This is a genomic window from Nocardia sp. NPDC052254 (genome assembly GCF_040679495.1).
Taxonomy (GTDB): domain Bacteria; phylum Actinomycetota; class Actinomycetes; order Mycobacteriales; family Mycobacteriaceae; genus Nocardia.
Genome location: NZ_JBFAUW010000004.1, coordinates 222792 through 280462 on the forward strand (window position 1 = coordinate 222792; position 57671 = coordinate 280462).

38 protein-coding genes (1 of these 38 only partly in view) are annotated in these 57671 nt (G+C 67.0%); 17 read left to right on the top strand and 21 right to left on the bottom strand.

Annotation, left to right across the window (positions count from 1 at the left end):
- Positions 1 to 188: 188 nt before the first annotated feature.
- Genes AB0L57_RS13160 through AB0L57_RS13170 form a run of 3 tightly spaced genes read right to left on the bottom strand, consistent with a single transcriptional unit; the run spans position 189 to position 3470 of the window.
- On the bottom strand, positions 189 to 1364 hold the full coding sequence (locus AB0L57_RS13160) for a hypothetical protein (RefSeq protein ID WP_364960950.1): 1176 nt from the start codon (positions 1362 to 1364) through the stop codon (positions 189 to 191).
- A gap of 34 nt (positions 1365 to 1398) precedes the next feature.
- Entirely contained in the window at positions 1399 to 1869 is a 471-nt protein-coding gene (locus AB0L57_RS13165; RefSeq protein ID WP_364960952.1) for a FixH family protein, read from the bottom strand.
- The gene (locus tag AB0L57_RS13170; protein ID WP_364960954.1) at positions 1866 to 3470 is read right to left on the bottom strand and encodes a hypothetical protein; all 1605 of its coding nucleotides are present in this window, start codon (positions 3468 to 3470) and stop codon (positions 1866 to 1868) included. The genes AB0L57_RS13165 and AB0L57_RS13170 overlap by 4 nt, the downstream gene beginning before the upstream one ends.
- A gap of 178 nt (positions 3471 to 3648) precedes the next feature.
- Here AB0L57_RS13170 and AB0L57_RS13175 point away from each other — a divergent pair, with 178 nt between their 5' ends.
- Positions 3649 to 4125, top strand: a complete 477-nt coding sequence (locus AB0L57_RS13175; RefSeq protein ID WP_364960956.1) for a hotdog fold domain-containing protein — start codon at positions 3649 to 3651, stop codon at positions 4123 to 4125.
- A gap of 9 nt (positions 4126 to 4134) precedes the next feature.
- On the opposite strand, the gene AB0L57_RS13180 is transcribed toward AB0L57_RS13175, so the two are convergent.
- Entirely contained in the window at positions 4135 to 5061 is a 927-nt protein-coding gene (locus AB0L57_RS13180; protein ID WP_364960958.1) for an alpha/beta fold hydrolase, read from the bottom strand.
- Positions 5062 to 5289: 228 nt separating this feature from the next.
- Between AB0L57_RS13180 and AB0L57_RS13185 the strand changes: the two genes are divergently transcribed.
- Positions 5290 to 6522, top strand: coding sequence for a lycopene cyclase family protein (locus tag AB0L57_RS13185; RefSeq protein WP_364960960.1), 1233 nt, complete (start codon positions 5290 to 5292; stop codon positions 6520 to 6522).
- On the opposite strand, the gene AB0L57_RS13190 is transcribed toward AB0L57_RS13185, so the two are convergent.
- Positions 6469 to 7497, bottom strand: a complete 1029-nt coding sequence (locus tag AB0L57_RS13190) for an SDR family oxidoreductase (RefSeq protein ID WP_364960962.1) — start codon at positions 7495 to 7497, stop codon at positions 6469 to 6471. The genes AB0L57_RS13185 and AB0L57_RS13190 overlap by 54 nt on opposite strands.
- Before the next feature lie 169 nt (positions 7498 to 7666).
- The gene (locus AB0L57_RS13195; protein WP_364960964.1) at positions 7667 to 8461 is read right to left on the bottom strand and encodes an enoyl-CoA hydratase; all 795 of its coding nucleotides are present in this window, start codon (positions 8459 to 8461) and stop codon (positions 7667 to 7669) included.
- A gap of 145 nt (positions 8462 to 8606) precedes the next feature.
- Between AB0L57_RS13195 and AB0L57_RS13200 the strand changes: the two genes are divergently transcribed.
- Positions 8607 to 9857 (top strand): TetR/AcrR family transcriptional regulator, encoded by a 1251-nt coding sequence (locus tag AB0L57_RS13200; protein WP_364960966.1) that lies wholly within the window; start codon positions 8607 to 8609, stop codon positions 9855 to 9857.
- A 7-nt stretch (positions 9858 to 9864) separates the two neighbouring features.
- Here AB0L57_RS13200 and AB0L57_RS13205 read toward each other — a convergent pair whose 3' ends face one another.
- A complete protein-coding gene (locus AB0L57_RS13205) occupies positions 9865 to 11337 on the bottom strand; it encodes an aldehyde dehydrogenase family protein (RefSeq protein ID WP_364960968.1) in 1473 nt (490 codons plus the stop codon).
- 565 nt (positions 11338 to 11902) lie between these two features.
- On the opposite strand from AB0L57_RS13205, the gene AB0L57_RS13210 reads away from it, so the two are divergent.
- Genes AB0L57_RS13210 through AB0L57_RS13220 form a run of 3 tightly spaced genes read left to right on the top strand, consistent with a single transcriptional unit; the run spans position 11903 to position 14528 of the window.
- Positions 11903 to 12868 carry an ATP-binding cassette domain-containing protein gene (locus tag AB0L57_RS13210; protein ID WP_364961359.1) on the top strand — a complete coding sequence of 322 codons (966 nt, stop codon included), beginning with the start codon at positions 11903 to 11905 and terminating at the stop codon, positions 12866 to 12868.
- A 35-nt stretch (positions 12869 to 12903) separates the two neighbouring features.
- The gene (locus tag AB0L57_RS13215) at positions 12904 to 13671 is read left to right on the top strand and encodes an ABC transporter permease (RefSeq protein ID WP_364961361.1); all 768 of its coding nucleotides are present in this window, start codon (positions 12904 to 12906) and stop codon (positions 13669 to 13671) included.
- Positions 13668 to 14528 (top strand): ABC transporter permease, encoded by an 861-nt coding sequence (locus tag AB0L57_RS13220; RefSeq protein WP_364960970.1) that lies wholly within the window; start codon positions 13668 to 13670, stop codon positions 14526 to 14528. Before AB0L57_RS13215 ends, AB0L57_RS13220 begins: the two co-directional genes overlap by 4 nt.
- A gap of 7 nt (positions 14529 to 14535) precedes the next feature.
- Here the strand turns inward: AB0L57_RS13220 and AB0L57_RS13225 are convergent, their stop codons facing one another.
- Complete coding sequence (locus AB0L57_RS13225) at positions 14536 to 14910, bottom strand: MerR family transcriptional regulator (protein WP_364960972.1); 375 nt, start codon at positions 14908 to 14910, stop codon at positions 14536 to 14538.
- Between the two features lie 66 nt (positions 14911 to 14976).
- On the opposite strand from AB0L57_RS13225, the gene AB0L57_RS13230 reads away from it, so the two are divergent.
- From AB0L57_RS13230 to AB0L57_RS13265, 8 genes are all read left to right on the top strand, one after another.
- Positions 14977 to 15843, top strand: coding sequence for a polysaccharide deacetylase family protein (locus AB0L57_RS13230; RefSeq protein WP_364960974.1), 867 nt, complete (start codon positions 14977 to 14979; stop codon positions 15841 to 15843).
- 112 nt (positions 15844 to 15955) lie between these two features.
- Positions 15956 to 16408, top strand: a complete 453-nt coding sequence (locus AB0L57_RS13235; protein WP_364960976.1) for a cupin domain-containing protein — start codon at positions 15956 to 15958, stop codon at positions 16406 to 16408.
- Between the two features lie 206 nt (positions 16409 to 16614).
- Positions 16615 to 17022 (top strand): hypothetical protein, encoded by a 408-nt coding sequence (locus AB0L57_RS13240; RefSeq protein WP_364960978.1) that lies wholly within the window; start codon positions 16615 to 16617, stop codon positions 17020 to 17022.
- 341 nt (positions 17023 to 17363) lie between these two features.
- A complete protein-coding gene (locus AB0L57_RS13245; protein WP_364960979.1) occupies positions 17364 to 18047 on the top strand; it encodes a hypothetical protein in 684 nt (227 codons plus the stop codon).
- A gap of 216 nt (positions 18048 to 18263) precedes the next feature.
- Positions 18264 to 18584 (top strand): type VII secretion target, encoded by a 321-nt coding sequence (locus AB0L57_RS13250; protein ID WP_364960981.1) that lies wholly within the window; start codon positions 18264 to 18266, stop codon positions 18582 to 18584.
- Positions 18581 to 19330 (top strand): hypothetical protein, encoded by a 750-nt coding sequence (locus tag AB0L57_RS13255; RefSeq protein ID WP_364960983.1) that lies wholly within the window; start codon positions 18581 to 18583, stop codon positions 19328 to 19330. Before AB0L57_RS13250 ends, AB0L57_RS13255 begins: the two co-directional genes overlap by 4 nt.
- Positions 19331 to 19332: 2 nt before the next feature.
- The gene (locus tag AB0L57_RS13260; protein ID WP_364960985.1) at positions 19333 to 19824 is read left to right on the top strand and encodes a hypothetical protein; all 492 of its coding nucleotides are present in this window, start codon (positions 19333 to 19335) and stop codon (positions 19822 to 19824) included.
- Complete coding sequence (locus AB0L57_RS13265; RefSeq protein WP_364960987.1) at positions 19821 to 20498, top strand: hypothetical protein; 678 nt, start codon at positions 19821 to 19823, stop codon at positions 20496 to 20498. Before AB0L57_RS13260 ends, AB0L57_RS13265 begins: the two co-directional genes overlap by 4 nt.
- A gap of 23 nt (positions 20499 to 20521) precedes the next feature.
- Here AB0L57_RS13265 and AB0L57_RS13270 read toward each other — a convergent pair whose 3' ends face one another.
- The 6 genes from AB0L57_RS13270 to AB0L57_RS13295 all read right to left on the bottom strand — a co-directional run bounded on the left by AB0L57_RS13270 (position 20522) and on the right by AB0L57_RS13295 (position 25166).
- The gene (locus AB0L57_RS13270; protein WP_364960989.1) at positions 20522 to 21271 is read right to left on the bottom strand and encodes an ESX secretion-associated protein EspG; all 750 of its coding nucleotides are present in this window, start codon (positions 21269 to 21271) and stop codon (positions 20522 to 20524) included.
- An 11-nt stretch (positions 21272 to 21282) separates the two neighbouring features.
- Positions 21283 to 22764 carry a hypothetical protein gene (locus AB0L57_RS13275; RefSeq protein WP_364960991.1) on the bottom strand — a complete coding sequence of 494 codons (1482 nt, stop codon included), beginning with the start codon at positions 22762 to 22764 and terminating at the stop codon, positions 21283 to 21285.
- Entirely contained in the window at positions 22761 to 23129 is a 369-nt protein-coding gene (locus AB0L57_RS13280; RefSeq protein WP_364960992.1) for a hypothetical protein, read from the bottom strand. The genes AB0L57_RS13275 and AB0L57_RS13280 overlap by 4 nt, the downstream gene beginning before the upstream one ends.
- A 21-nt stretch (positions 23130 to 23150) precedes the next feature.
- Positions 23151 to 23795, bottom strand: coding sequence for a DUF3558 domain-containing protein (locus AB0L57_RS13285; protein ID WP_364960993.1), 645 nt, complete (start codon positions 23793 to 23795; stop codon positions 23151 to 23153).
- Positions 23796 to 24066: 271 nt separating this feature from the next.
- Entirely contained in the window at positions 24067 to 24285 is a 219-nt protein-coding gene (locus AB0L57_RS13290) for a DUF397 domain-containing protein (RefSeq protein WP_364960995.1), read from the bottom strand.
- The gene (locus AB0L57_RS13295; RefSeq protein WP_364960998.1) at positions 24282 to 25166 is read right to left on the bottom strand and encodes a helix-turn-helix transcriptional regulator; all 885 of its coding nucleotides are present in this window, start codon (positions 25164 to 25166) and stop codon (positions 24282 to 24284) included. Before AB0L57_RS13295 ends, AB0L57_RS13290 begins: the two co-directional genes overlap by 4 nt.
- 818 nt (positions 25167 to 25984) lie before the next feature.
- Between AB0L57_RS13295 and AB0L57_RS13300 the strand changes: the two genes are divergently transcribed.
- Positions 25985 to 26566 (top strand): hypothetical protein, encoded by a 582-nt coding sequence (locus AB0L57_RS13300; protein WP_364961000.1) that lies wholly within the window; start codon positions 25985 to 25987, stop codon positions 26564 to 26566.
- 83 nt (positions 26567 to 26649) lie between these two features.
- Here AB0L57_RS13300 and AB0L57_RS13305 read toward each other — a convergent pair whose 3' ends face one another.
- Positions 26650 to 28488: a PQQ-binding-like beta-propeller repeat protein gene (locus AB0L57_RS13305; protein ID WP_364961002.1), complete on the bottom strand. Its 1839-nt coding sequence runs from the start codon at positions 28486 to 28488 to the stop codon at positions 26650 to 26652.
- A 54-nt stretch (positions 28489 to 28542) separates the two neighbouring features.
- Positions 28543 to 29067: a hypothetical protein gene (locus tag AB0L57_RS13310; RefSeq protein WP_364961004.1), complete on the bottom strand. Its 525-nt coding sequence runs from the start codon at positions 29065 to 29067 to the stop codon at positions 28543 to 28545.
- An 88-nt stretch (positions 29068 to 29155) separates the two neighbouring features.
- Between AB0L57_RS13310 and AB0L57_RS13315 the strand changes: the two genes are divergently transcribed.
- Together AB0L57_RS13315 and AB0L57_RS13320 are read left to right on the top strand one after the other, a co-directional pair.
- Positions 29156 to 29479: a hypothetical protein gene (locus tag AB0L57_RS13315; RefSeq protein ID WP_364961006.1), complete on the top strand. Its 324-nt coding sequence runs from the start codon at positions 29156 to 29158 to the stop codon at positions 29477 to 29479.
- Positions 29480 to 29493: 14 nt separating this feature from the next.
- Positions 29494 to 32109, top strand: a complete 2616-nt coding sequence (locus AB0L57_RS13320; protein WP_364961008.1) for a hypothetical protein — start codon at positions 29494 to 29496, stop codon at positions 32107 to 32109.
- Positions 32110 to 32169: 60 nt separating this feature from the next.
- Here AB0L57_RS13320 and AB0L57_RS13325 read toward each other — a convergent pair whose 3' ends face one another.
- From AB0L57_RS13325 to AB0L57_RS13345, 5 genes are all read right to left on the bottom strand, one after another.
- Positions 32170 to 32790: a hypothetical protein gene (locus AB0L57_RS13325; protein ID WP_364961010.1), complete on the bottom strand. Its 621-nt coding sequence runs from the start codon at positions 32788 to 32790 to the stop codon at positions 32170 to 32172.
- 157 nt (positions 32791 to 32947) lie between these two features.
- Positions 32948 to 34189, bottom strand: coding sequence for an Nramp family divalent metal transporter (locus AB0L57_RS13330; RefSeq protein WP_364961012.1), 1242 nt, complete (start codon positions 34187 to 34189; stop codon positions 32948 to 32950).
- Positions 34190 to 34310: 121 nt separating this feature from the next.
- Complete coding sequence (locus AB0L57_RS13335) at positions 34311 to 35339, bottom strand: alpha/beta hydrolase family protein (RefSeq protein WP_364961363.1); 1029 nt, start codon at positions 35337 to 35339, stop codon at positions 34311 to 34313.
- Between the two features lie 191 nt (positions 35340 to 35530).
- The gene (locus AB0L57_RS13340) at positions 35531 to 52378 is read right to left on the bottom strand and encodes an amino acid adenylation domain-containing protein (RefSeq protein WP_364961014.1); all 16848 of its coding nucleotides are present in this window, start codon (positions 52376 to 52378) and stop codon (positions 35531 to 35533) included.
- Between the two features lie 154 nt (positions 52379 to 52532).
- Positions 52533 to 57671, bottom strand: partial view of an amino acid adenylation domain-containing protein gene (locus AB0L57_RS13345; RefSeq protein WP_364961016.1) — the 3' portion only. Its footprint extends 2193 nt past the window's final position; the window shows 5139 of its 7332 coding nt (coding positions 2194-7332); the start codon falls outside the window, past its right edge; it ends in the stop codon at positions 52533 to 52535.

The following is a 57671-nucleotide window of genomic DNA, read 5'->3' on the forward strand; positions in this document are numbered from 1 at the left end:
CACCCGCACCCGATCGCACCGACAAGAAGGCTGCGCATCATGTCTCATCGGTGCTCCTGTGCTCATGCGGGACACCCGCACCCGATCGCACCGACAAGAAGGCTGCGCATCATGTCTCATCGGTGCTCCTGTGCTCATGCGGGACACCCGCACCCGATCGCACCGACAAGAGGGCTGCGCATCGTGTCTCATCGGTGCTCCTGGGGACTCAACGTGCGCAGCATCGCGGCGCAGATTCCGCCCAGATATCCCGCGGCGAGCCCCAGCGGAATTCCGGCGACGATCGGGACGAGGACGGTTGTGGTCGACAAATGTGGGTTCGAATAGGTCAGATACACCTGCAGCGGCAGGCCCGCGCCGATGATCACGCCCCCGGCGACCCCGGCGACCAGCAGCAGGACCGGCACCCCCGGCCTGCCCTCCGGGCGGCCGCGGAACCACAGGAACAACGCCTCCACCACCAGCGCGGCGACGAACAGGAACATCGGGATCACACTGGGGAAAGCCGGCGGGCGCGGCGTGAGCCCATCGCGTAGCGGGAGGCCGATCGCCGAGGCGTAGACGTGGGCGGCCCACGGCGACAACCACCACAGCACCGCCTGCATGACCGCACTCGCGATACCGATGGCCAGCGCCGATCCGGGACGCCCGAGGACCAGTGCGCTCATGATCAGCAGCAGCGGCGCGAACAGGACGGTCGCCACGACCATCGCGTCGACCGGAAGGGCGAGATTGTTCAGTCCGTCGGCGGGGACCGGGGCGAAGGCGATGAGGATGACGGTCGCGCAGACCACGCCCGCGCGACCCCACAGCTCGCCGCGATGAGCCGCGAACACCATCACACTGCCGATCATGGTGATGGTGATGGACAGGAACAGCGCCACGTGCGACGGCGTGTTCAGCACCGCGTCGAATCCGTAGATCGCATGCCACTCCAGGTCGAACAGGCCGTAGAGCAGGAACAACGCCGCCCCCGCGCCGGAGACCATGTAGCCGACGGGCGCGGTGAGGGTCGAACCGAAGACTCGGATCGGGGTGCCGCCGGCGTGCGGGATCGGCCGTCCGGCCCGCTGTGCCGAGGTGGCCAGCACGACCATGGCGAGGCTGGCGAAGCCGGCGATCGCACTGCCGGAGTACAGGAACAGATGCGGCAGCGTGAAGAAGGTGTCGGGGCCGACCTCGTTGTGCCACTGGATGTCCCAGCTGATGCCGACCGTGGTGACGACCGTCCCCAGCAGGACGATCCAGGCGCCCGCACGTGCCGCCGTGCCGGATTCGACCGCAGCGGAGGCCGATTCACCGGTCACCGCGGCAGCGGGTGCGGCCCGGGTGGGTCCCGCGGTCGCGTCGATCGGAACACTCATGACGTCGTCCTTCCTGGAGTGCGGCGCACCGGGCTCACCCGTCGATCCACAGTGGCAGAGACAGCTTCTCGGCTCCGCCGGCGGTGGCGATCGACAGTCGCAGCTGCCACGGCCCGGTTGTCATGAACCCCATGCCCGAGGCGCGATAACTTCCGGCGCCGTGGTCCGCGGCGACTACCGGCTCCCCCGCGTATCCCATCCGCGGCTCGACCGCCTGTACCTCGATCATGGCGTGTGACACCGGTTTTCCGGAGCGATCGGCCAATTCGATACCGATGTCGGAGGTGCCGACCCGATCGTCCAGGGTCACGGTGACGAGGTGGGCCGCAGTGCCGCCGTGCACGACGCGCGAGGTGTGCCGCGCCGGCCACAACCACCACATCGTCGCGGCGAGCACCGCCAGCGCGACGAGGACACCGCCGATCACCCGGACGCGACCACGCCGCATCGGCATCAGGGTGGCGTCCGCGGAACCGGTGGCATGCGAATCGGATCGGTCACTCATCGCGCACCCCCGGGAGGAATGTCGAGCACCAGCGTGATCGTGTGGATGGTGTAGTCCCGTTCGACCTGGATCCACACGCGATAGCGCCCCGGTACCGGGAACGAATAGGTGAACGGGACGGACGGGCCGTAGGCGGCGACCGTTTCGTCGGGGGCGCTGTCGCCGTTGACCGGCGGCATGAGCATGGACTCGGTGGCGGGCATATTCGCCATCTCGCCGTGGGATTCGGCGTGCCCGGCCATTCCCATCGAGCCCATCGAATGGGCATGCCCCCATACCGGCGCCTGTTGCACCGCGATTCCGAGATCGGCATCGGCGGGCACCGGACCGGCGACGATCATATGACCGACCATGCCGAGCCACGGTTGCAACCCGGCAGTCTCGCCGACCTTCGCGGTGATCGTGAGGGGTGCACCGGCGGCGGCAGCCGTGGTCGCCACTTCGATCGGCATACCGTCGGCTGTCGCGGTGGCGCGCTGACCGGGACGCAACGCGGCACCGGCGCTCCCCGGCCCGGACATCCGCACGGTGTGACTGCCGGCGAAATCGGTCGCCCGCGCACCGTCGGAAGCGGGCCCGACATCGAAACCGGCTGCGGCGCGGATCATCCGGACCCCGCCGCCGCGGCGTTCCAGTTCGATCGACAGGGCATAGTGCCCCGGTTCGGGCGCGGTGAGGTGCAGTAGATGGACGCCCGGCGCCACCCGGATCGGATGCGTGTGCGCCAGTTCCCCACTCGGACCCACCACCAGCGCGTGGATCGATGCCTCGTCGACAACGGTGAGATCGTCGACCGGAATTCCGGTGGCGGCATCGCTGAGCCGCAGCTCGAGATCGCCCGGCACACCCGCGCGCAACGGAGTTCCGCCAAGCGACAGCATGACCGGAGGACGCGAGAAGTCCGCGATCAGCGGCTGCCGGGCGGCATACGGATTCCCCACGTCGTCCACGCTCGGGTCGAGCTGGATTCCGGGCTGCGGCGGCAGTGGTAGCGAGGTGGACAGCACCGCGGCGGTCACCGCGACCGCGACGCCCGCCACCACCCCCGCCGCGGGCAGCAACGCCCACGCACCACGCCGCGCCCGGATCGCCACCACCGCCGCCACCGGCAACAGCACCCCCGCGACCACGAAGCCGCCATAGACGAATCGTTCGGGCGGCGTGACGATCTGGGCGGGCACCACGAACGGAATGCGCGCCACCCGGACCCCGTCATCGACCACCAATTCCCACGGCCCCGGCCGGTCCACCCGCAGGGTCGCCGAATACATGCCGGGTGCGGCGCCGAGGTCGATCGCACCGCGATCGACCGGAACGCCGGGCGCCGGAGTCCGAGCCGACGACGAGGCGCCGACCGGGATGAGGTCGAGCCCCAGATGTCCGGCCGCGGTCCCGGTATGAGTGACCACCTCGACCCGCAAGGGCCCCGGTACCGATGTGACCCGGCGCAGGAGCACGGTGAGCTCACGGTCGCCGAGGGTCTGCGCGATGGCGACGTCACCACCTGCGGCGGGTGCGTCAGCGGTGGCCGCGGGCGCCGCGGAGCACGCGAACAACACGCACAGCGCGGCGATGAGGACGCGGCGCGCTGCGGATGTCACCCCGTCATCCTAGGAACCCGCCGATGACGAAATCGTCATCACGAGAGCGGATTCCATATCCCCCATACGGGTGATACCGGCTCCGGCCGAATCAGGGACGGCCTCGGGGACGATCCGGATGCGCGGCGATCGGAGCGGCCGCGGCGACACTAACTTACTCCAGAGTAAGATTATCGGTATGGCAAATGAGACCGCTACCTACCGCGGCTGGAAGAAGCTGCCCGACAATCGGCTCGGACACGCGCTGTTCTCGCTCGGGATGATCGCCCGGGTCCCCTACTTCGGCACCGTCGTCCCGAACGTGGTGCGGCTGGAACCCGGACTGTGCGAGGTCACCGCGCCCAAGTGGTTCGGTATCCACAACCACCTGGGCACCTTCCACGCGATCGCGGCCTGCAATCTGGCCGAGGTCGCGATGGGCATGCTCAGCGAGGCGACCGTGCCGACCAGCCATCGCTGGATCCCCAAGGCGATGAACGTGCAGTATCTGACCAAGGCCGAATCGGGACTGCGCGCGGTCGCGAAGCTGGAGCGGATCCCCGATTTCGCGGCCATCACCGAGGGCGCGGAGGTGGTCGTCCCGATCTCGATCTACGACAAGCGCGGTGTCGAAGTCGTGCACGCCGACATCACCACCTGGGTCACCCCGAAGTAGGGCGAGGATTCAGCAGGGCGCCGGGAGCGGACCGCCGGTCACCGCCGCGGTGATGGCGGCGATCGATCGCGGATCCGACAGCAACTGGGCATGGCCGACAACAAGATCCGGGCATCCGTCCTGCACCCAGATATTGCGGTTGCCGCGCTGCGGATCGGACAGCAGCGCCGTTTCCGCGGGGGTGATCACCTCGTCGGTGTGACTGGCTATGGCGGTGTACCGGACACCCGGGCGGGTCTCCCCGCCCGCGTTCAACTCGTCGAGCGTGGGCGTACCGGGAACCTGCTCGGCGCCCGCAGGGCCGTAGACCTGTGCCGCGGTTTCCGGGCCGTTCAGGCCGAGCGCACCGAAGAAGGGATACATCCGGGGCAGACCCGAGAAGGTCGATCCGCGATACGGCGTTCCCACGGTGACGACCTTGTCGACCACCTCCGGATGCCGCCGCACGAGTTCACGTATATCGGTGCCGCCGGTGGAATGGCCCACCATGATGACTTTCGGCGCCCCGGTCACACCACGCACCATCGTCACGAATGCCGCCAGTTCGCTGGTCTGTGAGGAAATATCGGTGACGCCGTACGGCACGAAATTCCCGAACATCGCGGTGGCCAGCGGCCCCCATCCGGGCCAGGCCTGCTTCGCGGCACCCGCCATCCCCAGGTTCGGCAATCGCACCCGGCCGATATCGGCGGCGAATACGCAATATCCGAGCTTGCGCAAATCTGGGGCAAGCAATGCAAAACTGCTCTGCGCATCCGTCCCGGCACCATGGGCAAGAATGACCGGATACGGCTTTTCCGGGGTGGTCCGGCAGCTGAAATCGTTGGCTCCCGCAACGGTGGGAACCTCGACGGGAAGGGCGGCGGCACGTGGAGCTACGAGGCCGATCAGGGTGCACAGCAGGACGACCACCACAGCGCTCCGCACCGTACTCATGACAGCCCATCGTAGGGCGATATCGGAGGAGCTCTTCATCGACTCGACGGGGCGGCCGATAACGGGTACCCGGCGATTGCGTGGCAATCGGATCTCGGAGGTGATCACGGATGAGCCGGTACGGCATATCCCGGTTCCGTGATGCGCACTCCACAATTGCGCCGCGACCACTCGATCCCGTCCCAGGTCACTACGCCGATGAATGACCGGACTGCGACAATGTCGGCTATGAGTGCGCAGCATGTCCATCGGGCCGATGTGTGCGTGGTGGGGCTGGGCCCGACCGGCCGCGCGGTCGCCCATCGGGCGATGGCCGCCGGATTCGATGTGGTCGCCGTCGATCCGCGACCCGAGCGGTTGTGGCCGCCGACCTTCTCCTGCTGGATCGACGAATTGCCCGGGTGGCTCCCGCACGAGGCCATCGCCACCCGCATCGAGGCGCCCACGGTGTGGACGCAATCGAGGCACCGCATCGACCGTCCGTACTGCGTACTGTCCAAACCCGGACTGCGCGAGGCCCTTCCGCTCGACGACGCCACCGTGCTGGCCGCCCGGGCCACCACCGTCGGCGCACACCACGTCGAACTACGAGACGGCTCCACCGTCACCGCGACCACCGTGGTGGACACCCGGGGACTTCCGGCGCCCGGCCCGCGGCGCACCGCCAGCGCGCACGGCATCTTCGTCGACGAGCACATCGCGGCCCCGATGGTCGGCGAGGGCGAGGGGCTGCTGCTGGATTGGCGCGACGAGAACGGCGCCGGCCCCGACGAGCCGCCGTCGTTCCTCTACGCGGTCCCGCTGGGCGACGGCACGGTGATCTTCGAGGAGACCAGTCTCGGGCTGCGCGGCGGTATGCCACAGCACGAACTGCGCCGGCGCACCCTCAACAGGCTCGCCGCGCACGGTATCCGGCTGCGCGGAGACGAACCGTCCGAGGCCGCGCACTATCCCCTGGATCAGCCCCCACCACCCCTGCGGCCCGGGCGGCGGGCACAGGATCCGATACCGTTCGGTTCGCGCGGCGGCATGATGCATCCGTGCACCGGCTACAGCGTGGCCGATTCCTTCGCGTTGGTGGACACACTGGTCGACGCGCTGCGCACCGGCACCGACCCGGTCGAGGCGCTGTGGCCGTGGCAGGCGCGGCTGGTCTATTGGATGCGCATGCGCGGGGTCTACGGGCTGGGCCGGCTCACCACCGCACAGTCGATCTCGATGTTCGAGGCGTTCTTCACCGCTTCCCCACGCCAGCAGCGGGCACTGCTGTCCGCCCACGACGATTACGCGGCGCTGGGAGCGGTGCTGTTCATGACCGTCTCGCGGACCTGGCCGTTCCGGTGGCGGTTCGATCTGGTCGGCTGGGCCAATCGCGATCGCTGGGTGGGCTACGACTATCCGCGGGGGTCAGATCCAGTTCTCGATCCAGTGCTGCCAGAGGACGGGGGCGTAACCGGCTAGCGGCGGCACCCGGATATCGGTCCCGGCCAGCGCCTCGGCGGTGGCGCGGCAGTCGAACCAGCAGCCGAACTCGGTGGAGTCCAGCAGATCCTGCGGAACACCGAGCGCGCCGACGAGACGGCCGATCACCGGGATCCTGCGCAGCGCCTCCATGCTCTGCCTGGGCATGACCTCGAGCAGACGCGGCGCCCCCGCCTGTTCGGCGAACAGATTCAGCACATCGACCACACCCTGACGGCGCGGGTCCACCAGATGGAAGGTCGCACCGGGACCGGCGGGACGGTGGGCCAGGTGGTCGAGGGCCCGGGCGACGAAATCGACCGGCACCATGTTGGTCTCGCCGAGTTTGGGCACCAGGATCGGCAGCAGCCGGGGTAATTGGGCGGCCATGCGCAGTAGACGGAAGACCGAGTAGGGCCCAGCGATGCGGTCGACATCGCCGGTGCGGGAATGTCCGATCACGATCGACGGCCGATAGATTCGCCAGCCGACGGCGCAGCGTTCACGCACCACCCGCTCGGCCTCGAAGGCCGCCCGGTGCGCCGGAGTGGGCAGGCCCTGCCCGATGTCGAACATGTCCTCGGCAAACAGCCCTTCCGCCGCACCCGCCACCGCGACTGTCGAAACATGATGCAGCACAGCGGCATCCACGTGGGTGGCGAAATCGACCACCTGCCGGGTTCCGGCACCCTCGCAGGCGACGTCATAGCGACCCGCCAGATGGACCACGTGCTCGATCGAATCCCGGTGCCGCCGAACCCAATCCGGATCGATCCCCAGTCCGGTCCGGGCCAGATCACCGCGGACCGGATGTAACCGATCACCACCCGCCCAGCCGCGCGCGAACCGATCGAACCGGTGCGCGGCGTCGGCGCCCGGGCGGACCAGTACGTGCACATCACCGCCACGCGCGAGCAGTGCGGGGACGAGATAGCGGCCGATCGCCCCGGTGGCCCCGGTTACCAGGTACGCCATGGCGTCAGCCTACTGGCGCGTGGCCTCGGAACCGGTAAGCGACGCGAGCCGGAATCGCCCTCTCATCAGGGACGACAGGGCTGCCGCACGCCCGGAGTCCAGCGGCGGCGGGGCACCGATCGACTCTCGTTGCGGCCCGCGGCGCACGACTCCCCCACGAACACCGTGCTCAGTGCGCGAAGACAGCCTTGCGCTTCGCCAGCATCGCGGCCGCGCCCTCGGCGAAGTCCGGCGATCGCAGGAGCTCGGTCTGCCCCTCCTTCTCCGCGGCCAGCGCCTCGTCCAGCGAGGCCAGCGCGGCACGGTTGAGAGTGCGCTTGGTGAGTTCGAGAGCCCGGCGGGGACCGTGGGCGAGTGTGGCGGCGACGGCCTCGACCTTGGCGTCGAGTTCCTCGGCGGGCAGCACACCAGCCAGCAGACCGCGGCGATGCGCCTCGACGACCGGCAGCCGCTCGCCCAGCAGTGCCATCTCCGCCGCGAGCGCGCGCCCGGAGGCCGCCGCCACCAGCGCCGCCGCACCGCCGTCGGGCATCAGGCCGATATTGATGAATGCCTGCAGCAGATAGGCTTCCTCGCTCGCGTAGGTGAAGTCGGCGGAAAGAGCCAGCGCCACACCGATTCCCGCGGCCGCGCCGCGCACCCGGGCCAGGACCGGCACCGGCGCGTCGATGATCGCGCGGACCATACGGTTGGCGCCGTCCATCGTCATCTCCGGGGTGATGCCACGACTCTGCTCCGAGGCGGCCGACGACAGATCGGCGCCGGTGCAGAAGTCGGTTCCGGCGCCGGTGAGGACCACGACGCGAATCGCGGGGTCGTCGGCGACGCTCAGGACGGTGTCGCCCAGCGCGATCATGGCGTCGTAACTCAGGGCGTTCTTCCGGCCAGGATTGTCGATGGTCACCCGCAATACGCGATCGTCCCGCACGATGGTGAGGCCGGGGGTGTGGTCGTGAACGCTCATGGTTACTCCCAGGTGGGCCACCGGTGGTGGCGACGAGACGAGAATGATGGTTAACTTTGCGAATTGTGGTTAACTTATGTTGACTTGTCCGGCGCTGTCAACCAGACGGCGTCGTCGACGAGTGGATAGGCAGAAGGAGAGGTGTATGGTCGCGGATCGCAGCGAGGCCGGGCTCGCATCCGCGCGACCGGGTAACACCGCCACGCCCCGGCGCCGGCCGAAGAATCGCAAGGCACAGATCGTGCGGGTGGCCGCACGCGCCTTCAGCGAACGCGGCTATCACCCGGTCGGCGTGGACGAGATCGCCGCCGAGGTGGGCATCTCCGGCCCCGCGCTCTACCGCCACTTCGCCAACAAGTACGCGCTGCTGGTGGCTGCCGCCGAGGCCGGCGCCCAGCAGTTGCTCGATGCGGCTCGCGGCGCCGACGAGCCCGGCCTGGACCCGAAGGCCCGGCTCACCGCGCTCATCCGCGCACTTGCCGAGCACACCATCGACGTGCGTCGCGAAGGCGGGCTCTACCGGTGGGAACGCCGCTATCTCGAGCGCGCGGACCGCACCCGCATCCGGGTGATCTACGACGAACTCCAGGACATGATCGAATCCGCGGTGGCCGCCCTGCGCCCGGATGCCGCACCGGCCGATGTGGAACTGCTGTCGACCGGAATGCTCGGCGTGATCGGCAGTATCACCGCCCACCGCACCGCCCTGTCGAATGCGCGGCTCACCGACCTGATCCTCGACATGTGCTGGTCCATCCTGCACACCGAACTGCCGCCGCTGCCCGACGCCGAGGCCACCAGCACGACCGTGCGCGGGCTTCCGCTGAGTTCCAAACGCGAACAGCTGCTCACCGAGGCGATCCGGATCTTCGGCCGCCAGGGCTACCACGAGGCCAGTATCGAGGAGATCGGCGCGGCCGTCGGCATCAACGCGTCCAGCGTCTACCGCTACTTCGCGAGCAAATCCGATCTGCTGGCCGCGGCCTTCCACCGCACCGGGGAGCGGGTCGCGATCGCCAACTCCGAGGCGCTGGCCGAGGCCACCAGCCGCTCCGACGCCGCGCTGCGGATCGCCAACCGGTTCGCCCGGCTGACCTTCGCCATGCCGGAGATACTGCCGGTGTACTTCGCCGAATTCTCGAATCTGCCCGCGGCGGAACAGCAGAAGCTGCGCTCCGTGCAGCGGCAGAACGTGCTGGAATGGGCCCATCTGCTCGACGACGATTCGGCCGAGGCCCGCTGCCGGGTGCACGCGGCCATCGCCCAGGTGGTCGACGCCGGCCGCCGGATGCGCTTCGAGAACCGCCCCGAGAACGTCGCCCGCGTGTGCGCGCTGATGGAAGCGGTTCTGCTGGGCTGGGATTCACCGCGAGAGCCCGAACCGGCCGGGCAGTGACCGCCGGTCACGCGCGCGTGTGCCGCCACCGGAAGATCGCCCGGGTCAATCGGAGATGGCGCGGGTGACGGTCGAAGCTGGACAGGTCGACCGGCCCGCGGTAACGCTTCTCCACGGTGGCCAGGGTGCGGCTGAACTCGCGTAGTCCGGCCTCGCCGTGGGTGTGGCCCTGGCCGTATTCGCCGACTCCGCCGAACGGCACCGCCGGGTTGGCGGCGTAGGCCATGGTCGAATTCACCGTCACCACACCCGTTCTGATGCGTTCGGCGAATGCCGACACACCCCGTACGTCGCGGGTGAACACCGACACCGCCAGGCCCTGGTCGGCGGCGTTGATGCGGGCGATGGCGTCGTCGATGTCGGCGACCCGGTTGACGATCAGCACCGGGCCGACCGCCTCGGCCGTGATGGCCTGGCTGTCCTCGGGCACATCGGTCAGCACGATCGGTTCGATGTAGGGCTCGCGGATGGATTCCAGCCCGCCCACCACAGCCCGGCCACCACGGGCGATCGCATCCTTGATCTGGCGGCGGACCACATCGACCTGGGATTCCATGATCATCGGCCCGTAGGAGGCCTTGCGGTCCCCGCCGGGACGCAGTGAACGCGCCCGGGCCACAACCTTTTCCAGGAACGGTTCGTAGACCGACTCGGCGACGTAGGCCCGCTGGATACCGGCCGGGCTCTGCCCCGCGTTGGACATGGCACCGAAGACCGCGGCCTCGGCGGCGGTATCGAGTTTGGCATCGACGTGCACGATCATCGTGCCCTTGCCAGCCTTCTCCACCACTACCGGCGTGAAGGTGGGCGCGCACAACTCGATCACCTCGCGCGCACCGGCCTCCGAGCCCGCGTAGGCGACCTTGTCCACACGGGCCCGGCACAGTTCGGAGCTGGTACAGGTGGTTCCGGTGATCACCTGCAGCACAGGCTTGTTCGGGGCCAGCTCGGCCCAGCTGTCGGCCAGCCAGACCCCCACACCGGGGGTGAGCTCGCTGGGCTTGAACACCACGGCATTGCCCGCCGCCAGGGCGTAGGCGATCGACCCCATCGGTGTGGAGATCGGATTGATCGGCGAGCCCAGCACCCCGACCACACCGAGCGGCAGGTAACCGACCGAGGCCCGCTGGTTGCGGGTCAGCCAGGTGGAGGCGAGTCTGCCTCGCCCCAGGACCTTTTCGGCATTGCGCGCCGCCCAGTTCAGATGTTCCACCGCGAGCATGATCTCGATCGCGGCATCGACGTTGGGCTTACCGGTCTCGGTGCAGATCAGTTCGGCCAGCTCGCCCGCACTGCGGGTGATACGCCGCTTCCACTCCAGCAGCCAGCGCTTGCGACCGGCGAATCCTATTGCCGCCCACCATGTTTCGGCAGATCTGGCGACGCGCACGACTCCGGTGACGGCGGCGGCGTCCATGATCGGATATTCCCCGATGAACTCGCCGGTGCGTGGATCGTGCGATTTCAACATCTCGGCCATTGGCCACCCTCTCGCCGGCGGAGACCTCGGCAGTCGACGAAAACGCACCAGCACGGAGCGGGCGACGATGCCGCGGAGGGATGCGGTTGATTCGATACCGCTCCCTGATCGCCAGGTTATGGCGCTCTCGGCCGGTCCGACAACAACCGATAACGTCCTACAAACCGTGCAGTCTGCGTCCCGACCAGCGACAATGGTGATCAGGCCAACTCAGGCCAATGAAGTGTGACCAACGCCACATATCAGCCCGGCCGGTGACCTCCCGAAATCCGGCCGCTTTCCAGCAAAACGACAACGTCATATTTCAGATCGCGGTAGAACCTTCGGGTGGCGAGTGGCATCCGAGCTGCGGCACCACCGGCGCCGTAGCTGGACGAAGTAACATCGCGCCCGATGGAAGGTATCCATCAACCGGGGCAAAAATCAGCGTTCCGGACAATCCGGTCGCGGCCAAGCCGATAGTGGAGAGTTGATGCCGAGTTTGGACGACGCAGAATCGCACACACCGCGTGACGCTTCGGAATCCAGCGACACCGCGGCCGGCGCCGGCAGCCCGGCGCGCGACATGGGTACCGATCCGGCGGTGGTGGTCAGCGATGTCCACAAGTCCTTCGGTGAGGTCCAGGCGCTGCAGGGGATCAGTTTCAGCGCCGAGCGTGCCTCGGTACTCGGCATCCTCGGCCCGAACGGCGCCGGCAAGACCACCATGGTGAAGATCCTGTCCACCCTGCTGCGGCCCGATTCCGGGAGCGCCTCGGTGGCCGGGCACGACGTGCTCGCCGACGCCGCGGGCGTGCGGCGCTCGATCATGATGACCGGGCAGTACGCCGCCCTGGACGAGAATCTGTCCGGCCGGGAGAACCTGGAACTGTTCGGCCGCCTGATGGGCCTGCCCAAGCAGGACGCCCGCCGCCGCGCCGACACCCTGCTCGAGGAATTCGACCTGGTCAGTGCCGGAAAACGCGCGGTGCGGCACTATTCGGGAGGTATGCGCCGCCGGGTCGACATCGCCTGCGGACTGGTGGTGCGCCCGGAGGTGGTCTTCCTCGACGAGCCGACCACGGGCCTGGATCCACGCAGCCGTCAGGGCGTGTGGGACCTGGTCAACGCCCTCAAGGAGCAGGGCATCACGGTGCTGCTGACCACACAGTATCTGGAAGAGGCGGATGTACTCAGCGACAACATCATCGTGATCGACAAGGGCACGGTGATCGCCGAGGGCACCGCCGACGAACTCAAGGAGAAGACCGGCGGCAGCTACTGCGAGGTGGTGCCGCTGGATCCGACCCGGCTGCGAGATGCCGTGACCGCGCTCGGCGATCTGGTCCCCGAAGGGCTGCGGACCGAATTCGACGGTGGCCTCGCCGTCGACCGGATCTCCATTCCCGCACCCGAGGGTGCGAGCACCCTCGCCGAGGCCGTGCGCCGGCTCGATGGCGCGGGTCTGGAACTGGCCGATATCGCACTGCGGCGCCCATCCCTCGACGATGTGTTCCTGTCCATCACCGGCCATGCCGGCGGACAGCAGTGACCGCCCCCGCCGCCCAGCGACAGTTGTTCGCGCAGATGCCGGAGGCGCGGATATCGAGTTTCGAGCAGTGGCGAGCCCTCACCGGGCGGCTGGTGCGCACCATGGTCACCAAGGGTGAACTCGTCGTCGCGGTGATCACTCCGCTGGTGTTCACTCTCGGTTTCTATCTCCCACTGCGCTACGTGATGCAGGTCAGGGGCATCGACTACGCACAGTTCGTGATGCCCATCATCGTGCTGCAGACGATGTCGTTCACCATGATGTCCAATGCGCAGATCGCCGCCTTCGAGGCCGTGACCGGTCTGCACAGTCGCCTGCAAACCATGCCGATCGGCCCGATGGTGCCGTTGACCGCGCGGATCTGCGCGGGTCTGGTCCGGTCGGTGACATCACTGGTCGCGGCGCTGATCTTCGGTTACATGATCGGATTCCGGTTCTCCGCCGGAATCGGGCAGGCCGCACTGTTCTGCGTCTTCTCCCTGGCCGTGGGCACCGTGCTGGCCATCGGCGCGGACGGGCTCGGCAGCCTCACCCGGAGCCCGGAATCACTGAGCCAGGCCCTCACCCTGCCGACGCTGATCCTCGGCATGCTGTCGTGCGGATTCGTCCCGGAGTCCGGATTCCCGGCATGGATCCGGCCGTTCGCGCGTAATCAGCCGATATCGCAGTTCTCCTTCGCCATGCGGGACATGGCCGCGGGCGGGGTGACCTGGGATGTGCTGTGGGTGCCACTGGTGTGGTTGATCGGCCTGGCGGCGGCTTTCGTGCCGCTGGCGGTCTGGGCGAGCGCGAGGCGAGTGTGAGTACTGTCATCGAAACGACCGCAGCGCCCGAGACCACCGGCTGGAGTACCCCGCTTCCCACCGTCGCCCCCGTCTCGGAACGGGCGCTGTCGGTCTGGGCCCAGCACACCCTCATCCAGTGCAAGCGACTGCTGATGGGCTGGGCACGCGATCCCGCGACCACCGTGCAGACGCTGATCTACCCCGCGCTGACCCTGCTGATGTTCCGGATCGTCCTCGGTGACACCATCTCCACGGCCACCGGCATGCCCAGCATCTACGGCACGGTTCCGATGATCACCCTGGTCGCCGCGATGTCGGGTGCGGTGGTCAGCGCGCTGGGCTTCAAGGTCGAGAAGGCCACCGGACTGCTCGGCAGATTCTGGACCATGCCGATCCACCGCGCCGCCGGACTCAGCGGCCGGCTGCTCGCCGAAACGATCCGTGTTCTGATCACCACGCTGTTCGTGATCGTCGTCGGGGTGTGTATCGGATTCCGATTCTGGAACGGACCACTGGCGTCGCTGGCCATGATCTGCATTCCGGTGCTGTTCGGCGTGGGCTTCGCGGTGATGGTGACCGCCCTGGCCACGGTGTCCGAGGGTGTGGTGCTGGTCAACACCATCAGCATCATCAATACCCTGCTGCTGTTCTTCAATTCCGGATTCGTCCCGGTCGGTGCGTATCCGACGTGGTTGCAGAAGACCGTGGAGAACCAGCCCATGAGTACCGCCATCGACGCGATGCGCGGACTGTGCTGGGACGGACCGGTGGCCGAACCGCTGCTGAAGACGCTGGCCTGGGTGATCGGAATGATCGTGGTGTTCGGGTATCCGGCGATCCGCGGTTATCGGCGGGCCGCCGAAACCGGGGCGTGAGCCGGGCTCACGACACCGTGCGGGCGCACCCGCGCAACTCGCCGATATAGGCCGACATCGCATCGCGGTTGTGCGTGAGCAGGTCGATCCGGTCGCTCAATCGGTCGCACTGGCGCTGGAGCGAATCGATGATCTCGGGTGTGGCATCGGCGAAGTGGATGTCGCGCGGCTGGTCCAGGCACGGCAGGATCTGCTTGATGAGGCGGGTGGGCACGCCCGCCTCCAGCAGTCCGCGGATGTGGATCACCTGATCGACCAGGCGCTCGTCGTAGTCGCGGTAGCCGTTGCCGCAGCGCGCGACCCGGATCAATCCCTGCTCCTCGTAGTAGCGCAGCAGCCGCCGGGAGGTGTCGGTCCGTGCGGACAGCTCACCGATTCGCATATGGCCCACCTCACAACGACTTTCGATTGACCTTCACATCAATGTGAGGGTTCGACGATACTCGGCATGAGCACCGACATCACCCTGTACGACTACTCCCCCATCACCGAACGGCCGCCGATCCACTGGCCCGACGGCAAGCGCGTGGCCTTCTACGTCGGCCTGAACATCGAGCACTTCTACGCCGACCTGCCCGGCACCGCGACCTATGAGGGCACCACCGGCCTCACCCCCGACGCGCTCAACCACGGCTGGCGCGACTACGGTCCGCGCGTCGGAATCTGGCGCCAGATCCAGCTGCTCGACAAGTACGGCATCCGCGCCAGCGCACTGCTGAACTCCGATGTGGGACAGCGCTATCCGCAGATCATCACGGCCGGCAACGAACGCGGCTGGGACTGGCTCGCCCACGGCAGCAGCAACTCCCACCTGCACACCGATCTCTCGATGGACGAGGAGCGGCGGATACTCACCGATATCGTCACGACCATCGAGAAGACCACCGGCCATCGCCCCCGGGGCTGGATGGGCCCCGGACTCACCGAGACCTTCCACACCCCGCGACTTCTGTCCGAACTGGGCCTGAACTATGTTCTCGACTGGACCAACGACGATCAGCCCTACCGTCTGAATGTGCCGGGCATGCTGAGCGTTCCGTACTCGGTGGAACTCAACGACATCGGCATCTTCGTCAGCAAGGGACTCACCGGACCCGATTTCGTCCGCATGGTGCGCGATCAGGTCGATCAGCTCTACCTCGACGCCGCCGACAGCGGCCGGGTCATGGCGCTGGCTCTGCACCCGTTCGTCACCGGGCAGGCATTCCGGCATCGCTACCTGGACGAGGCACTCGACTACGTGGTGAATCATCCCGGGGTCTGGGTGACGACCAGCGACGAAATCGCGGATCACTATCAGCGAACGATCGCGTGAACTCGGGCCAAAGACTGTGAGCTGCAGGTGAACTCGCAGGTAGGGACCGTCGTCCAGATCTGGGAATAGCTTACGTTCGACGCGAACCGGTTGGAACTATTCGGGATGCGATATGAACAACGCTGTACGGACCGCACGAGTCGTCACCACCGCTGACGCCACCGAGGTCATGGGCCCACACGCCCAGCACCTGATTCCCTGTATCACCGAGGAGACCTGTGGCGCCCAGGCCATCTCGGCGGGAATGGTCGACATGCCACCCGGCAAGGTCGCGCTGGCGCATTACCACGACCACAGCGAAACCATCGTGATCTGCCTGCGGGGCCGGGCCGCGACCCTCGTCGGCCCGGATCTCACGCCCCATGTCCACGGCCCCGGCGAATTCCTCTACATTCCGCCGGGTGTCGTGCACGTCGCGGTCAATCTCAGCGAGACCGAGCCCCTGAGCGCACTGGACATTCGCACCGATCCGAAGTTCAGCGAAGATCTGATCCTGCTACCGGAATTCGATGCCGCGGCCGCCGAAATCGCGGAACGTCTACGCCGCGAAGCGGCGAACGCGTGAGCCTCGAACTCGCACTCACTCCACCGTCCAGCGGCCCCATCGACCTTTCGATACCGAGGCACCGGCGGGCCCGGCACCGCAGGCAAGCGTAGCTTCCTGCCCGGTTCGATGTTCTTCGCCGAACGCACCGCACAATACGATGCGACTCGGCTTCGCCGAGGACCACCGGGCGACATCAACAGCGGAATTCAACGATTGGCGGCGGTATGCGCGATCTCATGACGATCGTCGGCGTGTGGGAGGTCCACATCGGCGACGCACCGTTCCCCCATCACGTCATGACCTTCCACGCCGACGGCACCATGCTGCAGAGCAATCCGGACCTGGGCAATCGGACCGGCAGCGACAGCAGCGGAATGGGAAATTGGCACGCCGAAGGTGACACCGTCTCCGGGGCGTTCCTGGAATTCACCGTCGCACGCGAGGATCCGGCGAGCCCCGAGCTTCCGCACACCGTGCAGAAGGGCATCGTGCGGTTCACGATGACGGTGCGCGGTGACGAGTTCACCGGTACGGCCAGTGCCAGGTTCTACGATCTGGACGGCACCCTGCGGGAGGGACCGATGGACAGCGCCATGCTCGGGAGACGATTCCGGATCGGCTTGCCGGAGTAGACGAGGTCGCGGCGATCCCCACCTGCGCCAGTCCGTCCAGCCATTGGGCGCGACTACGTCACCGTCACCCTCGACGTCGCCCCGTCGACCGTTGACTGCCGCCAAGGCGCGTGAACAGGCTTCCAGCGCGAGCTGAGATCTCACCGGCACCCGCTGCGGACTCGGCCGAGGCCGAACGACTTACACATGGCTGCCGAACGCGGCCCACATCCATACGGGCTGTGGCTTCGGCTGCTGAAGCAGCGCCGGTCGCCTGCTGGTGGGGCGGTCGGGATCCGATGGAACCTTGCCGCATCTTCCGTGTTTCAATCGGAGAGCGAAAAGCTGCCACGGGGGTGAGCATGAACCTTCTGAATACGATCAGATTCGACACCTACAACGAGCTGGACGTCACCGTCCGTACTCGGCTTCGGAAAGATTCCACTACGGCCCCTGATTTCGACCCGAGCGCGAGGTTCGCTCTCCAACTTCTCGACCGGCTGCCTGACATATGCGCACGCCATGGCGAGCCGGCGGTCGAGTTCGTCGACAAGGGGTTCGCCTTCCGATCTCATGAGCCCGAGAGGTCTTCGACAGGCATCCGATGGATACAGCGGACTGTCGGATACGAGATCCGATTTCTGCTGCGTGTGATGTACCGCGCTGCGACGATGCGTAGAACCGATGTGAGCCCGCCCTCATCGATCCTCGAAGGAGAATGGCCGGTGTGTAGCAAATGTCTTCTGGCCAGAAGGATTTGGCAGTACATCGGCCATGCGATTGTCCTTGCTGGAATCGGATTGCTGATCGCTGTCCTCATCGGGACTCAGATCTCGACCTCCGACCACCTCCCCGTGCCGTTGGGATTGGCCCTGTTTCCCGGCTGGTTTCCCTGTGGTTTGGTGGTCGCGACGCTGCTATACCAGCACTCGGCGAATCTCGTGCTGTTCCGGCCGATCACCAACCACGACAAAGTGTGGATCCGGACGCACCCGGGCTTCGCGGATGCGTTCGAATCAGACGGAACCACAAGCGAAGCCAGATGACACCGACCAGTCCCACGTCTCGGCGAGGACCTCGCGCGGACATTCGGAATTCGAAGACGGTCGGCACGGCGGTCAACGGCCTGTGGTTCAATCGGAGGGTCTGGCGGTCGTCGCAGGGGGGCATCGTGAGCGTTTCATCGGCTGTGAAGCAGTGCTCGGCGCACCCCGACCCGATCGGCTCAGCGGACTGGCGACGATGGCGATCGAGGAGTGCTGATGGCGGCCGAATTCCAAGTCGTACCCGACGATGTCGACAAGTTCGGTGGTGCGCTGCGTGATCTCGCCGGCCAGGCGGGCGCGGCGGTGTCGCACACCACGAAGTGGTTCGAACTGCAGGACGGTAGCACCGGGATCTACGTGAAGGTCAAGGAAATCGTCGAGCAGCTCCAGAAGAACCTGGAAGCGAATTACACACATCTGCAGACCCTTTCGAACGACTCGGCGGCGGAGCTGGGCAAGGCCGCACAGCTCTACCGGACCACCGATCACGAGTCGGCACAGCGGCTGGACGAGACCTACCCGGGAGCGGCTCGATGACTCAGCCCGGAAAAGGCACGACCACCCGGCCCGACAGCACACTGGTCGAGCCGCAGGCCGATGACCCTGTGCCGTTTCTGGTCTCGTTCGTGGCCGGCGGAAACTACGCCTCACCCGCCTACCACATTTCGTGGATAGTCAAGGAGGCCACCGGGTTCGATGTCTTCGCGTGGGCGTCGGAAAAGGTCACCGGCGACTGGGAAAGCGTGAAGAAGTCGGCCGGGGCCGCAGGCAACCTGAGCCGGTTCAATACCGCCTTTGCTCAGGAGATCAGCACCCAGTGGCAGCAGAGCACCGGCGCCACATGGCATGGCAATGCCGCCGCAGCGGCGGAGCAGAACTTCAAACAGCTGTCATCCAACCTCGAATTTCAGGTACGCCCGCTGGAGGAGGTGGAGCGTCAGCTCACGAATATCAGCACTGGAATGCGGGAGCTGGGCCGGTTGGTCGGAGACATCCTGCAGGATATTTCCGATTGGGCAATTCTCGCCGGAATCTCGATGGCTGCGGAAGCGGTGCTGGCATCAACCGGAGTCGGTGCAGTTGCGGCCGCGGCCCAGGCAGCTCAAACAGCCCTCTACTTTGTGAAGATCATCCAGAGAGCGGCTGACCTGGTAAAACTGGTGAACAAAGTCTACAAGACGGTCTACGCCGGAATCGGCTTGCTGAACTCGCTTTCGAGCCAGACATCGCCCGATAACCTTCCACCCCTTCCTGGCGCAGCCTACGATTTCCCGGGAGCTTGACGATGTCTGAACCGGACGATTTCATCTTCGACGTCGCCAAGGGCGACCAGGGCGTCTCTCGTCAGCTGCGGGCAACGTTGCTCACGATAAAGTCCGCCACTACCGACCCCGACCTCCGACGGCACATCGACGATGCCCTCGCCGGGAAGACCTCCATGCGTAGCTTCGGCGCCTCGGAGACCTTCGCTCGAATCGTCGATGGGATTCCGCCGGAACAGGTGGACCGGACAGTTCACATGCCGGAGGGCGAACGTCGGCGACTTGCGGAGCAAGGTGAACGCGAACTGGAGCGACTGCGCCAAACGCCCGACGCTGCTGTTACAGAGGACGGCACCGATCGGGTGAGCACCCCGCACGCGCCACCACGCGTGACGAGGCACAATATCGTGCCGGGAACCCGGAAGCCGGACCGCGAACAGATCTTCGAACCCGACGAGCCCGACGAGGATGATCTCTACTTTCAGGACCGCCGCAACAATGGTTGGCTGCAGTGAGTTTCGGCGGGCGCAACCTGCGGGACGCTGTTGTTCGGACACGGATCACCGAAGACCACACTCACGAGGACACGCTCGATCCGCGCAACCCCTTCATCATCGAACTCGAGCTTGCCGACGACCTGCCCGATGTGTGCGCACGCCACGGTCGGCTCGCAGTGGACAAGGTCGAGAAGGCCCTCCTTTTTCGTTCCCGTTACCCCTGGGATTCGCCGACCGAACCTCCCTGGGTGCAGCGAACGGCCTTCCAAGAAGTAAGTTTCATGCTCCGCCTGATGATTCGGGTGGTAACGATGCAAACACCGGACCCGAGGCCACCGTCGACGCTTCTCCGAGGTACCTGGCCGGTGTGTGCCAGATGCCGCCTGAAGAAGAAAATTTGGCAACGCATCTCGCTCGCGCTCTTCCTCGCAGGACCTGCTGTGCTCGTCACACTTCTGATCGTCTGTCTACTGACGAAGTCGATGGATATCCGAATCCCGGTGACACTCGCCTTCTTTCCCGGGTGGCTTCCATTCGGCTTTTGGGCAGCGGTGGTGATCTACCAGCATGCGCAGACTTTCGCATTGTTTCGACCCATCACCGAATACACCAGAGTGGAGATCAGAGCGCACCCGAGATTCGCGGATGCAGTCGAATCACGCGGGACCACAACTGAAATTCGCGAGTGGTGATCCATCGCCGAATGATCCGGCGCTCACGCCCGAACCGACCGTGGCCCGAGTTCCCGGACTCGGCGGGCCAGGACTCGGGCGTGGTTGACGAAGCTGTCGTTGGTCATCGGCTGGATGGTGTAGCCGGCGGGGTCTTCGTTGATGTAGTAGCGACCGTCGCGGGAGAAGTCCATCCAGATGAAGCCTTGGACGCCGTCGGTGCGGTTGTCGAGGAATCTACCTGGGTAACAGAGGACTTCGCCCCATCCACTGCGGGGGCGAGCGAGGAATTGGTCGATGCGTTCGCGGAGTGTGGGCGGGCGGTTCCAGCCGGGCGAATCGGGTTCGAGGTCGAGTTCGGATTTGAGGCCGTTGAGTTCGTGGCGGCCGGGCGGATGTTCAGGGAGCATGCGGGCCAGTAGTCCCAGGGCTTGGACGTGGGTGCACAGGCTCACCGAAACATCGCCGCTCGCACCGGGTTCCGGATCGGGGTCCTGGATCACCACTGCGGCAACGGACGGGCCGAAGCCCGCGTAGCCACGTAGTTGGGTGTCGGGGTGGTCGGGGTCGGTGCCGAGTCGGCCGTGTACGTGCAACCGGACTTGTGGGTCGGTCAGAGCTTGAAAGGCACGGGCGAGATCGTCGTCCACCCGGGGGCGCAACGTGTCGATCGCTTCCCGGCGCTGACGACCGAGATCGGCATCATCACTGGCGCGCAACGCATTCCACGTCGGATACGGCAGCCGGTCGCGTTCCATCGCGAAGAATGCCGCCTCGTACTGTGCACTTGTCAACTGCCAGTGGATCAACGATATTCTCCCGGCGCGCGGCCTCGATCGGGCGGATTCGGCGGCCGTGGTGCGGGTGGCCGCCTGTCGGGTTGCTGTTCCTGCGAAGGGTTCTCGCCGATGGCACCGTAGGCGGGCAGCACCTTCCGCCCGTCGTCGATCCACTCCTCGAGATGGTCACCGCGCAGATAGTCCGCGGACTGACGCTCCTTGTCCTCTTCCGACTTGCCACCCTTACCACCCGCGCCCGGCGACATGCCGGGCATACCGGGCGTGCCGGTCTGCCCCGGAGGCCGCATCCCCGCAGGCACTCCCTGCGCGGCGGCGGCCATCCCACCGGGCACCGCGGAGCCGAGCCCCGGCTTGGCACTACCCGGACCCGACAGACCGCCGCCCGCCCCGGAACCGTGCGAACCGCCCCCCAATCCCGATCCGGAATGTCCGCCGCCGAGGCTGTTCGGATCGAAACCGGCAGCGCTGGTGGACGCGGCATTCGGCAGTCCCGATCCCGGCGTGCTGGAAGGGTTCTGGCCGGCACCGGAAGTGTTCGAGGTCGGTTGTGTTTCCGGAGACTGGTTTCCGTCGTTCCCGCTGTTGGGATCGGCGTTCGGGTTCGCGTCGCCGGGCGTCTGAGGCTGGTCGCCACCACCGAGATTCGGGGTCGAGGGGCCGGGAGTCGGGCCTGGAGTCACTGGGGCGATCGGGCCGTTGGAATTCGCGACCGGTTGGACGGTGGGAAGCACCGGTACGCCCTGATCGCCGCCCCGGATGCCGGGCGCATACACATTCCGCAATACCTGCCTAGCCGCATCTGTTGCGTCGTCCCGCTGGGCCTGCGTGCTTTGCACCGCGCCAATTTGCGGGAGCACTGGGCGCGGCGTTGCCGGGCCAGAGGTCAGGTGCGGACCGGCACCTCCCATCGGGTCGACAGGAGGCGGGCCTTCGGGAACCATCTGCTGCAGAAGCGGGGTCAACATCCGGAAAGTTTCGTCGCTACCCCGCTGCGCGAAGGCGACCTTCATCGCCACCATGGATGACGACCTACCGATATCGCGCACGGTATCGAATAGACGATTCAATGAATCGGTAGCTTTTTTGCCGGCATCACCCTGCCAGCCATCTGTAATCGCCTGCTGCACAACCGCGTGGCGTGCCGTTTCGGAACCGTCTGCCATGCCGGAACCAATCTGGCTCCAAGCGTCCGAAACCGCTTGAACCACACCGGGTTGGATTTGACTGACCAGATCGCGAATCTGCTCCAGACTCAAATGAGCAAAATCATCTTCACCGCCGATGATCTGTGGTTCGATATCCACACCGAGCTGGTCGGCCAGAACATTGATTTGCTGCTGCAAGGCAAGCTGATCGCCATCCCACGCCTGTGTATTCGCACCCGACACGATGCCTGCGTAGACGGAATTCTTCATCGCATCGAGCTTGCGCAGAAAGTCGCCACTACCTTGATCCAGAAAGCTCGACGGATCCGGCGGAGGCGTCACGGCTGCACTCCTTGGAGAACATCAGCGTAGTCGTGATCCGTTTGAGCATAGGCGATTGCAGCCTTGCGAATCACATCCTGAGCAGTTTTGAGCTCTTCGGTAACTTCGTCGATACGTTGACGGATAGAATTCTCTCCGGAACCCTTTTCCGTAAACTTACGCGCAAGGTTTACCCCCATTTGAAACCCACCGAATCCGTCGACTCTCTCAACCTGTTTAACCCAGTTAGACATATCATCGAGGTGGTTAATCAGGACCTGAAGGCCCTTTACCGCTTCATCCAATTTGTCGCGGTGAACCCTCAATGTCAGTGTCCCCTGCGCCACCTCATCCGACAGCTGATGCAAGGTGCTTAGTTCTGACACCCCGTCCCCTTCCAGCTAGAGCTACTTAACAGGAAAGTCCTTGAGGAGCACCTGCGCTATCCGAGTAGCCTCAGCACATGAATCACCGGGCTCATCCGCACTGGGCTTCGCCCCAACCTCCAATTGAACGGGCCCACTCGATGCATCGAACACGATTATGCAGTCTCCCGGCGTCGTCTGCGAGTCCAACATCACCGCACTCCGCCCGCTCACACTGACATCTCTAGGATTGCTTACATTGTTTGCGTTATGGATGACTTCGTCAAACGTATGAGAGTTTGTCGAATACACATTGATCCCATACCAACTCTCGCTCATCCAGCCACATATGTCCCAGCCCGGGAACTTTGTACCGTACTTTCCTGTATCCGCCTGTCGTCGAGCTGGATTCAGTCCGGCAGCTGCAATATCGGCATCGGGAATAGAACAAGGATTCCAAGCGGTATTCGACGGCTTCGTCGTGGAAACCGGCGCACTCGCCACTGCCGTCGCAGATTCCTCGGCTTTGGCAGTCCCGGAGTCATCCGAACAACCGGTCGCCGCCGCCAGCATCCCGGAGGCGAGAACAACTCCAGCGACAGACATCACTCGCCGCACGCCGGTACGCCGCTCGAACTTCAGCCGCATGAATTGGCCCCTCCTGCTCACCGCGCCGCTGGGACGCATCGGACTCCCCCGCACCAGGGACCTTATCGCAGACCTATACACCACAGCCACCCGATCTGCGACGGCCGACCCCGGTTGCAGGCAAGATCCGCAGTTGAGCAGCTGAGTCCCAGGCACGGTCAAGACTTACCTGACCGGCGCCTGCGCGAGGAGGGTCTGCAATGATTCACGCGGGACCAATCAGATGCACCGGCGCCAGCGCGCTCACGGACAAGGTATGTCGACCGACAGGCGGTGGCCCAACGAAAACGGCCACCCCCGCAGTCGATCGCTACCGCTGATCGAACTCGCCGTCCTTCGCTCCACCGACGAATGCCTCCCACTCGCCGGGAGTGAACACCAGCACGGGCCGAGTCCGGTCCTTACTGTCCCGAACCCCGACGAGGCCACCATCCAGGAAGGCGACCTCGACGCATTCTCGCCCAGCGGCGGTGCGACTGCTGGTGAACCACTGCGCATCTGACAGATTCACGTCGTATTTGCTGGTCACGTTGCAAACTCCCTTGCCACCCGTCGAACCAGATCCCGACTCGCCTGATCATCCAAGGCGGCTCGCTGGATGCTCTGATACGAGTGAGTGTACTGACGAACATCGGTCGGCTTCTCCAAATACATTTCCCCCGTGGCATGTTCGAGGTAGACGACTGGCGGCTCACACGAGTTGCTCTTTGCAGCCTCACTGAAGTTCAGGATGACGAATTGGCTGAACGGCTGCCCGAGCGGGAGACCAGCTGAGAATGGCAGCACTCGCAACGAGATGTTCGGCATTGTGCTCATGTCTGCCAGACGTTTCAGCTGTGCCGCCATCACCCGTCGTCCACCGACCTCCCGGCGAATTGCCGCCTCTCCCAGCACCACCCCAAGCTCTGCAGGACAGCGACGGCGCGTGATCAGCGACTGTCTGCGAACGCGCATCTGCACGCGTCGCTCGATCTGCTCCGGCGCGGCTTCAGGGAATCCGGCTCGCGTAACTGCCCTCGCGTAGTCCGGCGTTTGCAGCAACCCGACGACTGCGTCCGGGGAGTAGGTGTACATCCGCTCCACCGACGCCTCGAGGCCCATGTACACGTTGAAGGACCGAGGGATCACATCGTCGTACTCGTGCCACCAGCTCTGCACATTCGCTTGTCGTGCAAGCCCTTCCAGCGCAGCCGTCAGGTTGTCGTCGGCACCGAACACCTCGCAGAGGGCCCGGATGTCCCGCGTGCGCAGCTTCGCCGGGAACAGCCCTCGTTCGAAGCGCTGAATCGTGCTCGTGCTGAGCTCGGCCTTCTTCGCCACCTCCACGATGGTCATTCCGGTTTGGGATCGCAGGTCGCGGAGGTACCTGCCGAGTTGGCGCCTGGGTACGGTGCTGCCGGGTTCTGACATCTCCACTATCTCCTTTTCGGGTTTCAGGAGCCTCGGATCAGACCGGTTTCGTGCCGGTTTCGGGTCTTTTTCCAGGCAGAAAGGTGCCGTCTCCCTGGGATATTCACTTCACCTGGGGGGACGGCCCGGTCGTGATCTCCTGTGCGCGCTCCACCCCGCGACCTCCCCAGGTCCGGTCGTGCGAAGCACGACACGGGCGAACGCATCTCGCGAAGCCATCCGACACGAACTCGGAGACGTCATGAAGACAACAGTGGATCCGGCGAACGAACCATGCGGCGGCATCCTGCGGTACCGGGAAACCTGCGAACTCGGATGCCTACCGAATGATCACCATATTAGCACTGGCACAACAGGTTTCGGTGCGATCACCGTGCTGGATGGGCCGAGACGGGAAATTCGGTGCATTGTCTGCCACAGAACTTCTCTCGGTGCCGGACGGCGCCGCCGATGACCCACCCCGGACCCGATGCGGGCGAACCGACATCACCGATTCCCGACGAACCCGACATCACCGTGTCGATCCACTTCACTCCGACCAGCCCGCATCCGCTGAGGTTCGTGGCCTGCCGATCAGCAGCCCATCGCTTCGCCGACCACTGGCGGCGATACGGGCGGTGCGGCGCTGTCGAATTCGGGCCACCGGAGCCGACCTGCGCCAGGTTGCCCTGTGAGCGGCTGTGGATAGTTCCTTGACGAACCTGACACGATCGTTCCGAGTTGTGCTCTGTAATCACCTGTGCTGCAGATTATTCGATTGTCTCGGCCGAGATCGCGAAGGCGCCTCACATGTCGGAGGCGGTCGCTACGGTACTCATATGACCGACTGCGTGGGGGCATGCAATCTGTACAACGACGAGTTGCCGCCGAGCGGCACCGGGACCTGGCGGGGTGAACTGCTCGGCACTCGGTCGTCCGACACCCCGCCGACACTCACCTGGTCACTCCGCTTCTCGTGGCCGCACGACGGATCGTTGGACGTGCACGTCGAGGGAATTCCGGCGAACGTGCCTTCCTGGCGCGAAATGGCGGGTGTGGCAGCCGAATGCACCGAGGTGGGCGAGCCGATCAGCGCCTGGGTGTACGACGGTTGTCACTTCGAGTTCGAGTACGCGCGCATCCGCATCCTTCGCCAGATCGGCACCTGGGCAAGGTTTTCCGTCGTCCTGGCCGAATGCGACTGGGGCTTCGCGGTCACGCTGCCGAGCGGAGAGACGTTCGAGACCGACCAGATCCACACCACCGTGGATGCCGATTTCGAGGGCATTTCCGTGCCGTCGGCCGAGTCCGGAGAGCTGGCGGAGATCACCGACACCGCCGGTTTCGTGCGCGATGCCGGCGCCGGCTTCTATCGGATCGTCGACCCGGGCACCGATCAGTTCCCGATCGTTGTCGACTAGATCGACAGGACGTTCGGAGGGTCGGCCTCGGCGGTAGCGGTCGGCTCGGCGGCGCCGGGCCGACGACCAGCGGACACGAACGACTATCCGTAAGCGACGATCCGAGCGCCGCCGCCCCCACTCGACATGACGAGCACGGCCCCCGGGACAACCAACATCCCTTGGACGCGCCCGTTTCGGCCGAAGTCGATCGCATGCCGCGTGGTGGCGTGCCCGTCCGCGCGAGACCACGACTCGATCTGCGGCACGTCCGTCGCGCTCTCCGGCATCACGATCTGCACCATCTCCTCGGCGAGGAACTGCTCGCCCGGATAGGGCAATCGCCGCGGAGCGAAGGCACTGTACGCGGGCGCGACCTCGTATCGGGGCGCTCCGGTGTGCACGTCCCGGACGACGTATTCGTCGCTGCCGGGAGTCCGGTAGTCCACCGTCAGTACCTGCGTGCCCGCGGTATCCACCGCCACCGGGGTCGGCGCATGTGGGTCGATGACGAACGGCACCGTCGTCAAGTCCGGCGGGGCATTCACCAGCCGCCATGCCGTGTTGCCTGCCAGCCGCCAGCGCACGACGACGCTGTTCGATATCCGCTCCAGCTGGGAATCGAAACCGACCCGGGCACCCTGCGACACCGGCAACTCCTCGCGCGCGATGATCGCGCCGGTGCCGGAATCGAGAACCGCGACCATGGCTACCGGCTCGCCACCGCGTTCGCAACCCGCCATCCGATAGATGGCATCGTCGGTGATCGCCAAGGAGGCACTCGCGTCCGCGCAATCGATGCCGGCGGTGTCGACCGTCCACGACCGCTTTCCGGTGCGCGCGTCGTAGCGCACGATGTGGTCCTTGTTCGAAAGCACCAGTGGCCCTGGGGTGGGCCGGAACGATCCCCGCTCCCCCAAGTCCCAGAACGTCCCGCGGCTGTCGTCGCGGGTGAATTCCGATTCGTTCCACAAGGTTTCGCCGGTCACCGCATCGAATGCGGTCCAGCCCAATCTGTTCCAGCGCGCCAGCACGACACTGCCGCCGTCGAGCGAGTGGAGTGACCCCGACTCGTAGCGCAGATATGTATGACTGCCCGGATCGACGTTGTCGGTGCGCAGATGATGCCACCGTTCGGCGCCGGTGCCGCCGTCGTACGCCGTGATCCCGCGAGGTGACGCGGCGACGAACCCCGCGCCCGCGACCACGACATCCGGCTGTTCTCCGACGAGCGGCACGGTCAGCTCATAACGCTGCGCTCCGAGACGTTGCGGCATCGCAGGCGCCGCCGACGCAGGTGCCGTGGTGCGGTCGACATGGTGCCGGTCGTCGCCGGCACCGTTGGCGGGCACCGCGACAGCTGCCGCCACGATCACGCCCGCGACGAGGGCGACGACCGGCAGCAGCCGTGACGATGTCTCGTTTCGAGGTCGTCGCCACAGCAGACCCGAGGTCAAGGCCGTGCCGCCGACAACCAGGGCGGCCGCCGCGAGGGCTGTCGGCAATTGTTCGAAGAGCGGAAATTGAACTCGAACCTGTCGCCAGACTCCGGGAAGGTGGCCGGCGATCGCCATCCAGGGCAGGATCAGCAGCCCGCCCGCCCAGACCACTCGGGCGAGCCGGCGCATCAGCTGATGACGCGGGCCCGCACTCGTTCCCATGGCCGTGACCACAACGACCGAGACCGACATCAGGATTCCGATGATCGCGGCGGTCGTCGCATAACGGGCCGGGACGGATGACACATCGAGTCCGGTGAACGAACCGAACAGGTCCTGACCGATCACCGTATCCAGCGGCCAGGTCGATGCCCAGAACCGGCTGTAGACCGCCAGGGCCACACCACCGATGATCAGTCCACAGCCCAGCGCACCGCACAGCGCGGACACCGGCACACTGCGAGACGCCCGCGATGTCGGGCGATCGCCATCACCGCCCGGCACGCGCACACCACTCCCACTCACGAATTGCCCGCATCCGAACGCCCGCGGACTCCATCAGACCAACCACGATTTGGGCCGGTAGTGCGGATCGTCATCATCGTCGTCGTAGAGGTCGTAGGGGACCTGGCCCGGGGCAGCCTGCGGGGACCTCGCCGGCGGCTGCCAGTCGTTCGATCGCGACTCTTCTTGCGTACCTTGGTGATACCGGTCCGCCGGTTGACCGGCGTGCGGTGCGGGGGCAGGGCCGGCGCCGGCGGTCATCGGACGACTCATCGCATCCTCGGTGGCCGCGACCGTCGCCGCGATACGCGGATCGGCCGCGAAGGCCGCCGCGGCCTCCCGGACCTCGGCGCGCGCCTTCATCAGGGCCTGCGCGGCCAGCCTGGTGAGCTCGGCGGCGACGGCGGGGCCGCCGTAACGCAGCGCGCGGTCATCGATCCGGACAGTGATCTGCCCATCGGCACACGCTTCGATCACCAAGAACCCGTCGGCCGATTGTGCCGCCGACCGCGCGGTTGTCAGGGCCTGAGCCAGCCGTTTCGTGTTGTCTTGCATCGGGTCCAGATGAGCCGACGTCATAGCAACACTCCTCCCCGTAGAATCCGACCGCTACTCGACGTTACCGAGCTTTTGAAGTATCCGGCATAGCAGACATAAGATACAAAGCGTGGCCGGCCCGCTGAGCGAGACATTGAAGATCAACGGTAGCGATGCTGCCGCGCTCGCGCGCAACGTCAAGTCACATGCGGGGGAGATCAAGGCTCTGAAGTCCGGTGATGTCGTGACCACGGTCACGAACGGCTTTCCCGGATTCGCGATCCACGACGCGGCCGCAACCGCGACCACGGCGACCGAGCAGGCGCTGACGAACCTGGGAACGGTGCTCGACACCATCGGCGACAACACCGTCGCGGTGTCGGCGGCCTTCCTCCACATCGACGAGGATCGGGCGCGCGAGTTCGACCAGGTGGACGGCACCAACAGCCGATAAAGGGGGACGCGGCCATGGCCGCCACGAAAACTCAAGCGCTGCAATGCGATCCCAACGCATTGGATGCGCTGATCAAGGTGTGGCAGACCGCCCACGACACCGTCGAGACCAACCTGGACAAGACCTCGAACGAGTACCGGCAGTCGTCGGACTGGTGGACCGGCAAGACCGGCGATCGCGCTCGCGACACCGCGACCCAGACCGTCGACGCCGGCAGGACCTTCACCGGTGACCTCTCGACGGCGATCACCACGCTGGGACAGGATCGCGATGCGATCTGGGGCGCGAAGAATCGGGCCACCCAGTCGATTTCCGCGGCCGTCCAAGCCAAATACGAGGTCGCCGAGGACGGCACGGTCGAGCCGAGTCCGGATGCCCAATTGGCTGCCACAACCTCTCTCGACAACCCCACCGACCGAGCGAATGCCATTGCGGCCCTGAAGAAATACGGCAAGGATACGTTCGAGACACCGATCAAGACCGCACTGACCGATCTGGGGACCGCCGTCGAGGCCGCGACCGGACACATCAATACGGCGCTCGAGCACAGCGGAAGTGTGGCCACCATCGCCGCCGATGCCCCGGCGAAACTGGATCCCTCTCGCATGCTCACCGGCGATCAGGGCAAGATCGACGGTGAGACGATCGCGGACGGGAAGCTGTCCGATGACGAGCGGCAACGGATTCTCGAACACCTGCGCCTGACCGGGCTCACCGAGGAACAGTTGACCGCCCTGCGCGAGGGCCGCGATGCCACGATCCCGCAGTCCACGATGGACTATCTGACGAACCTCTACGACAAATCCGGTCGGGACGGTCTGATCGAGCTGTCCCAATCGCTGAAGGCCGACGGCTCACCGCAGGCGACCGAGCTACGGCAGGGTCTCGCCAACGGCATGTTGACGCTGTCGAACGAGCAGGTGGTGAGCCGCGACGCCCAGGGCAAGGTCACCGACCGCGGTGGATTCAACAAGCTCAACTCCGAGGTACGCGAGATCATCGGGACGCGACCGAATATCGATGGCGCACCCGACTCCAACACCAGAGATCTGCCCGATGACTACCGTTCGGGATTCTTCGGCCCGAACATGGACAACACGAGCGCGATCAGGGAATACACCAAGGACGTGGACGGTTTCGCCGACTTCCTCAGCGGTGCCGACAAGGACTATCAACCCGGTGATCGGCTCGGCGTGGAACTCGGCCGGCAAGCGGCACATCAGGCCTGGATTCTCGATCACGGCGGGTACGGCGATTTCGAGGGCACCAAACTGCCCGATCACGAGGCGCTGGGCCATACCGAGGACAGCGCCCAGAAATTCCTGGGACTCGCCGCCCGCAACCATGAAGCCGACTACGCCCTGCTCACCGGTAACGGCAGCGAGGAGCTTTTCGGCAAGGACACCCCGGGACAATCCTGGCATCCCTACGATCGTGATTCCGCGATCCAATCGCTGATGACCCACGAATGGAAGGACGACGGCGCGGCATTCGGCACGATGGTGGAATGGACGGCCGCGGACGCCACCAGTGCCGACTCGACCAGATCCGAGCACGCCGGTGAGGCCGCCGGCGCACTCGCGAAGCTGATGTCGACGACCCATGCCGGTAATGGCAGCAACGTCTACGACTCGTTGATGAATGTGCCGGGTCACGACAATCAGTCCTTCGGCCAAGTGAATCCGCTTGCTGCCCAAGGGGTCGCGGCCGCGCTCAGCCCGTTCGCGAGCGATATCGTCGGCACACCATCGAATATCACCGGGACACACGGTTTTCCGAGTGAAAGTCTCGGCCCGGTGGAGGCAACGCGGCTGTTCAGCGTTCTCGACGGCGATCCCGCGGCCAGCGCCCGGATCAATGGCGCCGCACTGTTCCAAGCCGACCAGCTGGATCGGAAGTTCGCTGACAGCGGTTCGCTCTCGAGCCCCGAGCAGGTGGATCTCGGACACTACTCGGGCCGCCTGCGCGGTGTCGTCGACGCGGGGATGAACGCCCAAGTCGCGGATCTGAATCTGAACGAGACCGACCGGGCCAAGGCGCTGACCGACCAGAAGAGCGCGGCCTACGGCGTGGCCCAGAACCTGATCGGCGTCGCGGGTATCGCCGGTACTCCCGGCGGCGTCGGCGGCCCGATCGTGCAGGCGGTCAGCGAGTATTACAAGAACCCGCTCACCAGCGTCGATCCCGACTATGGCGGGCGCACACCGGGGACGAACATCGGCACCGACTACAACCTCGAGCAATCGGGCACGTTGGGTAATCGCCGATACAACATGCTGGCCCAGCTCATAGATTCCGGACGCGTCAACCCGTACGCATTGCCGAACGACGTCCAGCAGGTCATGTTCACCTCGACGGACGGCGGTGCGCCCACGCTCGAGCCGTATATCGTCGCGGCCGCCGATCCCAATTCGGCCGGAATCCTCGATCGGAACCTTCCCGGGTTGCTCGACAGCTACGGCGTGAGCCATGACGGCCAGCAGAACTACCTCGCGAACGGGGACCAGGCGGCAGGGATCTACAGCCGGATCGTTTCCAACGGAACGCAAGACGGTCAGCAGGAATTCAAGCGATTGACGACCGACGAACTGGAACGCCAGGGATACAACACCTGGACGACCACGCGGTAGCGCCGACGCGATTCCCCGCCGGGGCGAAACCGGTTACGGCCGAACCGCACTCACGCCCGGCTATGTGCATGCTCCGTCGGTGACGGCGGTCGACACCGGGACAACGACCGCATCCATGATGGGCCGACCCCCGCTGTAACTCGGCTTTCCGGCCAGTGCCGGGTCGCCGGTTGTCCGTACGGTCAGGCAATACCGAACTCCGCCCGCGGCTTCGACGGTGAACAAGTGTGCGCCGTTCCCCTGGCTCGATGAATCCAATGCCAGATGCGCGGCGCGATAGTCCTGGTGGTTCACCTCGGTCATGTGGTGGTAGATCCGTTCGTCCAAGAACTTGTGCAGGTCGAACCTCGCCATATTCGGCTGACCGTTCCGGTCGAGCGAGACGAGAACCTCCGCGGACGTTCCCAACTTCTGCGCCACCAGATCCACGGCCGGGCGCGTGACCGGCTTGCCCGAAATACTGCCGCTGGTGCTCACATTCAGCCATACGCCCAGCCCCACCAGCACAACCCCGGCGACCGCGGTCCCCGCCTGCCACGCGGCGAAGCCCGCCGAGCTGGGTTCGTTCGCATCCGGATCCCGGTACCGCCAGGCCGAGGTGGTGCGCCACCACTTTCGCGGGCTGACCACTGCCGCGAAGAGGACCATCAATGCCCCGATAACGATGAACAGCCACGGCATACGCAGAGTCTATCGACGGGTGGTCTCGCGATCAGATCCCGGCGAGATCGACCTTGACGACCCGGCCGGTCGTCTCCGATCCAGGAGAGACGACCTCCACAACCAACACGACGTGTTCGGGACGAGTCGGTGCGATGTCGATCGTGTTCGGCTCCGATCAGCCCCCCGTCACGGTGAGGTAGATCAGCAGCAGGTTGAGCACGGTGATGATCGCGGCGACGGCCCATGCCGCCGCGGTCGTCAATCGGTGATTCGTGTCCTGGCCCATCAGGGTTCGGTCGCCGGTGACGCGGACGAGCGGAATGAGCGCGAACGGGATTCCGAAGGACAGCACCACCTGGGAGACGATCAGGGCCTGGGTGGGGTCGATGCCGGCGGCGAGGATGAGCAGGGCGGGGATGAGGGTGACCACCCGGCGGATCAGCAGGGGGACGGTGCGGCCGAGCAGGCCCTCCATGATCATGGCGCCGGCGTAGGCGCCGACCGAGGTGGAGGCCAGGCCGGAGGCGAGCAGGCCGACGGCGAGCAGCAGTGCCGCCCAGGGGCCGAGGGTGTCGCGCACGGCGGCGTGGGCGGATTCGAGCGAGTCGATGTCGTCGCGGCCGGCGAGGGTGGCGGCAGCCATCAGGAGCATGGACAGATTCACCACACCGGCGATCACCATGGCCGCGCCGACATCGACCCGGGTGGCGTGCAGCAGCCGGGTGCGCCGGGGACCCGGTTCGGTGCGGCCGTGGCGGTCGCGGGTCAGGCCGGAGTGCAGATAGATGGCGTGCGGCATGACGGTCGCGCCGATCATGGCGGCCGCGAGCAGGACGCTCTGGGCACCGTCGAACCTCGGCACCAGACCTCCCACCACACCGGACGGTGACGGCGGGGAGATCACCACACCGGCGAGGAAGCCGATGGCGATCACCGCGAGCAAGCCGATGATCACGCGCTCGAAGGGTTGCTGACCGCGCCGGTTCTGCACCGCCAGCAGGCCCATCGAGACCACACCGGTGATCACACCGCCCAGCAGCAGCGGCAGGCCGAACAGCAGGTGCAGGGCGATGGCGCCACCGACCACCTCGGCGAGATCGGTTGCCATGGCGGTCAATTCGGCCTGCGCCCAGTAGGCCAGCCGGACCGGGCGCCCGGACCGCTCGCGCACGACCTGCGGTAGTGAGCGACCGGTGACGACACCGAGTTTCGCCGACAGATACTGCACCAGGGCGGCCATCACATTGGCCATGACGATCACCCACACCAGCAGATAGCCGTACTGCGCGCCGGCGCTGATATTGGAGGCCACATTGCCGGGATCGACATAGGCGATCGCCGCCACGAACGCCGGGCCCAGCAACAACGCGATCGAACGCCACCGGCGAGTGGCCGGCTCGACCGTGATCGTACTCATGAAGAATAGTTTACGGCTGCCCGAACTTTTTTGTCCTGCCAGCCCCAGAAAACGGCGAATCCGCCCCGTTCGCGGCTGCGAGCGGGGCGGATTCGCCATACTTCAGTACTGCGGGAAGAGGTCAGATTCCCAAGCCGCGGGACAGCACCGGCCACGAGTCGATGAAGTCGTCGTGCCAGTAGCCCCACGAGTGGGTGCCCGAGTTACGGAAGTTGTACGTCGCGGGAATGTTCAGCGAGTTCAGCTTGGTCTGCAGGTTGTGGCTGCAGTAGTTGGTCGCGGCCTCGATGACACCGCCGACGACCAGCTGGTTGCCCAGGCCATAGGCGCCGGGCAGGGTGTAGGGGCCGTTCAGCGTGTCCCACTGGCCGGGCAGGCCGTTACCGGAGGAGATGTAGAGGTCCGTCCCGCGCAGCTGCTCGGCATTGATGACCGGGTCGTTGGCCGCCCACGCCGGATTGTCGTCGTCACCGTAGAGGTTGCGCACGTCACCGCCGCCCCAGGTGTTGACGGTGAGCTTCACCGCTTCGCGGCCCACATCACTGGTGGTCTCGGCGCAACCGGAGTAGGCAGCCGCCGACTTGTACAGGCCCGGCTTCGCGATCGCCAGATTGAGCACCGAGGTGCCCGAGGTCGACAGGCCCGCGATGGCGTTGACGCCGTTGGTGCCCAGGGCACCGTCGATCAGCGGCGGCAGCTCCTCGGTGAAGAAGGTCTTCCACTTGTTGCGGCCCAGGTTCGGGTCGTCCTGGAGCCAGTCGGTGTAATAGCTCCACTTACCGCCGATGGGCTGCACGACGTTGACGTTCTTGTCGGCGAGGAAGCCGTTGACGATATCGGTCTTCTTCACCCAGGACGCGTCATCCTCGCCACCACCGGCGCCGTTGAGCAGGTACAGCGTGGGGCGCGCCACCGATGCGTCGGCCGGACGCTGCACGTCGACGGGGAAGGTGCGGTTCATCGCGGTCGAGTGGACGTAGAGTCGGATATTCCGGTCGTCCTTGTAGGTCGCCTTCTCGATCCGCGATCCATCGGGCGACTGCGGATCGGCCAGCAACGCCTTGGAGGAGATGACCGGGTCCTGCGCCGAGGCGGTGTTCGCGCCGACTCCGGCCGCCACGCCCACGAGGACTCCGGTGGCCGCGAGCACGGCGGCGGCCCTGCGACCACTACGCCGGAACTGTCGACGAATCAATTTCACACCTTCGCTATCTGCTCGATATTCGGTTTCAGCTTTCCGGATACGCCAGGTCGGACGTACCCAACGGGTCGAGACCATGCCGACCCCTACGGCCTATCTAGTCGTTCGACCAGACCGCTCCGTTACGTGCGCGTGACCCATCATGCCGGAGAAGGCCCCTCCGGTCGACGACCGGACGACCCGCGTGCCAGTAGACGCGCCAGCTGCGGTCCGATCTCGGCCATGGCGGACGGCGCGGTCATCTGATCATGGGCGGCGTCGATGCGCCGGTCCACGATCTCACCGTCGACGTGATCGCGCCAATTCTGTGCGGGGTTTTCGTGGTCGGTTGCACTGAAGTAGTCCAGACGGCCGTGGTACACCCCCGGGCTGTGCTCCACGATCAGTTCCGCCGACCGCACCGCGCTGCGGTAGATGCGACGCACCCGGTCGGGGGTGAGCATCGTCATCTCGGGCGGGATGGTGGCGTGCAGTGCGGCCACCGCGTCCTCGCTCAGATCGTGGATGTCGCCGTCGCCCACGAGAATCTCGGCGCCGATGCCGATCTCGGCCAGAGCGTCCCGGATCGCGTTGCGGAAGAACGCGACATCGAGCTCGTGGTGACTGTCCAGCATGACGACGGTCTCGACCCGCTCGCCCGCCTCCTGCAGCGCAATCGCCACCGCATGGGCCAGCAGACCGCCCAGCGACCAGCCGAGCAGATGGTACGGCCCCTCGGGCTGCACCGAACGGATCTCGGCGACATAGCGATCGGCCATGTCCTGCAACGAGTTCGGCATGTAGTCGTCCTCGGACAACGCCGGCGACTGCAGGCCCACGACGGGGCGATCGTCGATGTGCCTGGCCAATCCGGCATAGCACCAGGCCAATCCGTACATCGGGTGGATACAGAACAGCGGTTCGGCGTCACCCCCCGAGCGGATGGGCAGCAGCACATTCAACGCCGCATCGGATTCCGGATCGTAATCGCGGCCTTCGGCCTCCTCGTCCAGAATGCGTTGCGACAGGGACGCGACCGTGGACCCCAGGAAGAACCATTGCACCCGGACCTCGATTCCGGTGATCGTGCGCAACCGGCTGATCGCCCGGGTGGCGACCATCGAGTTTCCGCCCAGCTCGAAGAAATCGTCATCCAGGCCGACCCGCTCGACCTCCAGGACCTCTGCGAACACGTCCGCGACGGTCTGTTCCAGCCAATTCGACGGTGCCCGGTAGGGCCGTCCCGACAAGGCCGGAACGGGTAGCGATTTGCGGTCGAGTTTGCCGCTCGCGTTGAGTGGTAGTTCGTCGAGAACCACCACAGCGGCCGGAATCATGTAGCCGGGCAACGATTCCCGCGCGTGATCCAGCAGCCCCGGCTCGTCGAAACCGCTGTCGGCGGGCACCACATAGGCGACCAGCCGATCCCCGGAGGCCGCCCGCACCAGCGAGACCACCGCGTGCCGCACCGGCGGGTAGCTCGCCAGCACCGCTTCGATCTCACCCAGCTCGATACGCTGACCACGCAATTTGATCTGGAAATCGCTACGGCCCAGATACTCCAGCGCGGGACCGGCGGTAGTCTCGCCGGCCTCGCGCCAGCGCACGATGTCGCCGGTGCGGTAGAGCCGCTGTCCCCCGTCGTACGCGACGAAACGCTCGGCGGTCAGGGCGGCCGATCCCAGATAACCTCGGGCCAGTTGCACGCCCCCGACATACAGTTCACCGGGTGCACCGGGCGGCACCAGCCGCAACTGCCGATCCAGCACGTACACCTGGGTATTGGCGACCGGCGCACCGATCGGGACCGCCGCGCTCGACACCTCGTCCGCCGCCCACGCGGTGACCACGGTGGCCTCGGCCGGTCCGTACCAGTTCACGAGTTCGGTCCGGCCGAGCGTGGCCGCGAACCGCTGAGCCGTCTCACCCGACAGCGCCTCACCCGCGGCGAACACCCGGCGCAGTGACGGATACCCCTGTGTCACTGCCGCATTGGTGCTCGGATCGAGGAAGGCATCCAGCATGGTCGGCACGAAGTGCACCGTGCTCACCGAACGCTGATCGATCACCTTGGACAGATAGGCCGGATCGCGATGACCGTCGGGTTCGGCGATCACCACGGCCGCACCGGTCTGCAACGGCCAGAACAGCTCCCAGGTGGAGATGTCGAAGGTGATGGGGGTCTTGTGCAGAACCACATCGCCGGTGTCGTGCGGGTAGGTGCGCTGCGCCCAGCGGAACTGGTTGGTCATCTGCCGATGGGTGATGACCACGCCCTTGGGGCGTCCGGTCGAACCGGAGGTGTGGATCACGTAGGCCACCGAATCCGGATCGACGGCCGGGAAGTCCAGCGTCGCACCGGCTTCCGTGTCACCCACTCCGACGATATCGATCACCGGCACGGTGCTCTCGGTCCGGAAACCGTCGGCCGCGACGCTGAGAACGCAGGCCGGACGGGCATTGGCCAGGACGAACTCGTTGCGGTCGGCCGGGTGGTCGGGATCGAGGGGGACATAGCCCGCACCGCACCGCAGCACCGCGTAGATGCCGACCACCAGATCGATCGACCGGCGCATGGCCACCGCCACCAGCGATTCCGGCCCGACCCCGCGCCCGAGCAGCTCCGCGGCCACCGCGCGCGACCGCAGATCGAGCTCACGGTAGGTGAGCACGGTATCGCCGAAATACAGTGCCGGCGCCTGCGGTGTACGCGCCACCTGGGCGTCGAAGAGACCCAGCAGGGTCACGTCGTCGCGCAGTTGCGGTACATCGGTGTCGTTGCGCGCGGTCAGCTCCGCGCGTTCACCGGACAGCAGGGCGTCGACCTCGGCCACCCGAGCCTGTGGCGTCGCCGAGAACCGGCCGATCAGCGCGGCGAGGCGCTGCGACATCGCCTGCACGGCCTGCTCGTCGAACACATCGCGCAGATATTTGAGGCTGATGTGGAGCCGGCTGTCCAGAACCACGATCACCGTCACCGGATAGTGGGTGCCGTTGACCGCGCCGAGGCCGGTGACATGCATCCCGTCGATCGAGCCCACACGTTCGAGGCCGTCGCGATCCACCGGGAACGATTCGAACACCACCAGCGAATCGAACAGCCCCTCGACACCGACCGCCTGCTGAATGTCGCTGAGTCCGAGGTAGTGGTAGTCCAGCAGGGCCGCCTGTTCGGACTGCAACTGGCCGAGCAGGTCGGCCAGGGTGTCGGCGGCGCCCAGGCTCACTCGCACCGGGATGGCGTTGAGGAACAACCCCACCATCGTCTCCACACCCGGCAGGGCCGGCGGCCGGCCGGACACCGTGGCGCCGAAAACGACATCGTCACGATCGGTGCTGCGACCGATCAGCAGACCCCAGGCCGCCTGCACCACGGTATTGACCGTGACGCCCAGCCGGGCCGCGAGCTTGCTCAGCTCGGTCGTCTCGGCCACCGACAGCTCGAAGGCGACTTCGCCGGTACCCATGGAGATCTCACGGCCCGGATCCACCGGGGCCAGCGGGGTCGGCTCGGTGACGCCGTCCAGCGCCCGCTGCCATTCGTCGCGCGCGGCCGCCGGATCCTGTGCGGTGAGCCAGCGCAGATAGTCGCCGTAGGAGCGAACCTGCGGCAGATGCCGCGACCGCCCGCCCACCGCGTACAGCGTGAGCAGATCCTGCATGAGCAGCGGCGAGGACCAGCCGTCGATCAGGATGTGGTGGCTGGTGACCAACAGCCGGTAGGCGTCCGGTGCCAGGCGGATCAGGGTGAAGCGCAGCAGCGGGGCCCGATCCATGGCGAAGCGCACCGCGAGGTCGGCCTCGGCGAAGCGCACGGCTTCGGCCTCGGCGGCATCGCGGGCCAGATCGGTGAAATCGACCTCTCGCCACGGCACCTCGACCCGGTCGAGAACGATCTGCACCGCATCACCGGAACCGTCCGTGGCAAAGGCCACTCGCAGATTGTCGTGCCGGTCCAGGACCGACTGGGCAGCGGTGCGCAACCGTCGGGCATCGACCGCGCCGCCGAGATCCACGGAGTACTGGGTGATGTAGACATCGGTGGAGGTGTCGGCGAGCAGGGCGTGGAACAGCATGCCCGACTGCAATGGTGTCAGCGGCCAGATGTCGGCCAGATCCGGATAGGTGGCCGACAGCCGGGTGATGTCCGGTTGCCGCAACTGCACCAGCGGGAAGTCCGAGACGGTGAATCCGCCCGCATCCGGATGGGTGCTGTGCTCGGCCAGCCCACCCAGCGCCCGGACCCAGTGGCCCGCGAGTTCCTTGATCTGGTCGACCGTGAATACCGCTGCGGCGTAATCGAATCGAGCGAGCAGGCCGTCCTCGGTCGCATCCACGGTGATGTCGATCAACAGATCGGCCGTCGGCTGTTGCGGCTGGGGGTGCGCCGGGCGCAGATCGCGATACCGGAAAGCGGTGCGCCCCTGCGCCATCGCGGCCAGCACCGGCGCGGTGTCGGCGTTCAGGTAGCGGAGCAGACCGTAGCCGACACCGGATCCGGGCACACCGCGGCGCAGTTCCTTGATCTGCGCGATGGCAGCACCCGCGGCCGGACCACCGGTCAGCGCCTGGTCGACATCGATCCTGTCCAAGCTCACGAGCAGCGGATAACTCGACGTGAGACCGCCTACGGCACCGGCGGATTCGGCGTCCGCGACGACCCTGCCGTCCGCGGGGATCTGGACCACGTCACCGATGATCCCACCGGCCGGACCCCGGGTGCCCGGCTGCTGGGCCAGCGCGAAGGCGGTGAGTAGCACATCGTCCACCGCGGCGTGATACGCGCGCGCCACCGCGTCGACGGCGGCGGCACCCTCGGCGGTGATCACCAGCGATACCCGGCCCCGTGCCGAGAGATCCACCCCCTCGATCGGGGAGTCGGCGGGCGCCGGCGCGAGATGGCGCTGCCACCAGTCGAGTTCGGCCACGGTCTCGGGAGCGACGGCGCGCGCCCGCAGGGCCCGGCCGATGGCCAGCGGGCCGGAATCGGCGGCCGCCGGTGCGGAATGCCCACCGGACCAGGAGCCCGACAGTTCGTCCACCAGGGTGCGCCACGAGGTGTCGTCGACGACCAGCCCGTTGGCCACCACGACGAGACTCGTGGCGGCGCTGGGGTTTTCGTCCGCATCGGTCGACGCGATGAGACCGAAGGCGATATTCCGGCCATCGGCGGGGTCGAGATCCGGTGTCAGCGATCGCACCGCGGTACCCATGGCGTCGTCACCGGCGGCGAACTGCCGCAGCGATACGGCGACCGGAGTCTCCGGAATCACCAGCACACCCTCGGCGACATCCAGCCGCGCCGACAGCACCGGATGCCGGTCCAGTACCGCGGTGATCGCCTCGCCGATCGAGTCCCGATCGGAGTCGGCCGGAACATCCAGCGCGATCGCGCGTGGGTCACGGCCGCCCGGATCGAGTTCGAGGAGCCGGATCGCCATGGGCGGCAATGGCATCGGGCCGTAGCGCACGTCGGTGGCCGCGTCGGTGGTGGTGGACAGCCGGGCCAGCGCCTCGACCGTGCGAGCGGTGAACACGTCGCGCGGGGAGAAGAGCACACCCCGCGCCCGGGCCCGGGAGACCACCTGCAGCGACACGATGCTGTCACCGCCGAGTGCGAAGAAGTCGTCGTCCGCGCCCACCTGATCCAGTCCCAGGACCTCGCCGACGACCTCGGCGACGACCTGTTCGGCAGCGGTCCGCGGAGCCCGATAGCGTTTGGCCTCGAGCACCGGCTCGGGCAGCGCCTTGCGATCGAGTTTGCCGACCGGGGTCAGCGGGATCTCGTCCAGGACGACGATCGCCGACGGCACCATGTACGGCGGCAGGCTCACCGCCACATGTTCGGTGAGCCGCGCGGGATCGACACTGCTACCGGGCACGCCCAGGACATAGGACACCAGCGCCGTCACACCGGACGGCAGCGTGCGGCCGATCGTAGTCGCGAAGTCGATATCCGGATGTGTGGTCAGTACGCTGTCGATCTCGCCCAGTTCGATCCGGAAGCCACGGATCTTCACCTGAAAATCGGTGCGGCCGAGGTATTCGATGGTGGCATCGGATGCGTTGCGGCGCACGAGATCTCCGGTGCGGTACATCCGCGAACCCGAATCGCCGAACGGTACCGCGACGAATCGCTCCGCGGTCAGCGCCGGCCGGTTCAGGTACCCCTGGGCGAGGGCGGCACCGGACAGGTACAGCTCACCCACCACCCCGGCCGGAACCGGGCGCAGCCGGGAATCGAGGACGAAAGTGTCCACACCGACGATCGGGTCGCCGATGGAAATGGCCTCCCCCGCCACCATGGCGGCGGAGGAAGTCGCCAGAATCGTCGCCTCGGTCGGCCCGTAACCGTTGTGGAAGTCGCGGCCTTCGACTGCCCAGCGGCCCACGAGCTCGGGGCCGAACTTGTCGCCGGCCACGATCACCGAGCGCAGATCACGCAGTCCGGCGGGATCCACCGACTCCAGGGCGGCGGGGGTGATCAGCATGTGCGAAACCCGTTCGCGCCCGATGAGTTCCGCCAGTTCGGCACCGCCGAACACATCCGGTGGCGACACCACCAGCGTCGCCCCCGAGGAGAAGGCCAGCAGCAGTTCCAGTACCGAGACATCGAAGTTCGGCGAACAGACATGCAGCACACGTGAATCCGGCTCGACACCGTAGTGCTCGCGTTCGGCCGAAACCAGGCCGCCCAGACCGGCGTGCGTGACCACGACGCCCTTGGGCTGCCCCGTGGACCCCGAGGTGTAGATGACATAGGCCGGGTGGCGCACGGTCAGTGGCCGCACCCGCTCGGAATCGGTGACCGGCTCCCCCGGCCACTCGCCCAGCGCACCGGCCACCCTCGGATCGTCGACCACCAGCCACTGCACATCGTCGCCCAGTTGGGCGCGATGGAGGTTCGCGGTCAGGCCGAGCACCGCACCGGAGTCGGACACGATGTGCGCGATCCGTTCCGGTGGATACGCGGGATCGACCGGGACATAGGCGGCACCGGCCTTGGCGATGGCCCACACCGCGAGGACCGAACCGATCGATCGCGAGATTCCGATCGCGACCACATCACCGGGTCCGATCCCGCGATCGATCAGTTCGCGGGCCATCCGCGAGGACGCGTCGTCGAGATCCCCGTAGCTGACCGAAAGATTACGGAATCGGATCGCGGACCGATCGCGGCCGTGCGCGAGGCCGGCGGTCAGCAGGTCCGGCAGCAGCGCGGTGACCACCGGTTCGTCACCGTGCGTCTCGGTCAGGAGTTGGTATTCCTCGGCGCCGAGCAGTGCCAGATCGGCCACCGGCGTCTCCGGGGCGGCCGCGATCGCGTCCAGCAGGCGGGTGAACCGCTGCGCGAAGCCCCTGATCGTCGCCTCGTCGAAAAGGTCACGCGCATAGGAGAATTCGGCATACATGCCGTTGGTGTCGGTAGCGGACTCCCGAACCGTCAACGACAGATCGAATTTCGCGGTGGCGTCCGCGGGTTCGACCGCCGAGAAACGCACCTCGGGCAGTTCGAAGGTGCTCTCCGGCATGTTCTCGAAGGTCAGCGCCACCTGGAACAGTGGATGCCGCGCGGTGGAGCGCTCCGGATCGAGCGCCTCCACCAGGCGTTCGAACGGAATGTCGGCATGGGCGAAGGCACGCAGATCGGTTTCCCGGTTTCCCGCGAGCAGATCGACGAAGCGGCCACCGGGCGTCACGCGACTCCGCAGCACCAGGGTGTTGACGAACATACCGATCAGGTCGTCGAGTTCGGCCTCACCGCGACCAGCGATCGGCGCGCCGATCGCGATGTCCTCGGTACCCGACATCCGCGCCAGGAATACCGCCAGCGCCGAGTGCACCACCATGAACATGGTCGCGTTGTTCCGGCGAGCCAGCGCGGCCAGCGCGGTGTGCACACGCGGCTCGATCACGAAGGCGACCTTGCCGCCGGCGAAGGACTGCACCGGCGGGCGCGGACGATCCGAGGGCAGGCTCAGCTCATCCGGAAGATCGTCCAATTCGGTTGTCCAATAGGACAGTTGGGTGCTGAGCAGCGATTCGGAATCGGATTCGGATCCGAGCACCGACCGCTGCCACAATGCGTAGTCGGCGTATTGGATCGGCAGCGGCGCCCAGACCGGCGCAGCCCCCTGGGTTCGCGACAGATAGGCGGTCATCAGGTCGCGAGTGAGCGGTCCCATCGACCAGCCGTCGGCGGCGATGTGGTGGGCCACGAACACCAGCACGAACTCGGTGGTGGTGAGCTGGTAGAGCCGGATCCGGAAGGGGATCTCGGTGGTCACGTCGAAACCGGCGACAACCTGGCGGCCGACCTCGTGGGCGACGCGCTCCTCACCGATCTGCACCGGCTCGAGATCCACGTCCACCTCGGCCGCGGGCAGCACCTGCTGCACCGGACCGGCGCCGGTGGCTTCCGGGTAGATCGTGCGCAGCACCTCGTGCCGCGCAACCAGATCGGCGACGGCCCGGCGCAGCGCGATCACATCCAGCGCACCGGACAGCCGGATGGCGACCGGAATGTTGTATACCGATGCGGCGGTGTCGAACTGGTTCAGGAACCACATCCGCTGCTGGGCGTAGGACAGCGGAATCCGCTCCGGCCGGGGGCCGGCGGTGAGCGGTACCCGGGGGCGATCGGCACCCTCGCGTTCCACCCGCGCGGCCAGTGCGGCGACCGTGGATGCCTCGAACAGCGCGCGCACCGGGACCCGGATGTCGAGGGCCGCGCCGATCCGCGCGGCGACCTGGGTGGCCAGCAACGAATTGCCGCCGAGGGCGAAGAAGTCGTCGTCCAGGCCCACCCGCTCGATACCCAGCACCTCGGCGAAGGTTCCGGCCACGATCTCCTCGACCGGCGTGGCGGGCGCCCGGAACGCGGTGGTCTCGAATTCGGGTTCGGGCAGAGCCTTGCGATCGAGTTTGCCGTTCACCGTCAGCGGCAGGGCATCGAGGACCACGAAGGCGCTGGGCACCATGTAGCTGGGCAGCGCCGAGCTCAGCAGCGACTTCACCTGTGCCACATCGAGTTCCCGATCGGCGGAGACAAGATAGGCGACGAGGCGATCGCCGGTGCGCGGATCGGACTTGGCCAGCACCACCGCTCGGGCCAGCTGCGGCAACCGCAGCAGCGCGGCCTCGATCTCGCCCAGTTCGATGCGGAAACCCCGCACCTTCACCTGGAAGTCGGTGCGACCACGGTATTCGAGTTCGCCGTCGGCGGTCCGGGCCACCAGATCACCGGTGCGGTACATCCGCGTTCCGTCGCCGAACGGGTTGGCCAGGAAGCGATCCGCGGTCAGATCCGCCCGGCCGAAATAGCCGCGCGCCAGCTGTGCACCGGCCAGATACAGCTCGCCGGACACACCGACGGGCACCGGCCGCAGGCGCGAATCCAGGACGTACACCTGGCTGTTCCATTCGGGGGCACCGATCGGCACCGAGCGTTCGTCCACCGCCCCGACCCGATGACTGGTGATCGACACCGCGGCCTCGGTCGGGCCGTAGAGGTTGTAGAGCCGCACCTCGGGGTGTGCGGCACGGAAACGCTGTGCCAGCGCCGCGGGCAATGCCTCACCGATGGCGAGCACCTGCCGCAGTGCGAGCGGCGACGCGGAATCGGCAGCGCCCGAGCGCATCTCGGTGAGCAACGCGTCCAGCATGGACGGCACCACGTGCAGGGTCGTCACGCGTTCGCGCGCGATGAGCTCGTTGAGCTGGGCCGGATCGCGATGACCGTCGGGGGCGGCGACCACCAGCCGTCCGCCGGACACCGCCGCGGACCAGAATTCCCAGACCGAGAGATCGAAGGTGGCCGCCGTCTTCAACAGCACCGCATCCTCGGCGCCGGTCTCGAATTCCGCTGTCTTCCACAGTAGTTGGTTGACGATGGCGGCGTGCGGGACGGCGACGCCCTTGGGACGGCCGGTGGAACCGGAGGTGAAGATGACGTAGGCGGTGTGCTGTGGCAACAACGGCGCGCGACGCTCCGCGTCGGTGATCGCCGCGCCGGGAACATCGGACAGATCGAGCTCGTCGATGCGGACGACGTCGTCGCGGACACCGGTCTGACCGGCCTCGGCGATGGTGGCCAGCGACTGCGAGCGGCCGCGCCAATCCCGTTCCGCCGCATTCGTGTGCGAGGACTCACCGGATCCGGGCAGTTCCGGGGTGTCCGAGGTGGTCAGCACGCAGACCGGCGCCGCGGCATCGAGGATGTAGCCCACCCGCTCGGCGGGCTGATCGGGATCGACCGGCACGTACGCGCCACCGGCGGCCGACACCGCGTACATGGCCACGATCAGATCGACCCCACGCCGCAGTGCCAGCGCCACCCGTGATTCGGGGCCGACACCCAGCGAGATCAGGTGCCGGGCGAGGCGTCCGACCCGGTCGCCGAGTTCGGCATAGGTCAGTTCCACCCGGTCCGGTCCGGCGCCGGGCCGCTGCGCATCGTCGAGGTCGGCGACCAGCGCCACCGCATCGGGCCGGGTCGCGACGGTCGCGGCCAGCAGATCCGGCAGGGTGGTGGCCGGGATCTGCTGGGACGCACCGGCCGCGGCCCGGTCCAGCTCCGCCCGCTCGGCGGCGGCGAGGATGTCGAGATCGCCGACCGGTGTGGCCGCGCCGGCCACCACCTCCGCGAGCAGCAGCGACAGGCGTTGCGCGATCGAATCGGCGGTCGCCGCGTCGAACAGGGCCGTCGCGTAGGTGAGGAAGCCGCCGATACCGGCCGGATCGCCCGCCTCGTCGTATGCGTCCCCGACGATCAGATGCAGATCGAACTGCGACACATCGAGGTTGGCGTCCACACCGGCGACGCTGAGCCCGGGTAGTTCCAGTTCGGTGCGGGCCACGTTCTGGAAGGAGAGGCCGACCTGGAAGATCGGATGATGAGCCGTCGAGCGCGGCGGGTTCAGCACCTCCACCAGCTGTTCGAACGGGATGTCGGCATGCGCGAAGGCCTGCAGATCCGTTTCGCGCTGGCGGGCCAGCAGCTCGGTGAACGACTCGCCGCGGTCGATCCGGGTCCGGAAGACCACGGTGTTGACGAACATGCCGATCAGATCGTCGAGTTCGGGCTCACCGCGACCGGCGACGGGACTTCCGATCGCGATGTCGTCGTCGCCGGACAACCGTGCGAGCAGAACCGCGAAGGCCGAGTGCACGACCATGAACAATGTCGCGCCGTGCTCGCGGGCCAGTTCCAGCAGCGCCGCGTGCACGTGCGGTTCGATCCGCACGTCCACCTGGGCACCGGCCAGGCTCGCCACCGCGGGGCGCGGGCGGTCGGTGGGCAGCTCGAGCAGGTCGGGCAGACCGGCCAGTTCCCGCTTCCAGTACGAGATCTGCCGGGCGGCAATCGAATCGGACTCCGATTCGGAGCCCAGCACGGCACGCTGCCACAGCGCGTAATCGGCGTACTGCACCGGCAACGGAGCCCAGTCCGGTGCGGCGTCGGCGGTGCGGGCCGCGTAGGCGGTCATCACATCGCGGACCAGCGGGCCCATCGACGAGGCGTCACCGGCGATGTGGTGCACCACCACGGCCAGTACGAATTCACCGCGCGCACCGGAAGGGAGGTCGGCGAGCGCGAACAGCCGGACGCGCAGCGGGACCTCGCCGGTCACATCGAAAGGTGTTGCGGCCAGCTCGTACACCGCGGGCGCCACATCGGCGGCGGAGATGGACTCCGGCCGCACCCCGAGCCGGGTGTCGGCGGGCAGCACCACCTGCGACGGCCCGTCCGGACCGTCCGGGTAGACGGTGCGCAGCACCTCGTGCCGGGCGACCACATCGTCGAGTGCCGTGGCCAGGGCGTCCACGTCGAGACTGCCGGTGAGCCGCAGGGCGAACGGCAGGTTGTAGGCGGCCGATCCGGTGGACTGCTCGCCCTGATCGAAGCGGTTCAGGAACCACATGCGCTGCTGTGCCAGCGACAGCGGCAGCCGCTCCGGCCGTTCGATCGAACCCAGCGCCACACCACGCCTGGTGTGCGCCTCGGAATCGAGTGTCGCCGCCAGCGCCGCGACCGTGGGCGTCTCGAACAGCGCGCGCACCGGAACCCGGGCGTCGATCGCTACGCCCAGTCGCGCCACCACCTGGGTCGCGATCAACGAGTTGCCGCCGAGTGCGAAGAAATCGTCATCGGCACCAACGCGTTCCACGCCCAGGACCGAGCCGAAGGTCTCGGCGACGAGTTCCTCGACCGGTGTGCTCGGCGCCCGGAACTCCCCGGCGCTGAAGGTCGGTTCGGGCAGCGCCTTGCGATCGAGTTTGCCGCTGGCATTGAGCGGCAGCTCGTCGAGCACCATCACGACGGACGGAACCATGTACGCCGGAAGCGAATCGGAGACGCTCGCGCGCAACCGGTCCGGATCGGCGGAGGTACCGGGAACTCCGACCACATAGGCGACCAGCTGATCCCCCAGCGTCGATCCCACGACCAGCGCCACCGCCTGGCTCACCGCCGGAAGAGCCAGCAGCGCGGTCTCGATCTCGCCGAGTTCGATGCGCTGGCCACGGAACTTCACCTGGAAATCGGTGCGCCCGATGTATTCCAGCCGTCCCGGGCCGAATTCGTCGGCGTCGTGCCACCGGACCAGATCGCCCGTCCGGTACATCCGCGCGCCGGCGGCGCCGAAGTCGGGCGCGAAGGGGTCGGCCACGAAACGGTCCGCGGTCAGATCCGGGCGACGGACATAACCGCGCGCCAGTTGCGCACCGGACAGATACAGCTCACCGGGCACCCCGGGTGCGACCGGATGCAACCGGCCGTCGAGGACATGGACCCGGGTGTTCCACTGCGGCAAGCCGATCGGCACACTCGGGCGCTCCTCGCCGACCGGCCAATAGGTCACCGAGACCGCCGCCTCGGTGGGGCCGTACAGATTGTGGACCCGCGCACCGCTCACCGCGCGCACCGCGTCGACGGTCTCCGGCGGGAGCGCCTCGCCGATCACGAAGATGTCGGTGAGGGTGGGACAGCTGCCCGCGGCGATCTGGGCGGCGAACACGGTCAGCATCGACGGCACGAAGTCGGTCATGGTGACCGCTTGCGCCGCAATGGTTTCGGCGATGTAGTGCGGATCGCGATGCCCGTCGTGAGTGGCCAGCACCAGGCGTGCACCGGCCCGCAGGGGCATGAAGAATCCCCACAGCGAGACATCGAACGTGGTCGCGGTCTTCTGCAGATAGACGTCCTCGGCGCCCAGCGGATAGGCGGCCAGCATCCACTCGATCTGATTGTGGATGGCCGCGTGCGAGACCGCCACACCCTTCGGGCGACCGGTGGAACCGGAGGTGAAGATCACGTAGGCCGGATGTTCCGGGCGCAGCGGCGCGGCCAGTTCGTCCCGGCGCACCGGAGCTCCGTCGAAACCGCTCAGATCCATCGTGTCCAAGCGCAACAGCGGAACATTCGAGGGCACCGGCACCGCGTCGACGCGGGTGGTCACCACACAGACCGGCTGCGCGGTGTCGAGGATGTGCGCGATGCGATCCACCGGATGATCGGGATCCAGCGGTACGTAGGCGCCACCGGCCGCGATGATCGCGTACATGCCGACCACGAGATCGGTGGAGCGGCGAATTGCCAGGCCCACCAGCTTCTCCGGGCCCACGCCCCGCGCGATCAGCAGGCGGGCCAGCTGATTGACCTGGGTGTCGAATTCCGCGTAGGTGAGCTCGACACCCTCGTACCGGAGCGCGACGGCGTGCGGGAAGCGCTGGGCGGCACGGCGATAACCGTCGAGCAGCAGTTCCGGTTCGACGGCGTGCGTGGTGTCGTTCCAGTCGCGCAGGATCCGGGTGCGCTGGTCGGCGTCGAGCAGATCGATGTCGCCGACGGTCCGGGAGGAGTCCGCGCTCACCGCGTGCAGGATGCGGACCAGCTGCTCGGCGATACCGGCCACGCTCGCCTCGTCGAACAGCTCCACCGCGTAGGTGAAGGTGGCCGACAGACCGGCGCCCGGTTGCGGCACCACGGTCAACTGCAGGTCGAATTTCGCGACGGCACCGTCGAATTCGACCGAGTCGACGGCCAGGCCGGGCAGGCGCAGGCTCGCGGTCTCCAGGTTCTGGAAGAACAGCGCCACCTGGAACAGCGGATGATGGGCCTGCGACCGGACCGGATCGAGCACCTCGACCAGCCGCTCGAACGGCAGCTCCGCATGCGAGAACGCGCCGAGGTCGGTCTGCTTCACCACGGCCAGCAACTGCTCGAACGAAGCCGCCGGGTCGACGGGCGTGCGCAGCGCGAGGGTGTTGACGAACATGCCGATCAGCGCATCGAGTTCGGCCTCACCGCGCCCGGCGACCGGCGTGCCGATGGTGATGTCGTCGGTGCCGCTCGCGCGGGCCAGCAGGACCGCGAAGGCGGCGTGCGTCACCATGAACAGTGAGGTGCCGGTCCGGGTGGCGAGTTCGTCGAGTGCGGTGTGGGTGGCCGCGTCGAGTTCGAAGCTGTACTCCGCGCCGGCGCCGGAGGCGATCTGCGGACGCGGGCGGTCGAACGGCAGGTCGAGACGATCGGCGCTGCCCGCCAGCGCATTCCGCCAATATTCGATCTGGGCGGCGGCGACGGAATCCGGATCGCTCTCGTCACCGAGTACCGCGCGCTGCCACAGCGCGTAATCGGCGTACTGCACCGGCAAGGGCGTGAAGTGCGGCCGGGAACCGTTGCGGCGAGCCAGGAATGCCGACACCAGATCGCGCATGAACGGGGCGATCGAGGCACCGTCGGCGGCGATGTGGTGGACCACGACCGCGATCACATGTTCGGACCGGCCCACCTGCGCCACCGCGATCCGCAGCGGTACCTGGGCCGCGACATCGAAGCCGCCGAGTAGTTCGCCGGCCAGCCAGCTCTCGAGTTCGCACTCCGGCACCGGTTGCGGCGTCAGGTCGGTAACCGCCTCGGCCACAGGCAGAATCACCTGATGGCCGGTGCCATCGGTGGCCGGATAGACGGTGCGCAGGGTTTCGTGCCGTTCGATGACGTCGCCGATCGCGGCCTGCAGCGCCGCGACGTTGAGCGCACCGGTGAGCCGGAACGCGAACGGAATGTTGTTGGCCGCCGAATCCGGATCGAACTGGTTGAGGAACCACATCCGCTGCTGCGCCAGCGACAACGGAATACGGTCCGGCCGCGGCATCGGCGTGAGCGGCAGGCGCCCGCCCGCCCCCTTCAGCGGTTCCAGGCTGCGCGCCAGTTCCGCGACCGTCGGCGCCTCGAACAGCAGGCGCGCCGGGACCCGCGCCGAGATCGACGCGCCCAGACGGGCGGCGACCCGCGTCGCGATGAGCGAATTGCCGCCCAGTTCGAAGAAGTCGTCGTCGGCGCCGACCGCGGCGGGCGGATCCAGCAGTTCGGTGAAGACGGCCGCGACCGCCTCCTCGAGCGCACCCTTCGGCGCCCGGAACTCCCGCGCGGCCAGTACCGGCTCGGGCAGTGCGGCGCGGTCGAGTTTGCCGACCGGGGTCAGCGGGATCTCGTCGAGCACCATGACGGTGGTGGGCACCATGTGCGGCGGCAGACTGTGGCCGCTGTGTTCGATCAGCGTGTCCGGATCGGCGGCGGTGCCCGGTGCGGAGTGTACATAGGAAACGAGAATCGTCGCGCCACTGTGCAATTCGTGACCGACGGTGACGGCGAAGTCCACCGAGTCGTGCGCGGCCAGCACCGCGTCGATCTCGCCCAGTTCGATGCGGAAACCACGGATCTTGACCTGGAAATCGTTGCGTCCCACATATTCCAGCTCGCCGGCCGCGGTCCAGCGCACCAGGTCGCCGGTGCGGTAGAGCCGCGGGCCGTCGGCGTCGAACGGATCGGCCACGAATCGCGCCGCCGTGAGGGCCGGGCGGCGGTGGTACCCGCGCGCCACCTGTGCGCCCTTGATGTACAGCTCGCCCACCGCGCCGCGCGGCACCCGCGAGAGCCGGTCGTCGAGAACGTATTCGGTGATCGCGCGGATCGGGGCGCCGATCGTGACCGTCTCCCCCACCACCAGCGGTGCGCTGATATTGGTCATGATGGTGGTCTCGGTCGGACCGTAACCGTTGAAGAACTCGCGGTTCTCGCCGCTGCCGATCGGAATCACCCAGCGCCGCACCAGTTCCGGCGGGCAGGCCTCACCACCGGCGACCACCACGCGCAGATCGTCGAGCCCCGCCGGATCCACCGAGGCCAGCGCCGCCGGTGTCACGAACGCGTGGGTGACCCCCTCGCGCCGGAGCAGACCCGCCAGCTCGTCACCGCCGAGCACGGTCGGCGCGGCCACCACCATCGTCGCCGCACCACCCAGGGCCAGCAGCAGCTCGAGTACCGACGCGTCGAACGACGGGGAGGCGAAATGCAGAGTGCGTGAATCGCTTCCGACCCGGTAGCGCTCCCGCTGCTCATCGCAGAAACTCGACAATCCGGCCTGGGTGACGACGACACCCTTGGGTTTGCCCGTCGAGCCGGAGGTGTAGATGACATAGGCCGGATGTTCGGCACGCAGGGGGCGCAGGCGATCGGCGTAGCTGATCGGGTCACCGGGGAATTCCGCCAGCGCACCGGCGAATTCGGCGGTGTCGATGGTGAGCCATTCCACCGAATCCGGCAGATCGCCTCGAACCGCCGCGACCGTCAGGCCGAGTTTCGCATCGGAATCGGTGACCATGTGGTCGACCCGGTCGGTGGGATAGTTCGGATCCACCGGAACGAATCCGGCGCCCGTCTTGGCGATCGCCCACACCGCCAGAACCGATTCCACCGAGCGCGGGACGGCGACCGCGACCAGATCCTCCGGACCGATCCCGCGATCGATCAGCAATCGGGACAGCCGGGTGGAACGCTCGTCCAGTTCGGCATAGCCGACCTCGGCGAGGGTCGTGGTGGCATCGGCGTAGACCAGCGCGGTTCCGGTGGGATCGGCTTCGACCGCGGTGGCCATGAGCTGCGGAAGAGTGGTGACGCGAGGCCGTCGAGTCCGGGCCGGGCGGGTCCGGGACGGGCGGGTCATGCCGCCCCGCCCAGCACGTACTTGCCGCTGACCATCCGCCGAACCACGTATCTCATCCTGCCTGTCGTCACCGGCGCCGCCGCGGCGCCACCTTCTGTCCATCGGTCCCGGAGATCTCGCTCGTTACTTCCGGGCGAGCACCGGTCCGATCATCTCAGCGAAGCACATCGCCGGTCATCACGACCACCTCGGCGGATCCGAAGCCCGCCGTCGGCGCCTGTCCCTGTTCCAGCAGCACCGCCCGCAGATCCTCGAGAGGTCCGGGATCGAGACGAGCCAGCCCGGCGGCGTCGGTGAACAGGTGGGTGACCCATTCGTCGGCCAGCGCTTCGGTGTCGGCCGCCGCATCCGCCAGCACCATCGACGCGCCCGCGACACCCGCGGCCACGATCTCGAGCAGCGCCGCGACACCGTCGGGCCGGCCCTGCCGGAAGGTGCGCGACTCGAAGGTCAGCTCGGTACGGTTCCGCAGCCGGTCCACGGCCTCGGCGAGCTGGTCGTAACGCAGACCGGCGGATGTCGCCGTGAAGGCCGGGTCCGCGCCGCGCAGCGCCCGGATCCGGTTCGCGTAGGTCACCGGGCGGGCCGATTCACCGGCGATCTCCGCCGAGACCGCGGGCTCGTCGAGAATCAGCCATTCGATCCCGGCCGGGCCCGGCTGCGGGCGAACCGCCGACAACGAGATGCCGATCTTGATCTCCGGCCCCGCCGGCAGCTCCTCGCCCCCGACGACCGGCACCAGCGCGGCACCGGCCTTGAGGATCGCCCAGGTCGCGACCGTCGCCTCCACACCCCGGTCGAGCCGGACCGCGACACCGGTGCCCGGACCACAGCCGCGCCCGATCAGTACCCGCGCCAGCCGCGAGGACCGGGCGTCGAGTTCCTCATAGCTCACCGCCTGCTCACCCCAGGTCAGGGCCGGGCCCTCGGGATCGTCCTCGACGGCCGAGGCCAGGGCCTGGGCCAGGGCGGTGCCGATGGTGGATCCGGTCTCGACCTGTTCGGCAGGTGCGGGTGCGGCGTGCCGCCCGGATTCCCGCGCCACGACGTCGTGCAGATCGATCGCGTTCAGCAGGACCTGCGGATCGGCCGCCACCGCCGCCAGGACCCGCTCGAACCGGTCACCGAGCGTCCGCATGGTCTCCGGTGCGAACAGATCGCGCGCATAGGTGAACAGTGTGACCAGCTCGGCGGGAGCGCCGTCGGCATCGAACTGCGGTTGGACGGTGATCTGCAGATCGAATTTGGCCGCCACCGCGTCGGTGTCCAGTGCGGAGATGGTCAGTCCGGGCAGCTCCAGACTGGGCCGCTCGGTGTTCTGGAACGACAGCATCACCGTGAACAGGCTCTGCGCCCCGGTCCGGCCGGGTGCGACGGCCTCCACGACCCGCTCGAACGGAATGTCGGAGTGGGCGAAGGCCGCCAGATCGACTTCCCGGGCCGTCTCCACCAGGGTGTCGAAGGTGTCGGCGGTGTCGACACCGGTGCGCAGGGTCAGCGTGTTGACGAACATGCCGACCAGATCGTCGAGCGCTCGCTCGCCGCGGCCGGCGATCGGGGTGCCGATCACCACGTCGGCGGTACCGGACTGCCGGGCCAGCAATGCCGCCAGCGCGGCGTGCACGACCATGAACAGTGACGAGTTGTGTTCGCGTGCAACGCGAATCAGGCCCTCGTGCACCTGCGCCGGAACCGTGAAGCCGAGTGCCTCGCCTTGCATCGACGCCACCGCCGGTCGCGGATGATCCGGAATCAGCAGCGGCGCACCGGAAACACCCGCCAGCCGTTCCCGCCAGAAGTCCAGCTGCCGGGCCGCGATCGAGGAAGGGTCCTCGTCGGAACCGATCACCGAGCGCTGCCAGACGGCGAAGTCGGCGTACTGCACCTCCAGTGGCACCCACCCGGGTTCGCGGCCACCGCTGCGCTCGACATAGGCGGTGACCAGATCTCGGGCCAGCGGCGCCAGCGAGGATCCGTCACCGGCGATGTGGTGCAGCACCAGCGCCAGCAGATGATCGGTCCCGTTGTCCAGAAGCAGCGCCCGGACCGGAACCTCTTGTGTCACATCGAATCCGGCGGCCAGCAGCGTGCCGATCCGGCCGATGGGGTCGGTGACCGATTCGACCGGCAGTCCGTCCGGCAGGGCCTGCTGCGCCGACAGGATCTCCTGATACGGAACCTCGTCCGCGCCGCCGATCGGATAGCGGGTGCGCAGCACCTCGTGCCGCTCCAGTACATCGACGACGGCCTGTCGCAGCGCCGCCACGTCCAGGGTGCCGGTGAGCTGGATCGCCAGCGGAATGTTGTAAGCGGCCGACTCCGGATCGAGCTGGTTGATCACCCACATCCGCTGCTGGGCCAACGACAGCGGAATGCGCTCGTCCCGCTCGGCGGGTCGCAGCCGCGGCCGACTCGATCCCCCGGCTCCCGGCGTCACCCGCGCCGCCAGGCCCGCGACGGTGGACGCCTCGAACAGTTCGCGCACCACGAGATTCGAATCCAGCGCCTCGTTGATGCGCGCGACCGCGCGGGTCGCCAGCAGCGAGTTGCCGCCGAGGGCGAAGAAGTCGTCGTCGAGTCCCACCGCGACCTGATCGGCCGGACCGCTTCCGCCGAGCAGCGCGGCGTACACATCCGCCACGGCCTGCTCGATCGGCGTGCGCGGTGCGCGGAACTCCGCGGCGCTGCGCAGCGACGGTTCCGGCAGCGCGCGCCGATCGAGTTTGCCGTTGGGAGTCAGCGGCAGTTCGTCGAGGACGAGCACCGCGTCGGGAACCATGTAGCCGGTCAGGAAGCCGGCCATCTCGTCCCGCACGGCGATCGGATCCAGCTGTACACCGGCCTCGGCGACGACATAGCCCACCAGCCGCTCGCCGGTGTGCTCGCCGGTGCGGACCAGTGCGACGGCCTGGACGACACCGGTGCAGCGCAGCAGCGCCGCCTCGATCTCGCCGAGCTCGATCCGGAAGCCGCGCAGCTGCACCTGCTGGTCGCTGCGGCCCGCGTATTCGAGTTCGGCCTCCCCGTCGAATCCGGCCCAGCGGCCGACATCGCCGGAACGGTACATCCGCGATCCGGCAGGACCGTGCGGGTTGGCCACGAACCGGGCCGCGGTCAGGCCCGGACGGCCCAGATATCCGCGCGAAAGCTGATGTCCCGCAACGTACATCTCACCGGCCACCCCGACCGGCGCCGGATGCAGCCGATCGTCGAGTACATAGGTCTCCAGACCCGGCAGCGCCCGGCCGATCACGCTGGCCGGATGATCGGACAGGCCCTGATCCACGGCCAGGAACGACACGTGCACCGTGGTCTCGGTGATGCCGTACATGTTCACCAGCTGCGGCTCGGTGGCGCCGTGCCGGTCGTACCAGCGGCCCAGCTGCCGCAGATCCAGCGCCTCACCGCCGAAGACGATGTAGCGCAGCGCGAACTTCCCAGCGGTGCCGTGCGCGGCACGGTCGGCCTCGGCGAGCTGGTAGAACGCCGACGGCGTCTGGTTGAGCACCGTCACCTGCTCGCGAATCAGCAACTCGCGGAACAGCTCCGGCGAACGCGAGGTCGAATGGTCCACGACCACGACCGCACCGCCGTTGGCCAGAGCGCACCACAGCTCCCAGACCGAGAAGTCGAAGGCGAAGGAGTGGAACAGCGTCCACACATCGGTCTCGTCGAAATCGAACAGCAGCTGGGTGTTGGCGAACAGCTCCAGCACGTTGCGATGGGTGACGCCGACTCCCTTGGGGACGCCGGTCGAACCCGAGGTGTAGATGACATAGGCCAGATCCGCCGGGCGCAGCGGCGCGCGCCGATCGGCGTCGGTGACGACCGCCCCGTCGAAGGAGCCGGTCTCCTCCAGCAGCACGGTGGGAATATCGGCGGCCGGCAGGGCATCTCGCAGTTCGGCGGTGGTCAGCACACACGCCGGAGCCGCGTCGGCGAGCATGAATTCCAGGCGCTGGGCCGGATAGCCGGTATCGATCGGCAGATAGCCGCCGCCGGCGATCAGCACGCCCAGAAGTGCCACCGGCAGCTCCTCGGTACGCGGAACCGCCACCGCCACCAGGGTTTCCGGGCCGACGCCGCGCGCGATCAGGGCGCGCGCCACCTGGTTGGCGCGCTGCTGCAATTCGCCGAAGGTCAGCGCGCCGTCACCGAACCGGACGGCGTTGGCGCCCGGACGGCGCTGTGCCTGGGAGGCGATCAGGTCCACCAGGGTCACCGGCGGTACCGGGACACCGGGGGTGTTCCAGTCGTGCAGGACGAGTTCGCGTTCGCCGGGGGCGAGCACGTCGATATCGCCGACGATCGCGCTCGGGTCGGCCGCGATCGCGCGCAGGATGCGGCGGAAGCGGTCGACGAAATCGTTGACCGTGGCATCGTCGAACAGGTCGGTGGCATAGGTGAACGCCGCCGAGATGCCCTGGGGCACACCGCGTTCGTCCACGGCCTCGACCACGGCGAGCTGGAGGTCGAATTTGGCCGGTTCGGAACCCAGTTCGACGCCCGATACCGTGAGCCCCGGCAGTTCCAAGGCGGTGCGCGGGGTGTTCTGGAAGGTGAGCATCACCTGGAAGACCGGATGGCGGCCGGTCGAGCGCACCGGATCCAGGATCTCCACCAGGCGTTCGAACGGCACATCGGCATGTCCGAAGGCCGCCACGTCGGTGGCGCGGGCCGTCGCGAGTACCTGATCGAACGGCTGCGCGGGGTCGATCTCGGTCCGCAACACCAGCGTGTTGACGAACATGCCGATCAGCTCGTCCAGCGCCGCATCACCACGACCGGCCACCGGAGTTCCGATGACGATGTCGCGGGTGCCCGACAACCGGGCCAGCAGGGCGGCGAAGGCCGCGTGCACGACCATGAACAGGGTCGAATTGTTCTCGTGCGCAATCCGGTTCAGTGACGCGTGCAGATGGGCGTCGAGATCGAAACCGATCGTCGCACCGGCATTGGAGGCCACCGCCGGACGCGGGCGGTCCGCCGAGAGCTCCAGCTGTTCCGGGACCGCCGCCAACTGCCGGCGCCAGTACTCGATCTGCTGGGACAGTACCGATTCCGGATCGTCGTCGGCGCCCAGCGCTTCGCGCTGCCACAGTGTGTAATCGGCGTACTGCACCTCGAGCGGCGACCAATCCGGTTGCGCGCCACCGGCCCGCCGCAGGTACGCGGTCATCAGATCGCGGGTCAGCGGCGCCATCGAGAAGCCGTCGCCGGCGACGTGGTGGACCACGCACACCAGCACGTGCTCGATCTCACCGAGCCGGATCACCCGCAGCCGCACCGGTGG

Coding starts and splice junctions, on each gene's coding strand:
- AB0L57_RS13160 (WP_364960950.1), bottom strand. CDS start 1,364: ATGAGTGTTCCGATCGACGCGACCGCGGGACCCACCCGGGCCGCACCC.
- AB0L57_RS13165 (WP_364960952.1), bottom strand. CDS start 1,869: ATGAGTGACCGATCCGATTCGCATGCCACCGGTTCCGCGGACGCCACC.
- AB0L57_RS13175 (WP_364960956.1), top strand. CDS start 3,649: ATGGCAAATGAGACCGCTACCTACCGCGGCTGGAAGAAGCTGCCCGAC.
- AB0L57_RS13180 (WP_364960958.1), bottom strand. CDS start 5,061: ATGAGTACGGTGCGGAGCGCTGTGGTGGTCGTCCTGCTGTGCACCCTG.
- AB0L57_RS13185 (WP_364960960.1), top strand. CDS start 5,290: ATGAGTGCGCAGCATGTCCATCGGGCCGATGTGTGCGTGGTGGGGCTG.
- AB0L57_RS13190 (WP_364960962.1), bottom strand. CDS start 7,497: ATGGCGTACCTGGTAACCGGGGCCACCGGGGCGATCGGCCGCTATCTC.
- AB0L57_RS13195 (WP_364960964.1), bottom strand. CDS start 8,461: ATGAGCGTTCACGACCACACCCCCGGCCTCACCATCGTGCGGGACGAT.
- AB0L57_RS13200 (WP_364960966.1), top strand. CDS start 8,607: ATGGTCGCGGATCGCAGCGAGGCCGGGCTCGCATCCGCGCGACCGGGT.
- AB0L57_RS13205 (WP_364960968.1), bottom strand. CDS start 11,337: ATGGCCGAGATGTTGAAATCGCACGATCCACGCACCGGCGAGTTCATC.
- AB0L57_RS13210 (WP_364961359.1), top strand. CDS start 11,903: ATGGGTACCGATCCGGCGGTGGTGGTCAGCGATGTCCACAAGTCCTTC.
- AB0L57_RS13215 (WP_364961361.1), top strand. CDS start 12,904: ATGCCGGAGGCGCGGATATCGAGTTTCGAGCAGTGGCGAGCCCTCACC.
- AB0L57_RS13225 (WP_364960972.1), bottom strand. CDS start 14,910: ATGCGAATCGGTGAGCTGTCCGCACGGACCGACACCTCCCGGCGGCTG.
- AB0L57_RS13230 (WP_364960974.1), top strand. CDS start 14,977: ATGAGCACCGACATCACCCTGTACGACTACTCCCCCATCACCGAACGG.
- AB0L57_RS13235 (WP_364960976.1), top strand. CDS start 15,956: ATGAACAACGCTGTACGGACCGCACGAGTCGTCACCACCGCTGACGCC.
- AB0L57_RS13240 (WP_364960978.1), top strand. CDS start 16,615: ATGCGCGATCTCATGACGATCGTCGGCGTGTGGGAGGTCCACATCGGC.
- AB0L57_RS13245 (WP_364960979.1), top strand. CDS start 17,364: ATGAACCTTCTGAATACGATCAGATTCGACACCTACAACGAGCTGGAC.
- AB0L57_RS13250 (WP_364960981.1), top strand. CDS start 18,264: ATGGCGGCCGAATTCCAAGTCGTACCCGACGATGTCGACAAGTTCGGT.
- AB0L57_RS13255 (WP_364960983.1), top strand. CDS start 18,581: ATGACTCAGCCCGGAAAAGGCACGACCACCCGGCCCGACAGCACACTG.
- AB0L57_RS13260 (WP_364960985.1), top strand. CDS start 19,333: ATGTCTGAACCGGACGATTTCATCTTCGACGTCGCCAAGGGCGACCAG.
- AB0L57_RS13285 (WP_364960993.1), bottom strand. CDS start 23,795: ATGCGTCCCAGCGGCGCGGTGAGCAGGAGGGGCCAATTCATGCGGCTG.
- AB0L57_RS13295 (WP_364960998.1), bottom strand. CDS start 25,166: ATGTCAGAACCCGGCAGCACCGTACCCAGGCGCCAACTCGGCAGGTAC.
- AB0L57_RS13300 (WP_364961000.1), top strand. CDS start 25,985: ATGACCGACTGCGTGGGGGCATGCAATCTGTACAACGACGAGTTGCCG.
- AB0L57_RS13310 (WP_364961004.1), bottom strand. CDS start 29,067: ATGACGTCGGCTCATCTGGACCCGATGCAAGACAACACGAAACGGCTG.
- AB0L57_RS13320 (WP_364961008.1), top strand. CDS start 29,494: ATGGCCGCCACGAAAACTCAAGCGCTGCAATGCGATCCCAACGCATTG.
- AB0L57_RS13325 (WP_364961010.1), bottom strand. CDS start 32,790: ATGCCGTGGCTGTTCATCGTTATCGGGGCATTGATGGTCCTCTTCGCG.
- AB0L57_RS13330 (WP_364961012.1), bottom strand. CDS start 34,189: ATGAGTACGATCACGGTCGAGCCGGCCACTCGCCGGTGGCGTTCGATC.
- AB0L57_RS13340 (WP_364961014.1), bottom strand. CDS start 52,378: ATGACCCGCCCGTCCCGGACCCGCCCGGCCCGGACTCGACGGCCTCGC.